Annotated in this window: 51 protein-coding genes and 2 tRNA genes (1 of these 53 running past the window's edge); 28 read left to right on the top strand and 25 right to left on the bottom strand. The window is 41.7% G+C overall.

Features of this window, described 5'->3' with window-relative positions; genetic code table 11:
• The 6 genes from V7L01_RS32550 to V7L01_RS32525 form a co-directional block, all read right to left on the bottom strand.
• Window positions 1–3,149, bottom strand: partial view of a tetratricopeptide repeat protein gene (locus V7L01_RS32550; RefSeq protein ID WP_335042369.1) — the beginning only. Its footprint begins 3,376 nt before the window's first position; the window shows 3,149 of its 6,525 coding nt (coding positions 1–3,149); the start codon lies at window positions 3,147–3,149; its stop codon lies off the left edge, out of view.
• A gap of 41 nt (window positions 3,150–3,190) precedes the next feature.
• Window positions 3,191–4,492 (bottom strand): P-loop NTPase fold protein, encoded by a 1,302-nt coding sequence (locus V7L01_RS32545; protein ID WP_335042367.1) that lies wholly within the window; start codon window positions 4,490–4,492, stop codon window positions 3,191–3,193.
• A gap of 412 nt (window positions 4,493–4,904) precedes the next feature.
• On the bottom strand, window positions 4,905–5,384 hold the full coding sequence (locus V7L01_RS32540; RefSeq protein WP_335042365.1) for a plasmid segregation centromere-binding protein ParR: 480 nt from the start codon (window positions 5,382–5,384) through the stop codon (window positions 4,905–4,907).
• Window positions 5,385–5,389: 5 nt separating this feature from the next.
• Entirely contained in the window at window positions 5,390–6,556 is a 1,167-nt protein-coding gene (locus tag V7L01_RS32535; RefSeq protein WP_335042363.1) for a ParM/StbA family protein, read from the bottom strand.
• A 239-nt stretch (window positions 6,557–6,795) separates the two neighbouring features.
• Window positions 6,796–7,419, bottom strand: a complete 624-nt coding sequence (locus tag V7L01_RS32530) for a DedA family protein (RefSeq protein ID WP_335042361.1) — start codon at window positions 7,417–7,419, stop codon at window positions 6,796–6,798.
• Between the two features lie 549 nt (window positions 7,420–7,968).
• Window positions 7,969–9,051 carry a Gfo/Idh/MocA family oxidoreductase gene (locus V7L01_RS32525; protein ID WP_335042359.1) on the bottom strand — a complete coding sequence of 361 codons (1,083 nt, stop codon included), beginning with the start codon at window positions 9,049–9,051 and terminating at the stop codon, window positions 7,969–7,971.
• Between the two features lie 555 nt (window positions 9,052–9,606).
• Here V7L01_RS32525 and queC point away from each other — a divergent pair.
• Window positions 9,607–10,281 carry a 7-cyano-7-deazaguanine synthase QueC gene (queC, locus tag V7L01_RS32520; RefSeq protein WP_335042357.1) on the top strand — a complete coding sequence of 225 codons (675 nt, stop codon included), beginning with the start codon at window positions 9,607–9,609 and terminating at the stop codon, window positions 10,279–10,281.
• 84 nt (window positions 10,282–10,365) lie between these two features.
• Here the strand turns inward: queC and V7L01_RS32515 are convergent, their stop codons facing one another.
• Together V7L01_RS32515 and V7L01_RS32510 are read right to left on the bottom strand one after the other, a co-directional pair.
• Window positions 10,366–11,760: a hemolysin family protein gene (locus V7L01_RS32515; protein ID WP_335042355.1), complete on the bottom strand. Its 1,395-nt coding sequence runs from the start codon at window positions 11,758–11,760 to the stop codon at window positions 10,366–10,368.
• Between the two features lie 100 nt (window positions 11,761–11,860).
• Entirely contained in the window at window positions 11,861–12,562 is a 702-nt protein-coding gene (locus tag V7L01_RS32510; RefSeq protein ID WP_335042353.1) for a hypothetical protein, read from the bottom strand.
• A 296-nt stretch (window positions 12,563–12,858) separates the two neighbouring features.
• Here V7L01_RS32510 and V7L01_RS32505 point away from each other — a divergent pair.
• Window positions 12,859–12,931 (top strand) — tRNA-Ile (locus V7L01_RS32505).
• A 116-nt stretch (window positions 12,932–13,047) separates the two neighbouring features.
• Here the strand turns inward: V7L01_RS32505 and V7L01_RS32500 are convergent.
• On the bottom strand, window positions 13,048–13,485 hold the full coding sequence (locus tag V7L01_RS32500; RefSeq protein WP_335042351.1) for a hypothetical protein: 438 nt from the start codon (window positions 13,483–13,485) through the stop codon (window positions 13,048–13,050).
• Window positions 13,486–13,585: 100 nt separating this feature from the next.
• Here V7L01_RS32500 and pyrE point away from each other — a divergent pair, with 100 nt between their 5' ends.
• Entirely contained in the window at window positions 13,586–14,209 is a 624-nt protein-coding gene (gene pyrE / locus V7L01_RS32495; protein ID WP_335042349.1) for an orotate phosphoribosyltransferase, read from the top strand.
• Between the two features lie 231 nt (window positions 14,210–14,440).
• Here pyrE and V7L01_RS32490 read toward each other — a convergent pair.
• A tRNA-Thr gene (locus tag V7L01_RS32490) sits at window positions 14,441–14,512 on the bottom strand.
• A gap of 218 nt (window positions 14,513–14,730) precedes the next feature.
• A complete protein-coding gene (locus tag V7L01_RS32485) occupies window positions 14,731–14,895 on the bottom strand; it encodes a hypothetical protein (RefSeq protein ID WP_335042347.1) in 165 nt (54 codons plus the stop codon).
• A gap of 7 nt (window positions 14,896–14,902) precedes the next feature.
• On the opposite strand from V7L01_RS32485, the gene argF reads away from it, so the two are divergent.
• The 10 genes from argF to V7L01_RS32435 all read left to right on the top strand — a co-directional run bounded on the left by argF (window position 14,903) and on the right by V7L01_RS32435 (window position 23,723).
• A complete protein-coding gene (argF, locus tag V7L01_RS32480) occupies window positions 14,903–15,823 on the top strand; it encodes an ornithine carbamoyltransferase (RefSeq protein WP_335042345.1) in 921 nt (306 codons plus the stop codon).
• Window positions 15,824–16,032: 209 nt separating this feature from the next.
• A complete protein-coding gene (lexA, locus tag V7L01_RS32475) occupies window positions 16,033–16,638 on the top strand; it encodes a transcriptional repressor LexA (RefSeq protein WP_251958571.1) in 606 nt (201 codons plus the stop codon).
• Between the two features lie 84 nt (window positions 16,639–16,722).
• A complete protein-coding gene (locus V7L01_RS32470; protein WP_335042472.1) occupies window positions 16,723–18,204 on the top strand; it encodes a DNA phosphorothioation system restriction enzyme in 1,482 nt (493 codons plus the stop codon).
• A gap of 327 nt (window positions 18,205–18,531) precedes the next feature.
• On the top strand, window positions 18,532–18,705 hold the full coding sequence (locus tag V7L01_RS32465) for a hypothetical protein (RefSeq protein WP_167306198.1): 174 nt from the start codon (window positions 18,532–18,534) through the stop codon (window positions 18,703–18,705).
• Window positions 18,702–20,774 (top strand): AAA family ATPase, encoded by a 2,073-nt coding sequence (locus V7L01_RS32460; RefSeq protein WP_335042342.1) that lies wholly within the window; start codon window positions 18,702–18,704, stop codon window positions 20,772–20,774. The genes V7L01_RS32465 and V7L01_RS32460 overlap by 4 nt, the downstream gene beginning before the upstream one ends.
• 11 nt (window positions 20,775–20,785) lie before the next feature.
• Window positions 20,786–21,355 carry a Uma2 family endonuclease gene (locus V7L01_RS32455; RefSeq protein WP_335042340.1) on the top strand — a complete coding sequence of 190 codons (570 nt, stop codon included), beginning with the start codon at window positions 20,786–20,788 and terminating at the stop codon, window positions 21,353–21,355.
• A 59-nt stretch (window positions 21,356–21,414) separates the two neighbouring features.
• Window positions 21,415–21,651 carry a hypothetical protein gene (locus V7L01_RS32450; protein WP_334953327.1) on the top strand — a complete coding sequence of 79 codons (237 nt, stop codon included), beginning with the start codon at window positions 21,415–21,417 and terminating at the stop codon, window positions 21,649–21,651.
• Window positions 21,648–21,914, top strand: coding sequence for a type II toxin-antitoxin system RelE family toxin (locus V7L01_RS32445; RefSeq protein WP_335042337.1), 267 nt, complete (start codon window positions 21,648–21,650; stop codon window positions 21,912–21,914). The genes V7L01_RS32450 and V7L01_RS32445 overlap by 4 nt, the downstream gene beginning before the upstream one ends.
• Window positions 21,915–22,197: 283 nt before the next feature.
• On the top strand, window positions 22,198–22,671 hold the full coding sequence (locus V7L01_RS32440; RefSeq protein ID WP_335042335.1) for a DNA phosphorothioation-associated protein 4: 474 nt from the start codon (window positions 22,198–22,200) through the stop codon (window positions 22,669–22,671).
• Between the two features lie 71 nt (window positions 22,672–22,742).
• On the top strand, window positions 22,743–23,723 hold the full coding sequence (locus V7L01_RS32435) for an HNH endonuclease (RefSeq protein ID WP_335042333.1): 981 nt from the start codon (window positions 22,743–22,745) through the stop codon (window positions 23,721–23,723).
• Between the two features lie 77 nt (window positions 23,724–23,800).
• Here the strand turns inward: V7L01_RS32435 and V7L01_RS32430 are convergent, their stop codons facing one another.
• Both V7L01_RS32430 and V7L01_RS32425 read right to left on the bottom strand, forming a co-directional pair.
• Window positions 23,801–25,006, bottom strand: a complete 1,206-nt coding sequence (locus V7L01_RS32430) for an AIPR family protein (RefSeq protein ID WP_334926214.1) — start codon at window positions 25,004–25,006, stop codon at window positions 23,801–23,803.
• 123 nt (window positions 25,007–25,129) lie between these two features.
• Window positions 25,130–26,728, bottom strand: a complete 1,599-nt coding sequence (locus V7L01_RS32425) for a DGQHR domain-containing protein (protein WP_335042331.1) — start codon at window positions 26,726–26,728, stop codon at window positions 25,130–25,132.
• 172 nt (window positions 26,729–26,900) lie between these two features.
• On the opposite strand from V7L01_RS32425, the gene dndC reads away from it, so the two are divergent.
• The 12 genes from dndC to V7L01_RS32365 all read left to right on the top strand — a co-directional run bounded on the left by dndC (window position 26,901) and on the right by V7L01_RS32365 (window position 37,899).
• Window positions 26,901–28,523 carry a DNA phosphorothioation system sulfurtransferase DndC gene (gene dndC, locus V7L01_RS32420; protein ID WP_335042329.1) on the top strand — a complete coding sequence of 541 codons (1,623 nt, stop codon included), beginning with the start codon at window positions 26,901–26,903 and terminating at the stop codon, window positions 28,521–28,523.
• A 74-nt stretch (window positions 28,524–28,597) separates the two neighbouring features.
• The gene (locus tag V7L01_RS32415; RefSeq protein ID WP_335042327.1) at window positions 28,598–29,230 is read left to right on the top strand and encodes a Uma2 family endonuclease; all 633 of its coding nucleotides are present in this window, start codon (window positions 28,598–28,600) and stop codon (window positions 29,228–29,230) included.
• A 240-nt stretch (window positions 29,231–29,470) separates the two neighbouring features.
• Entirely contained in the window at window positions 29,471–31,459 is a 1,989-nt protein-coding gene (gene dndD, locus V7L01_RS32410) for a DNA sulfur modification protein DndD (RefSeq protein ID WP_335042325.1), read from the top strand.
• A 65-nt stretch (window positions 31,460–31,524) separates the two neighbouring features.
• Window positions 31,525–31,776: a hypothetical protein gene (locus V7L01_RS32405; RefSeq protein WP_094353031.1), complete on the top strand. Its 252-nt coding sequence runs from the start codon at window positions 31,525–31,527 to the stop codon at window positions 31,774–31,776.
• On the top strand, window positions 31,773–32,120 hold the full coding sequence (locus V7L01_RS32400) for a type II toxin-antitoxin system PemK/MazF family toxin (RefSeq protein ID WP_335042320.1): 348 nt from the start codon (window positions 31,773–31,775) through the stop codon (window positions 32,118–32,120). The genes V7L01_RS32405 and V7L01_RS32400 overlap by 4 nt, the downstream gene beginning before the upstream one ends.
• 30 nt (window positions 32,121–32,150) lie before the next feature.
• Window positions 32,151–32,537 (top strand): DNA sulfur modification protein DndE, encoded by a 387-nt coding sequence (dndE, locus tag V7L01_RS32395; RefSeq protein ID WP_094345020.1) that lies wholly within the window; start codon window positions 32,151–32,153, stop codon window positions 32,535–32,537.
• 51 nt (window positions 32,538–32,588) lie between these two features.
• A complete protein-coding gene (locus tag V7L01_RS32390; protein WP_335042318.1) occupies window positions 32,589–34,046 on the top strand; it encodes a DNA phosphorothioation-associated putative methyltransferase in 1,458 nt (485 codons plus the stop codon).
• 247 nt (window positions 34,047–34,293) lie between these two features.
• Window positions 34,294–35,586, top strand: a complete 1,293-nt coding sequence (locus V7L01_RS32385; RefSeq protein ID WP_335042315.1) for an AmpG family muropeptide MFS transporter — start codon at window positions 34,294–34,296, stop codon at window positions 35,584–35,586.
• Window positions 35,571–35,987, top strand: coding sequence for an ABC transporter permease (locus tag V7L01_RS32380; protein WP_335042312.1), 417 nt, complete (start codon window positions 35,571–35,573; stop codon window positions 35,985–35,987). Before V7L01_RS32385 ends, V7L01_RS32380 begins: the two co-directional genes overlap by 16 nt.
• A gap of 166 nt (window positions 35,988–36,153) precedes the next feature.
• Window positions 36,154–36,342: a hypothetical protein gene (locus V7L01_RS32375; RefSeq protein ID WP_335042310.1), complete on the top strand. Its 189-nt coding sequence runs from the start codon at window positions 36,154–36,156 to the stop codon at window positions 36,340–36,342.
• Between the two features lie 22 nt (window positions 36,343–36,364).
• Window positions 36,365–36,967, top strand: a complete 603-nt coding sequence (locus V7L01_RS32370; protein ID WP_335042308.1) for a GNAT family N-acetyltransferase — start codon at window positions 36,365–36,367, stop codon at window positions 36,965–36,967.
• A 173-nt stretch (window positions 36,968–37,140) separates the two neighbouring features.
• Window positions 37,141–37,899 (top strand): HEAT repeat domain-containing protein, encoded by a 759-nt coding sequence (locus V7L01_RS32365; RefSeq protein WP_335042306.1) that lies wholly within the window; start codon window positions 37,141–37,143, stop codon window positions 37,897–37,899.
• Window positions 37,900–37,980: 81 nt separating this feature from the next.
• Here the strand turns inward: V7L01_RS32365 and V7L01_RS32360 are convergent, their stop codons facing one another.
• The 7 genes from V7L01_RS32360 to V7L01_RS32330 all read right to left on the bottom strand — a co-directional run bounded on the left by V7L01_RS32360 (window position 37,981) and on the right by V7L01_RS32330 (window position 48,027).
• Window positions 37,981–38,388, bottom strand: coding sequence for a phosphomannose isomerase type II C-terminal cupin domain (locus tag V7L01_RS32360; RefSeq protein ID WP_335042304.1), 408 nt, complete (start codon window positions 38,386–38,388; stop codon window positions 37,981–37,983).
• A gap of 173 nt (window positions 38,389–38,561) precedes the next feature.
• Complete coding sequence (locus tag V7L01_RS32355; RefSeq protein WP_335042303.1) at window positions 38,562–39,908, bottom strand: PQQ-dependent sugar dehydrogenase; 1,347 nt, start codon at window positions 39,906–39,908, stop codon at window positions 38,562–38,564.
• A gap of 171 nt (window positions 39,909–40,079) precedes the next feature.
• Complete coding sequence (locus V7L01_RS32350) at window positions 40,080–41,285, bottom strand: EAL domain-containing response regulator (RefSeq protein WP_335042301.1); 1,206 nt, start codon at window positions 41,283–41,285, stop codon at window positions 40,080–40,082.
• Window positions 41,286–41,311: 26 nt separating this feature from the next.
• Window positions 41,312–41,923 (bottom strand): PAS domain-containing protein, encoded by a 612-nt coding sequence (locus V7L01_RS32345; RefSeq protein WP_335042299.1) that lies wholly within the window; start codon window positions 41,921–41,923, stop codon window positions 41,312–41,314.
• A gap of 805 nt (window positions 41,924–42,728) precedes the next feature.
• Window positions 42,729–45,545: a family 10 glycosylhydrolase gene (locus V7L01_RS32340; RefSeq protein WP_335042297.1), complete on the bottom strand. Its 2,817-nt coding sequence runs from the start codon at window positions 45,543–45,545 to the stop codon at window positions 42,729–42,731.
• 97 nt (window positions 45,546–45,642) lie between these two features.
• Entirely contained in the window at window positions 45,643–46,983 is a 1,341-nt protein-coding gene (locus V7L01_RS32335; RefSeq protein WP_335042470.1) for a TIGR03279 family radical SAM protein, read from the bottom strand.
• 219 nt (window positions 46,984–47,202) lie between these two features.
• Window positions 47,203–48,027: an undecaprenyl-diphosphate phosphatase gene (locus tag V7L01_RS32330; protein WP_335042295.1), complete on the bottom strand. Its 825-nt coding sequence runs from the start codon at window positions 48,025–48,027 to the stop codon at window positions 47,203–47,205.
• A 640-nt stretch (window positions 48,028–48,667) separates the two neighbouring features.
• Here V7L01_RS32330 and V7L01_RS32325 point away from each other — a divergent pair.
• The 3 genes from V7L01_RS32325 to nadB all read left to right on the top strand — a co-directional run bounded on the left by V7L01_RS32325 (window position 48,668) and on the right by nadB (window position 52,290).
• Window positions 48,668–49,447, top strand: a complete 780-nt coding sequence (locus tag V7L01_RS32325; protein ID WP_335042293.1) for a DUF3120 domain-containing protein — start codon at window positions 48,668–48,670, stop codon at window positions 49,445–49,447.
• 517 nt (window positions 49,448–49,964) lie between these two features.
• A complete protein-coding gene (gene psbU / locus V7L01_RS32320; RefSeq protein WP_335042291.1) occupies window positions 49,965–50,393 on the top strand; it encodes a photosystem II complex extrinsic protein PsbU in 429 nt (142 codons plus the stop codon).
• A gap of 220 nt (window positions 50,394–50,613) precedes the next feature.
• Window positions 50,614–52,290: an L-aspartate oxidase gene (gene nadB, locus V7L01_RS32315; RefSeq protein WP_335042289.1), complete on the top strand. Its 1,677-nt coding sequence runs from the start codon at window positions 50,614–50,616 to the stop codon at window positions 52,288–52,290.
• Window positions 52,291–52,378: 88 nt separating this feature from the next.
• Here nadB and V7L01_RS32310 read toward each other — a convergent pair whose 3' ends face one another.
• The 5 genes from V7L01_RS32310 to V7L01_RS32290 all read right to left on the bottom strand — a co-directional run.
• Entirely contained in the window at window positions 52,379–52,513 is a 135-nt protein-coding gene (locus V7L01_RS32310) for a hypothetical protein (protein WP_335042287.1), read from the bottom strand.
• A gap of 18 nt (window positions 52,514–52,531) precedes the next feature.
• Complete coding sequence (locus V7L01_RS32305; RefSeq protein ID WP_335042284.1) at window positions 52,532–52,768, bottom strand: hypothetical protein; 237 nt, start codon at window positions 52,766–52,768, stop codon at window positions 52,532–52,534.
• Between the two features lie 770 nt (window positions 52,769–53,538).
• Window positions 53,539–55,734 carry a CHASE2 domain-containing protein gene (locus tag V7L01_RS32300; RefSeq protein WP_335042282.1) on the bottom strand — a complete coding sequence of 732 codons (2,196 nt, stop codon included), beginning with the start codon at window positions 55,732–55,734 and terminating at the stop codon, window positions 53,539–53,541.
• Between the two features lie 690 nt (window positions 55,735–56,424).
• A complete protein-coding gene (locus tag V7L01_RS32295; protein ID WP_335042280.1) occupies window positions 56,425–57,408 on the bottom strand; it encodes a vitamin K epoxide reductase family protein in 984 nt (327 codons plus the stop codon).
• A gap of 13 nt (window positions 57,409–57,421) precedes the next feature.
• The coding region (locus V7L01_RS32290) for a hypothetical protein (RefSeq protein WP_335042278.1) at window positions 57,422–57,671 on the bottom strand (250 nt) is incomplete at its 5' end.

Raw genomic sequence — 57,671 nt, 5'->3', positions numbered from 1 at the left:
GTTGCTACAATCTCCTCTTTACCCAATTGCTCATAGAGATCACGGCTTTGTTGGTAGTGGGCGATCGCTTCTTCGTAGTTACCCCAGTTTTGATAAGTTTTACCTATATTCCACAAATCACTTGCTTCATCTTCAGACTTGCGAAACTCTCTGTCTATAGCTAACGCCTGCTGGAAGCATTCTAGTGATTGCTCGTATTTGGTGTGTAAGCGATGACAAATACCTCGATTTCTCCAAAACAGTAGAAAAGCTGATGGATGAATATATAAGGCTAGTTTCTCAAAGCATTCTTGATAATAGTCAATTGCTTTATCAAATTTCTCTTGTTCCTGATAACAAATTGCAATTGACCAAGCTATATAAGCACTATGCCTAACATTCGGCTGAACATTTATTTCTTCTAGAAGCTCAACAGCTTGTGTATATTTATCTGTACGAATATAAGATATTGCTGTGAGAAAAGTTAATGCTCCTTGAACGTCTTCATTGCCACTATGATTATGCCGAATATTTTCTAAAGCAGGTGTCATTTCTTCACCTAATTCTTTAACCAACTCTCTAAGACGACAAAATATAGTAGGCTCTAGCTGATTAACAATATCAATGGCACAATTAACTAATCCTGACCCTGATTCACCACAAGCAATATAAAGAATAGCTGTCTGTGCTTTTACCCGTATCTCTTCAGTAAGCATGGAGTCATTAGCGAATTCTTTCAGCCGTGCCAGAACTTCACCTTTCTGGTTAAAAAGTTCAATTTGGCGTAACAGCCTTAACAGTTGTTTAGTTGTATCATCCTCAAAGTATATATCCAAACCAAGATAGGTAATAACCAATTTTTTAATTAGCTTTCTACGAAGACTGCTATTAACTTCAACTTGAGTTAAAACCTCCCCAGCAAATAATAAATCTTTCAACCGTAATTCTGACTGGTTACAGTTAGTAGTTGATTCCTCTTGGAAATCTGACCAGATGATAATCGCATCCTGCGAAGATGCATTTTTTATTTTTAACTTCCCACCTTGAATTGCAGGTTCATAAGCCTCAAGATTACTGAAAAGCTGCTCAACTAGCTTATTAACCTGTTTAGGAGAATAAATTCCGTAATAGCCTAAAGCCAGTAGAATCGGCTCATTCCAACGCGGCTCATGCAAATGTTTATGGATGATTTCTAAAATATCCCTTACTTCATTGTCAGCGATATAACGTGCAGCAAAATACTCCTCAAACGTCAGGTGCATAAAACCGTAGACTCCAGGCGCACGTTCCACAAATAGACCTGTGGTTTCCCGCACTTTTCGTAAAAACTCCTGCACGGCTTGCCGCACTGAATCTGATTCTAGGTCAGTATCATTTAGTTCTGCTAGCTTTACTGCTAACTCTTGTTCAACTTCTGCCTCAGTGACTAAACCAGAGGGCTTCTCCTCATGCATCCAGTAAGCCAGTGGTGCTAAAAATGCCACTACTTCATTTTGGTTCAGCAGCACTTTCGGAGTATCTGGCAACTTTTTACCTAGCTGCCAATCTTCCGTCAAGGTTTGCACTGCCAATTCATAAAGTTTCACCCGACGGTTAGGTAGGCGTTCACCATTGCGGTGAATCAATGCCAAAATTGTCAACAGTAGAGGGTTCGCTGTCAAGCGCTTTACACCCTCATTGTCTTTAATTGCCTCTAAAATCTTCCTTGCTTGGTCATCTCCTGCTCTTTGCCATTGCGCCTCACTAGCTTCTGGCTGCTGCGCTCGTTCTATCGCCAAACACCAGCGTTCCAGGAATTTTTCTACCTGTTCGCTACCCATATCTTCAATAGTGAACTCAGCAAAACGGCTGCTCAGTTTCACATCGCGGTAGCCAGCTATGCGGCTGGTAATGACAAACTTATTAGCAGAGAAAGCATTGACAAACTGATCAATTCTTTCCACAATCAGCCTGCGGCTTTCTTGTTCAAATACCTCATCCAGCCCATCCAGCAGCATTAAGCACTGCCCTTGACGCATTTTTTCTAATAGTAGGGTCGCCATCTCAGTTCCCGCTTCAGCTTCATCTTGAAAGTAAGCTTCCCACTGGCGGTAGAATTGGCGCAGATACTCCAGCAGTCTTAACTCTGGTTCTTGTTGCAGTCGTTCTGCATAATCGGCAATACGAAAGAAAATTGGCAATAGAGCATTACCCAATTCTTCTTGGGGTTCGCCACCTATTACTATTTCATTGCCATCACGTTTTGCTGTGGCAAAATGTAGCGCTAGATAACGCAGTAGCGTTGTCTTTCCCGCACCTGGAGCGCCGAGAATTACGCAGTATTGATTCTCCCGCACTGCATGGGATAAATCAATTCTTTGTGTTACCGTTTTGGTGCTAGTAGTGGGTATTGAACTTCTTAAAACTGGTTCGTAATAGGAAGGTTCGTCTAAATCGTAGAGGCTAGATATGCTCATGCTAAACCCATGTTCAGCTTTGCGAAATGTAGTCATCTCTAGGTCTAGTTTCGAGGTTTCTGTAATTTGCTGTCGCCTTACTGCTTGTAGTGACACATAAATTTGATCCAGAAAAATATCTACTTGGCGCTGGACTTGCATCACGCCGCTGATTTTGAGATAGGAATTCTCAGCTATCAACCACTCCAGATAAGGATAAAACAGGGGATTTACAGGTGGACGTGCCTCAAATTTCACTAACTTACCCCGCCAATCCCAGAAATCAGGCGCACGGTTACGAAATTCTTCTAAAAATTCCTCTTTATTTAACCAAAAAATTATAACTAATTCCCGACCAAATAGCGAATCTCTCCCTAAATTCAACTGCTTCATCTCTTGCTTCAGGCGGGATTTCGGCAGTTGGTCAATTCCAAATGCCATTATCAATTTGCGTTTAGTTTGAGAATTATGCTGCCCAGTTTCATCTAAAGTGTAGAGAAAGTTATAAAGTGAGTTATCACTGTAAAAGAAGTTTTGAGGTTTATTAAAAGTACGATCGTTATCTGATAAAAGTAACTTTATTTCCTCAACTACCGGATGTTGTGGCCCACTCTCCGGTGCAATAGCAAAAATTGTCGTTGTTCCACTAGATAATTCTAAGAAACTAACTAATTTATTTAGCTCTGTTGCGTCATTTGCACTTAGAGAATAAGTGTTATCTTCGTTAGAAGGCATTTTTTTGATGAATAATTGCTGATTGGGAGAGAAAACAACTATTAAAGTTTTGGAGCGTTAGCAGCTTGCCAACGTTGTAAATCTTCCAATAGAATAGGGTTAACATCAAACCAGGATTTTTTACTGCGATCGTAATAACCTAATACAAATTTGTTTTGTAGAAGCTCATCACAAATCACAAACTGACCTTTATTAGGTAAACTATGGGTATTAGTAGTTAAGCAACCTGTGCGGTGAACTTTATCTAGTTCGGGGAAATGATAATCACTCAAATTGTATTCTCTGCGTATCTCTTGCACAGCCTCTTTAGCACCATCCAAATTTACATATATCAAATTTAGCCTTAAAGAAACTTCACAAGCTGTGCGAGCCAGTCGCACCAAGTCACGCATCACACCACCACTTTTTTCAGAAATTAGTTCTAGCGCATCTGGATTAAATAAACCCTTATAAGCATCACCCAAAGTTGCTAAACGCTTATGAATTACACTATTAAGAATGTCTCTACCAAGTTGATTAGGGATTGTAGTAGGACATAAATTGTCGTCGCACTCAAATACAGGAGGATTAGTTAAATCTAAGCATTTTTGAAAGCTTTCCATTGGTTGACGAAAGCTTGGAGAATACCTTAGTGAAATCGGAATCGCATATATAATATGGCAACTTAGCTGAGTCAGCAGTGGACTAGCGAACATTTCCAAGGCTGTAACTTGATCGTGTCGGTCAAGACCATCTACAATCACCAGTAATTTTTGGTTGTTTCTTTTCTCGGCAGCTTCTATAATGGCGTTAACTCGCTCAATAATTTTACTAAGCTGCGGACGAATATTGAGAGTTGTAGTAACTTTTCGAGTTAGACCTTGTTTAAGAATTAAACCTAATTTTTTGATAATTTCTGGAAGTTCAAGACCAGTATTTTCAGCGTCTTCATCTTGATAAACTACAGTTTTTAGACTTTCGAGTAAATCATTTAATAAATCGTCTTTTAAACCCCAGTCTCGTTGAATAACTTTTTCAAAAATTTTAATTCCAATTAGGACTACAACCTCAGCATAACCAATGTTGTACTGATCAAGAGCAGTTACAGTATCAATCCAAATTACTGTATACTTGCTGTTCAAATGTTGTTCTAATCGCCGCAATTCTGTAGTTTTGCCACCTCCTCTATGACCTGCTAGTAAAAATTTAGCTGGGTCGTCTTCCATATCCAAGAAGGTGATTAAATTCTCTACAGGACTGTTATCTCGCTGTACATAAAAATTTCTTAGTTCTTCAGGTGTGGTAAGCGGTTCCTCTGGCTTAAAAAGCTGATAAGCAGGCTTCCAAAAACTGGTATTACTCATGCTGACAAATCTCAACTGATATCAAACGGTGTTTTGACTTACACTCGTGTAGCTCAGTATAACTGGGTAATTTCCTGCTGTAGATTGCTAGAAGTGAAAAACTTTATACTATAGCCCTAAATAATACTTTATCCCACTTTGATTGCACATCAATTTTTAGTGTGCGATCGCTCTTTTAATAAATAACTTGATGGCGTGCCTAGAAAGACAGCGCGTTGCGATCAGTCCAGCGCTGAAGGCGGGTTTCGCAACTTACGCGGCTGGCGGAGGTTCTTTATGTTCTAGCGACTCCCATGCAAAATGGCTTGTTGCCAGATATCACATCTCTGTATAAACATTAATAATCCTTAATAGTTAATACTATTAAGGATTGTTAACATGAGCAAAAACTGCTCATAAACCTGATTGTTCCTTAAAAATCATCGAGAAACTGACTAAGGCGACTGATTACGGGGTCAACCTCTTGAGGAGGGGTAGCAACAGCATAAGAAGTATTATTTACCACTTCTAATTGAGTTGGAGACGGAATGAACGATCGATCGTTGACTATAAGCGCCAGTTGTGCAACTTGTTGAGAAAGTTGCAGTAGATGATGTTCCATCGCCTCCAAACGATTAGATCCCTTGGCAAAAAAACGTTCCTCAAGTCCAGCCACTTGACGTTGCAGTTCACCGATTTGTTGATCGATCGGTGTGTTTACTGCTGTTTGTGGAGCAGGTTGTACAGATTCCGGTACACATAAAGATTGCCACAAGGCTTCTTTACAGAGATCGCTGAAAGTCTTGTCTGGTTGTTTTTCCAAATAACTTTCTACTTGCGCTAACAAGCTTTCATCAGCAAGCTCTGGGTTGAACGTGACGGATTTAACTACCTTTTTTGACCATTGGAACATCAGCTTTATGCCCTAGCAGCGCGATTGGAGGATAATTGTGCCTCTCCATAAATATACTGCCCCAAAGCATTCGCCTGACGGGAAGGTGCTGCTAAATGAGCATTAATCTTTGCTTCTTTGAGCAGACGTTGAACGTCGTCCCAGAAGAACTCACCACCACCGCCAGTAAGAATCACATCGGTGACGCGTTCTGGCAACCAGGCTAGCACACGGCTACAGATTTCGCGAGAAAACATCTCCGTAAGGTTGGGAAGAAAATCGTCTAGGTTGGTGGGCTTGCTAGCGCCTTTAGGACGGTAAAAGCGTTCGCCTCTGGGTTTGTTAACAGCGGAAATCAGAGCTAGAGATTGACTATCTGCTCCCTCGATTTCGGCGGACACCAATTCATAAAACTTATTCATACCAAAGTCTTCGCTTTTAGAAGCACCTCTGGCAAAACGGAAGTTATCTACCATCAAAAGATCGACGGTTTGATGTCCAATATCAACGATCGCCACCGATATTTTTGTAAAATCGGGACTACCAGGGCTTTTCTTCGGTTGAGCTTCTGACCACAGCAAGCTGCCGTAGCCTTCTGGCATTACCCATACCTTACTGACGTTCAGCGATACAGATTCGCCTCGGAAGTTCAACACATGAGGGCCACCTACTTGGCTAATCAACTGGGCTTTTTCCTTTTCAAATTGCTCTAAGGAAAGGAAAGGCAGACCCAGTACGACTGAGATATCATCTCTGAGTTTGAAGTAGCCAGCACTTGCTAACACTTTTACCAGTGCAGCCTCTACCTTAGATTGACCAACTCCTAGATTCGCCCCAAAATCGGCTGCCAGTTGACCAACAGCATATCCATTTCCTTGATACTCCAGCCACAAATCCATTAAGGGGTCAGTAGCCCTGGCTTCAAAAACACCACCGCGTACTTGTTCTATCGACATCTGTTTGACGTTGGCAGGTACGAACACCACACTGCCGGGTTCGCGACTCACACAAGTTTTTGTGGAAGTTCTACCTAAATCAACACTGAGAATGGTTTTCCCGGAACCACCGACTGGCTTGATACCGGAAGGAGGATTATTATTAACAGCATTTATGGGAGTCGATGCTAACGGCTGCCTATTCATGGGTATAGCAGCACTATTCATCGGGTTAGCGGCGGAAGGTTGGTCTGTCATGAAAGCTCCTAGTTCAAACTTAACTGTAAAAAGTTGTCATGCTCATCTTACAAAAATGCGAGCAACCAGAAATTCTAGGTTGCGTCAAGTGTAGCTAGAAATACGCCAAAATTTAATTTCGGCGATACCTCCGATAAGCTTTACCAACACACATCTAGTATTATTTGGCATAGTGTAGGCGAATTTTGGCCAGATGTAACCCCTGCTTTCACTGCTTTCAAACCAAAAGCGTCCGTGTTTCATCTTCTAGTACGTCTTAACTGGCGCTTGAATATCCAGAAAACAAATGCCAAAACCAGACCCCCAAGTACGATTTTGGATACAGGAGCAAGGTACTTGTCCACAAGTTCATACTGACTACCCAATATGTATCCTGAGTATGTTAGCAAACCCACCCAAGCAGCGCTACCTAATGTTGTGTAAAACAGAAATGGTAGCAAGGGCATATTGCTGATACCTGCGGGAACAGAAATCAAGGTGCGGATTCCCGGTACAAGGCGACCAATTAATACTGCTTTTCTACCTTGTCGGTCAAACCACTCTTTGGCTTTGGTAATATCTTTACTGGATATAGCCAGCCATTTGCCATACTTGTCAGCCCAAGCTTTCAAACGGGTTTCACCTAAAAACTTACCTGGATAATACCAAATAAGTGCACCCAATACAGAACCCAAAAGTCCTGCCAAAAACACACCAATGATATTCAGCTTTGCCCCTCCTGGTTGATATGGGCTTGCTGTAAATCCAGCCAGTGGCATGATCAATTCTGAAGGAATGGGGGGAAAAAGGTTCTCTAGGAACATTAGTAGGGCGATTCCCCAATAACCAAAATAGTTGATAGTATTAGTTATCCATTCAAGCATTGAGTCAATTCCTGAAATTACTGCACTAGTCTTGTTACTAAGATTCAGCCTTAGTTTTTTTAAAAGGTAATTATCGCCCCTTGCTAGACTCAAGGTAACTTGGCTGCACTAAAAGTTGGCATCGTAACTGAGAAACAGAGTAAGACAAATGCAAGCTAGGGGTCTATTTCATTAATTTCGAGGGTTATAAAAGTTCGTAGCGAGTTAGCGCGGTCTTCACCCAAGGGCGAGCCTCATCCTTCGCGTAGCGTCTTTGCCAAGAGAAGGGTTAGTAGCTCTAGCCCTTGAAATTGAGCGATTTATCGCTCGCTACGAACCTCACAAAATTAATGAAATAAACCACTAGGGTTTATTTTCTAATTTTTTAGATCCCCCTTAGTCGGTTTTTTCAAAGGACTAGGGAGGATCTAAAGATTTGATGGCAAATTTAAAAACATACTCTAGGGTTTTCTACTGAGGTTGATGCTGTGGGGTAAATAAGGGAGCAGGGGGAGAGAAGGGAGAAAATTTTACCTTGTCCCCCTTATCCGCCCTTACACTCTTGTTGTTCTAGGCTGTCGGGGTCAATGATTGTACTCTTGGTTCCGATTGCCAGTCTAATGGATTCCAAACTCGATCTTCCAGCGCCATCTGCTCAATCAAACTTGCCAGTCTCAGGGCTTTGAGAGCTTGTTCGCCACCTACTGAGGGTTGATTGCCACCATGTACGCAGTTGACAAAATGCTCTAGTTCTGCGCTTAGAGGTTGAATATTGCTGGTGTAGACTTTTTCAATCACACCATCTTGTCTGTAAAGTACTTGTCGGTGGTCGGTGAGAGAATTGGCAGCCGTTTGTCGGTGAATCAAAATTTCATTCTTGAGAAAATCTGCCTCAGTAAATGAATTTTTACAATGGGCGACAATCCGGCGAATTTTTCGGTGGGTGACTTTACTGGCAGTCAGAGTAGCAACAATACCATTGGCAAATCCCAAGGTGGCGGTTACATAATCTAAATAACCAGAGTCCAGGGCGCGAGTACCACTAGCAGTCAATTTTGTTACTGGGGAAGCAGCTAATTCCAAAAGTAGGTCGATGTCATGGATCATTAAATCCAGCACAACTGAAACATCGTTTGCCCGATCTGAGTAAGGACTCATCCTGTGGGCTTCTAGCGCCAGCAATTCCTCTGTTTTTAGAACTTGGCTCAGTTCTTTAAAAGCTGGGTTAAAACGCTCAATATGGCCTACTTGCAGGATACACCCAGACTCAGCTGCGGCATTTACTAATGACTCTGCCTCAGAAATACTGGCTGCGATCGGTTTTTCAATCAAAACATGAATTCCCGCTAACAGACAGTTGATGCCCACGGCATAGTGCAGACGGGTGGGAACAGCTACACAAACTGCTTCCACAAGGGGTAGCAGATCGCAGTAATCTTCAAAAAAACGCACCTTGTACTTGCTGGCTGTTTCTAACCCTCGCTCGACGTTAATATCTGCCACTCCGACTAGCTCAACATCTTTCATTGAACTCAGCACGCGAGCGTGGTGTTGTCCCATGTTACCCACTCCAATCACGCCTATGCGGATTGGTCGTGGCTGGTTGCGCTGTGTATATGGATTGGGTTCTGCCACTGACATGCTATTTTGCACTATTATTCTCTCCTCAACCACCAAATTTAGAGACGCTACGGCCGTTGGCGTTTATACTCGAAAGCCAGTTACGATCCGTCTAAAACCATCCAGATGGTAACATAGAGCCTATGTTTATGAAGAATTTCAAAGTTTGCGATCGGTTCCCGTAATTCAAATATCTTTTGTATAGATAATTCAGATTTGCCTTGTCTTTTGCACTTTCTATAAATAATATATGTCTTTTTATTAACTTTAAAAATTTAGTAAGACCTAAACTTCTACTCATTTTTCAAAAAAATGCTATTGGGAATTACCGTCACTGATTATCTAAAATGATTTTTGTATGATTATTTGCATCACCTGTCGTAGACACGTTCGCGCAGTCTCTGGTAGAGAATAGAAGACATCGCACCGATTTTTGAGAGAAAATGGTATGGATTGTTTATCTAGAATATGTAGGGTACGGCGTTGTTTGCCCTAACTAACAGGGATTCAAGAGTATTTTTGGTATTGCTTCCTGGCATCTTGTTCAGGTCTGATTTAGCGATTTGAAATCCAAAATTTGCAACCGAGATGAAAGCTGTAATTCTGTTATCTGGGGGATTAGACTCTTCCACAATTCTGTACAAAGCTAAGGCTGATGGCTGTGAATGTCATGCTATTTCCTTTGATTATCAGCAGCGACATCGACAAGAGTTACAATCAGCCCTCACTGTTGCTCAAAAAGCTGCGATCGCAAAACATCAGGTGGTTAATTTTGACTTACGACAATGGGGCGGTTCGGCACTTACCGATGATGCCATTGATTTACCCCAGGAGCGATCGCTGGATGAAATGTCTCAAAATATTCCTGTAACGTATGTCCCGGCTCGTAATACCATCTTCTTAAGCTTTGCTCTTGGTTACGCCGAAGCGATCGCAGCAGAACGTGTCTATATCGGTGTCAATGCCTTAGATTACTCAGGATATCCTGATTGTCGCCCCGACTATATCCAGGCAATGCAGGAAGTATTTCGCCTGGGAACCAAACAGGGGCGTGAGGGACAACCAATTAATATTGTTGCACCCCTGATCGACTTGAAAAAAACTGAAATCATCCAACTGGGCAACCAATTGGGAGTTCCTTGGGAGCTAACTTGGTCTTGCTATGCTGGTGGAGATGTCGCCTGCGGTGTGTGTGATTCTTGTCGCTTGCGGCTAGCAGCTTTTGCCGAATTGGGACTCGTCGATCCACTGGCGTATGCTTAGTGTAGCCATTGGGCATTGGGAATTGGGAATTGGGTAATAATCAATACTTCTTCTTCCCCTGCCTCCCCTGCCTCCCCTGCTCCCTCATCCCCCTCCTTCCCCCTTGTCTTCCAGGCGTCGCAGTTGAATTTGATGCAGGCGTGGGCCAACAATTGACACCATAGTAAATTCGAGATTTTGATAACAAAAGGTTTCGCCTCTGGCAGGAATTTTCTGTAACTGATACAGCAAAAAGCCCCCCAGTGTTTGGTATTCTCTTGTCAGGGGCAAATTGAGATGTAAAACTTCGTTGAGGTCTTCGAGGTTAATCTGTGCCTGCACCAGAAATTTATGCTCATCTAACATCTGAATCAGTAAGTCGTCGCTGTTTTCAGGAACGCTTGCGTCGCCGATGATTTCGGCAATCACATCTTTGATTGTCACGAGTCCCACAGTAGAGCCAAATTCATTCACTACCATGACCATAGCTGGTTTCTCTTGCTGCATCATTGGCAAAAGTTCGCTCAAGGACGTGTGTTCTGGAACAAACCGAGCGGGACGCATCCAAGGTTGAATCTGTGTCTCTAAACTTAGCTTTCCTACAGCCAAAGGTTGTGCCAAATCTTTAAAATAAACAATGCCGAGAACATCGTCTAAAGATTCACCAATCACAGGATAGCGAGAGTAACCAGTAGAAGCCATTTCCTTGAGTAATGTCTGGAAGGTAGCATCTTTTGGCAGCGTGACAATACTGGTGCGGGGGATCATCACATCTTGGGCCATTACATTCCCAAACTCAAAGACATTATTGAGCAGTTCTCGCTCCGCACGCTGTAAACCAGTAGACCCCCATTCTGTAGAGATAATCAGTTGCAATTCTTCGGGAGTCACAGGCGGTCTCCAGCCTTGACCTGTGTATTGGATGCCAAAAATCCGCAATAAAAAACGAGTTGATTGGTTGAGAATCCAAATGAAGGGGCCAAAAAAACGAACGATCGCTTTTACCGAAGGCCCCAAAAATCTAGCTAGCTGTTCTGAATACAGCATAGCTAGGGATTTGGGACATAGTTCTCCGATCACAATTTGCAGATAGGCAATCAAGAAAAAGGCAATGGGAATTGATAGGGAATGCGCCAGGAAGGTAGTCATGCTACTTGGTAAAGGCCAAGACTTTAACCATGCATTCACTAGCACGACAATCGTACTTTCTCCAATCCATCCCAGTGCCAAACTAGAGAGGGTAATGCCTAACTGAGTGGTAGATAACAGTCTGTCAATACTACGCTGTAGCATCTCCACTGCGATCGCTGGAATATCCCCAGCCTTAACTAGCTGGTGAATACGCGATCGCCGCACGCTCACCATCGAAAATTCCGCCGTCACAAAAAAGGCATTTATGGCAATCAGCAGTAGCACTGACAACAACCGTAGCGCCACGTCTGTCCAAATTAAATTAGGAACACTCACCGCCAAAGCTCTTGTAAAACTCACGCCCTCCATTTAGGAAGATTAAGGATTGGATATCAGGGATTGGTATTGGGAAAAATTCAATCCCCAGTCCCCAGTCCCTCGTCCCCAGTCCCCAGTCCTCAGTCCTCTCCTACCTTTCTACGGGAATATTCGATGCTTCTAGCTTTAATTGTTGAGCGGGATAATCAGTGAGAGCGAGTGATATTTTCTTAACATCATCAAGTAAAGCTGTGGGAATGCTCACTGTACCGGAAAAGGTTGGCCCATTTGCAGGCAATTCTGTTGGTAAACCCTCTGTACTAGCACTCAGGGTTCGTCCTTTATCATCGGTAACATCTAAAAAACTATACAAGAAGCGTACAGAATCCTTACCTTTGTTCTGCATTTTCACTTTTAGTAGCAAATCACCACCGGAGTAGCGGACAGATTGTACAGCCATAGTTACACCCTCACTCTGAGCAGTTACTGGAAAACCTGGCTGGAGTTTTTCTTCAACCACTTGTGGGGGTTTTTCCTCTGGCTTCTGCTTGCTGCTATTGGTTTCTTCATCATCTTCCTCTAGCTTTTCCGATTTAGCAGCCTTGGTCTTACCCTCAATTCGCGCCTTGACAATTTTCAGGATCTCTTCCTCTTTTAATAGCACTAGCCCTCCGGCTTGGGAGTTATTCGCCTTATTGCTGGCAAATTTGGTAGTAGGACGGCCATCTGGTGCGGTAACGCCTTTTAGTGCTGAACTCCCCAGATCGAACCCCAAAAAGGCACTCACAGAACCTGCTCCCATCATCAGGATTAACAAAATCAAAGTAAGAAGTACAGTAGAATTTATTTTCATTGCTGACAAGCTATCACATAATAATGCTGGTCTATTTAAGAATAGTGAAGCTTTTGACCTCAATCCTTAAAGGAACTTAATCAATATTAGTTTGCACTATACTCACGATCAAATTATGTAGTATAAAAATCTGGTAAATTATTGTCCAGTATTTATGGGTGGTAAATTTGTGATATAATTATCGAATTGGCTAAATTCAGTGCATGAAGTCCTTTCCTGACTCTAAAATTAGCAAATAAGGTTGACCTAAGAGTTGAAGTAATTTACTCGTAGCAACCCAAAACCTGACAAAACAAGCGCCTTTGGCCGATTGGGGAGGCAACGAACTCATAATTCGTCTTCAGGCTGGTTCGATTCCAGCAGGGCGCACTGAACGATCAAAAACTAGTAATAGAAGGCATGGGGCATTGGCACTTGTACTGAATATTGCTGAAGTGTTGGTTAGTAATTATTATCCCTTGCTCCCCAATCCCCAATCGCCAATCTTACCGAGATGGTAAAGTTTCAAACCTGAATTCAGTTCCGACTTTAAGTTTGTTGCTATTAAAACGAGGAGACATCATCAGCGATGTGTCATAGGGATTTGGTAAATCAGGAGTGCGAATATAAGGATCGTTACCAACTTGCTGAGTCAGGACATCACGATATAAAGTGTTAATCAACTCAGCATCGCGGGCAATTTCATTTTCTGGGAAGGAACCACCGAAACCGGAACCAGATCCTAGAAATGAGTCTAGCTGACGCTTGAGGCTGCTACTATTTTCGTAGAAATTTGGATCGTGACGAAAATAAGCTCGTTCAAACGTATCATTCGTAGTTTCAGTTTTGGGGGTTTGCGTTTGGGCAGATGCGACAGAAGGAAAAGCAATACCAGCAGCAAGCATCACCAATAAACCACCAAAGACTTTTAATTTTATACCCACGTTCCTAACTCCTCAATTTTTGGGCAATCTTAATTTATGCTTAATTTCAGAACTCTGATGAGTTCAACCTTTGGTGTAGCACAACTTTTAATGTTTTGTAATGACGTATCCTACTGAAACTCTTACTCACTCAGATATTTGGGCAACTACTGCTGATTTGACCACCTTGCGCCAGAAGCTACTAGATTTATTTTGCCAACTTGCTTATCAAGAAGGCGATTTTCTCCTGTCTTCTGGGCTACGTAGCTCTTATTACGTGAACAAAACACAGGTAACACTCCATCCTCAAGGCGCGTTGGCAGTTGGACGGTTACTGTTCCCTTTGTTACCTGTAGATACACAAGCTATAGGTGGTTTAACAATGGGGGCTGACCCAATAGTGACAGCAGTGAGTGTAGTTTCTGTTTATGAAAACCGACCGATACCAGCGTTGATTATTCGCAAGGAAGCCAAGGGTTATGGAACGAAAGCTTATATAGAAGGCCCCACTTTACCTGAAGGTGCAAAAGTAGTAGTTTTGGAAGATGTCGTTACAACTGGGCAATCTGCTTTAAAAGCAGTTGAGCGTCTTAAAGATGCAGGTTATACCGTAAATCAAATAATTTCACTGGTAGACCGAGAACAAGGGGGAGGTGAGTTGTACCAGTCAGCTGGGTTGAAGTTTGAAACTTTGTTTTCGATTCAAGAAGTTCAGGAACGCTACCGACAACTTGCGAATTCATGAACGATAAGACTTCTATTAATCCGTAATTCGTAGTTAAGAATTACACTTCTTCTAAAATATAAGGGTGCGTTAGAGCGCAGTGCAACGCACCATTTATCTGAACTAACTTATGTCTATAATTAACCCTCTTTTGGGGTAATTTGGGATATTTATTATTAATCTGGTAAATCGCGGTCAAACAAATTTGCTGTAGAAATAACAAAACCCCCAAATTTGGGGGTTTTGATTTAAGGCCAGCAGCTGGATTTGAACCTGCGACCTTCCGATTACAAGTCGGATGCACTACCACTGTGCTATGCTGGCGGATTTGGCGTAGGCGTAGCCCACTTTGGGTATTGCCCTTAAATAGCAACCACGATTTATGATTGTACCATAATCAATTTATTTGTCTACCTGTAAATGCTAAAAAATATCTCCCTTTTCCTAAATTAGGCTAAAAGACCAGATATTTGAGCGATATCACTGCTTTTTTCCACCTAAATGGTTTAAGGTGCGTAGCAATTGTGATGAAACAGAAAAAATCAGTGATTTTGAGCGATCGCTGATAAAGCTGATAAATTAATATTCATAGCAAAAGCTAACTCAAATCCTGGGCTGGACGCAAAAATATCTGGTACAGTTCTAAAACTGTATTTTCTCGATCCGGCTGGTAAAGCAACAGAAATATATAATTGTTCTTTACACATCGGAAGCATGGCAGCGTTGATCGGACGAGATTTATTAAGTCTGGCGGACATCAGTCCAACGGAACTTCAAGAACTCCTGCAATTGGCAACTCAGCTTAAATCACAACAGTTGAAGTTGCAGTGTAATAAAGTTTTGGGGTTGTTGTTCTCCAAAGCTTCAACTCGCACGCGGGTAAGTTTTACTGTGGCAATGTACCAACTGGGGGGACAGGTAATCGATCTTAACCCGAATGTCACTCAAGTTAGCCGCGGGGAACCTTTGCAGGATACGGCGCGGGTGTTAGATCGATATTTGGATATTTTGGCAATTCGCACTTTTGCCCAGCAGGATTTGGAAACTTTTGCTCGCTATGCCAAGATTCCGGTGATTAATGCACTTACTGATGCAGAACATCCCTGTCAGATATTAGCGGATTTATTAACGATTCAAGAAAGCTTTGGCAATCTTGCTGGCTTAACTTTAACCTATGTGGGTGATGGGAATAATGTGGCTAATTCTCTGATGTTGGGCTGTGCTTTGGTGGGGATGAATGTCAGAATTGCTACTCCTAACGGGTATGAGCCAGATTCTAAGATTGTAGAACAAGCAAGAGCGATCGCTAATCACAAGACGGAAGTCCTCCTGACTCACGATCCAGAATTAGCGGCTAAGGGATCTGCTGTACTTTATACTGATGTTTGGGCGAGTATGGGGCAAGAAGCAGAAGCAGACAACCGAATGCCAATTTTCCAGCCTTATCAAATTTCAGAGCAGCTATTAAGCCTTGCTGACCCAGAAGCAATTGTTTTACACTGCTTACCAGCCCATCGTGGTGAAGAAATTACCGAAGCTGTTATTGAAGGTTCTCAATCACGAGTTTGGGAACAGGCAGAAAATCGCTTGCACGCCCAAAAAGCTTTGCTTGCCAGTCTTTTAGGGGCAGAGTAAGGGAATAGGGCACAGGCTTAGAGTATAGTTTTCTTGCTTGTAACCTGTAACCTGTAATCTGTAGCCTGTTATATTCTTATTTGTCAAAAGGCAAAAGAAAAGAAAATAATTTTACTTTTGCCTTTCATCTTTTTACTTTTCTCTTGTTATGGGGAGTTTTTTGTAGTACTAATGTTCTAGAGACATTTATAATTACTTCCCGCAAATTTATGGAACGTCTAACAGAAGCTCAACAAGAACTTTACGAATGGTTGGCAGAATACATCCGATCGCACCAGCATTCGCCTTCAATTAGGCAAATGATGCAAGCGATGAACTTGAAGTCACCAGCACCAATTCAAAGTCGCTTAGAGCATTTACGCACTAAAGGATATATTGAATGGACTGAAGGGCAAGCGCGAACGATTCGGATTTTGCGTCCTGTTAAGCAAGGGGTACCAATTTTGGGCACGATCGCTGCTGGTGGTTTAATAGAACCGTTTACTGACGCTGTAGATCATTTAGACTTTTCTAATTTCGATTTACCTCCCCAAACTTACGCTTTGCGGGTAGCTGGCGATAGTATGATTGAAGATTTAATTACTGATGGCGATGTGGTATTTCTGCGTCCAGTAGCAGAACCAAATCATTTAAAAAATGGTACTATCGTTGCCGCCAGAGTCGATGGATTTGGTACAACATTAAAACGTTTTTATCGCCAAGGCGATCGCGTTACCCTCAAACCAGCAAATCCTAAGTACAATCCCATTGAAGTCAGCGCTATACAAGTGCAGGTGCAAGGTTCTCTCATTGGTGTTTGGCGCGGTTACAACTAAGTAATCGAGAGTGGGGAGTGGGGAATGGGGATTGGGAAAGATAAGTACCAATGACCAATGACCAGTGACTAATGACTAATGAATATGTACCTGACGCAAAATTCAGTGCAGCAACTGCCCACTTTCCGGTTGAAATTACCAATTGCAAGGGAAAGTAGGGGCAGTTATTACACTTCGCAACCATTACCAGGATGCCCAAGGATGCCTGTGTCTCTGCAATTGCGGCAATATCAGCGACAAGCGATCGCTAGCTGGTTTACTAACAATGGCAGAGGGACGCTGAAAATGGCTACTGGTAGTGGTAAAACTATTAGCGCACTTGCGATCGCTTGTGAATTGTACCAACAGATTAATTTACAAGTCTTGTTGGTGGTGTGTCCCTACCGCCATCTCGTTACTCAATGGGCGCGAGAATGCGAAAAATTTAATTTGCAACCCATTTTAGCTTTCGAGAATTTACGCACTTGGCAAAGTCAACTTTCTACGCAAATTTATAATCTGCGTTCTGGTTCTCAACGATTTGTCACGGTGATTACTACGAACTCTACTTTAATTGGTGATGGTTTTCAGTCTCAACTCAAATATTTTCCCGCCAAAACTTTAATTATTGGGGATGAGGCGCATAATTTAGGCGCACCCAAGTTAGAAGAAAGTTTACCGCGCAGTGTGGGGTTGAGACTGGCTTTATCTGCCACGCCGGAAAGATATTTTGATGATTTTGGTACGCAATCTTTATTTGATTATTTTGGCCCAGTTCTCCAGCCAGAATTTACTTTGAGGGATGCGATCGCTCAAGGTGCTTTGGTACATTATCTGTATTATCCGGTGTTGGTAGAGTTAACTGAAGCAGAAAGTATTGCCTATTTAAAGTTAACTAAAAGAATTGGGCGAGCGTTACTTTATCGAGATAGAGAAAATGGACAAGCAGGAAGTTTTGAAGACAATGAAGATTTAAAGCCGTTATTGATGCAAAGAGCAAGATTGATTGGTGCGGCGGAAAATAAATTAAATGCTTTACGGGATTTAATGGCAACTCGCCGCGAAACTAGTCACACTCTTTTTTATTGTAGTGATGGTTCCCAAGATGCGGGACAACGTTCATCGCTACGCCAACTCAAAGCTGTTGCTAAAATTCTCGGAGTAGATTTAGGGTATAAGGTAAGTACCTATACAGCCCAAACAACTTTACAAGAAAGGGAAATATTACGTCATCAATTTGAAAGTGGGGAATTGCAGGGTTTAGTAGCAATTCGTTGTTTAGATGAAGGTGTCGATATTCCAGCAATTCAAACTGCGGTGATTTTATCGAGTTCTGGTAATCCTCGCCAGTTTATTCAGCGACGGGGCCGAGTTTTACGTCCTCATCCTGGTAAAGAACGCGCCACTATATTTGACATGATTGTTTTGCCACCAGATTTAGATAGAGAAACTATAGAAGTTGAGCGCAATCTGTTAAAAAAGGAATTACGGCGCTTTGTGGAGTTTGCTGATTTGGCTGATAATGCAGGGGAAGCAAGAATGAAGTTACTTGATTTACAAAAGCGCTATGGTTTATTAGATATTTGATAATGAACTATATAGTTGTATTTTTTTGTAAAAATTTTCAAGTTTTGAAAAAACAAGCATTAAGTATGGAATAATAAAATTATGAATTAGATAATAATGGGATGTAAGCGTCTTTAAAAATTTCACTTGCATCCCATTATCATCTAGATTGTTAATATTAATAATAACAGAAGAGAATTCAATAATAAAGTCTTTTTTCAAAGAAAAGTATAAATTTAAAAAAATAGTTTTTACAAAATTAAAGATAACGCTAACAGTGGCTTTACGGAGGTAAATACAGCACTAGACAAAGTTAAAATATGGAAAATCTATATTTCCAAACCGAAGATGTCACAAGATGCGAATATCGATGATGTGCAGGAGCCAATAAACAGCGCTCCGCCGGAGGTACGGCGAATTATTGAGCGGGTATGGAAGCTGGAAAAAGGCAGGTTAGATAAGAAGATTAACAGCCATATAAATGATAATATTTTGGACATTATTAAGGAAGAGGTGCGATGAAGCTGACTTCAATCAAGCTATGCAACTTTCGCTCCTTTTATGGTACGACACCAGAGATGCTCCTAGCTGGTGGAGATGTTCAGAATACTACGATTATTCATGGCAATAATGGTTCTGGTAAAACCAGTTTATTGAATGCCTTTACGTGGGTATTGTATGATAAGTTTAGTGCGGCGTTTGCATCAATAGAACAGTTAGTTAATAAGCGTGCGATCGCAGAAGCTCAAAAAGGTCAAGCTGTAGAATGTTGGGTAGAGATTGGCTGGGAACATGAAGGTAAACGCTATCGAGTTAAACGCGCCTGTCGGGGTTACAAAAACGAAGGTGATTTTGACGCTGGCAAAACTCAATTAACCATGTGGGTTGGTGCGGATGATGGCAAATGGAATATACCAACTCAGCAACCAGACGATATAATTAATCAAATTTTACCCGCTACTTTACATCAATATTTTTTCTTTGACGGCGAACGAATTGAAGAAATAGTCCGTTCTGATAAAAAAGCTGAAATTGCCGAAGCTACAAAAATTTTCTTGGGTGTAGAAGTAATCAACCGTTCCATCAGACATTTAGGAGATGCTAAAAAAGCTCTAGAAAATGAATTAAAAGCGATTGGTGATTCTGAAACAAAACAACTATTACGACAGCAAGAAAAGATAGAACGCGAACGCGAACGCATTATCAAACGGCAAACGGAAATTAAAGAAGAGTTAGAATATCAACAAACTTTTAAAAAAGAGACAAGTAACCGTTTACGAGAACTTAGTGCAGCTAAAGAATTGCAAGAAAGATGGCAAGATTTAGAATCGCAGAAGACGGCGAATCAAGAAGAATATAAAAAAACAAAGGAAGCGCTGAAAAAAGTTATCTCTGCGCGGGGTTATACCGTTTTACTCTCAGAAACTACATCCCAGTTTCGAGGAATTATCAATGATTTGAAGCAGCGCGGCGAGTTAACATCAGGAATTTCGCGGGAATTTGTGAATGATTTACTCAATTCTCAGCGCTGTATTTGTGGCGCAGAATTACACGAGGGTAATCATTCTCATACTCATGTGAGTAACTGGCTAAATAAAGCCGGTTCCTCGGCGGTAGAAGAAACTGCAATTCGGATGATAGCTCAAGTAGATGAAATTGATAAGCAAGCCATAGGATTTTGGGAAGAAGTTGATAGAGAACAAAGTAGAATTAATCAGTTAAGGCAAAGTATATCTCAAATTGAAGGCGATTTAGACAATATTCAAGAACGGTTGCGAAAAGATGCTAATGAAGAAATTAGCAGTTTACAAAAACGCTTAGATGAAATTGAAAGTAAAATTGATGAATTGAATCGAGAACAGGGTGCAAATCAGCAGCAAATTGCTCAACTCACAACTGAGATTGAAGGTTTAAACAAACAAATTGCCAAGCAAAAGCTGAATGAAGATAAACAAACTTTAGCACAGCGACGAATTAACGCCGCTCAAGACGCAATCGAACGGTTAACGGAAGTTAGAAATCGTCAAGAACAACAATTTCGCCTGCAACTAGAAAAGCGAGTACAAGAAATATTTATGGAGATTTCTGTGACTCCATACATTCCTAAAATTAGCGATAAATATGAACTGACATTAGTAGAAAATACTACAGGCATAGAAGCACCAGTTGCAGCATCCACGGGCGAAAATCAAATTCTCAGTTTATCCTTTATTGCCAGCATCATTGACAAAGTAAGGGAATGGAGTGAGAAACGAAAAATGATGATGATTCCCGATAGTAGTACTTTCCCAATTGTGATGGATTCACCCTTCGGTAGTTTGGATGAGAATTCGCGGCGACACATTGCGAAGACAATTCCCCAACTAGCGAATCAGTTGATAGTTTTAGTTACTAAGACTCAGTGGCGGGGTGAAGTTGAAGCAGAAATGACACAGAGAATTGGTAGAGAATATGTGCTTACGTATTATTCATCTAAGCCAGATTGCGAACAAGATTATATTGAGTTGGGTGAAGAAAGATATCCTTTGGTAAAACAAAGTCCGAATGAGTTTGAATATACGGAAATTATTGCGGTTGAACGTAATTTTTAAAGGATAAAGTTATGGTTGCGAATCCAGACGGAAAGTATTTGACTCCCCAGGAATACTTAAAATGGGAAGAACACCAAGAGATTAAATACGAATATATCAATGGTGAAGTCTTTGCCATAACTGGGGGTACAATTCCTCATACTAGTATTGCCTTAAACTTAGCTTCGGCATTAAAAAGTCACCTCCGAGGAAGTTCCTGTCGTGCTTTTATGGCAGATGCAAAAGTAGGAGTAACTGAGAACGGGCCATTTCACTACCCGGATGTTGTGGTGAGTTGTGATGAAAGAGATAGACAAGCTATTAAATTTATTCAGTATCCTTGTCTAATTGTCGAAGTTCTCTCCCCTAGTACAGAAGCTTACGACAGAGGCAAAAAATTTATGCAGTATCGGCGTATTCAGACTTTACAAGAATATGTCCTCATTGATGCTGAAAAAATCAGTTTAGATTGCTTTTGTATAAATAACAAAGGGATTTGGGAGTTACATCCTTATGAAGAGGGGGATGAAGTTAATTTACCTAGCGTTGATTTTCACTTTCCTATTTCTTTGGTTTATGAGGATGTTCAGTTTCCAACTTGAGTTTAGGGGAAACTACAGATGGTGGCAGAAAAAGTAAAATTACATTCGGATGATAAAAAATGACAGCACACGAAAGAGAACAGTTAATTAAAGATATCAACGTACTGCTACATCAAGCTTATGACAGTACTTTAGATGAAATTTATGCACTCTTAAAAAGAATCGATGATGTAGACGATGAAGAAGACTTAAAAGCCATTAAAGAAGCTAGGGAAGATATACGCATTAATGGCACTGTGTCTTGGGATGAAATTCAAAACGAAATAAGAAACGAAATAAACAAGGATGTTGCGTGAGTTACGAAGTTAAATTTTCAAGGGGTGCGAAAAAGCAGTTTAGGAAACTAGCTATAGACGTACAACAACGCATACAAACTAAAATCAATGAGTTGGCAATAGAACCGCGTCCAAACGGGGTAAAAAAATTACAAGCTGATGATAATTCATATCGTATTCGAGTAGGAGATTATCGAGTTGTTTATGAAATAGATGATGATGTTTTGATAGTGACTGTAATTAAAATAGGACATCGTAGCGAGATTTATAAAGATGAAAGTTAGCGGAGTGTGGAATATCGGTGCGATGCCTACGGCGGCAAGCTACGCTAATTTTGGTACGATTAGATCGTGCTAGTAATCCTGAAGAACCGTTTATCGCCGTGGTGAGTGGTGCAGGCTGAACCCGCAGTGCCACGATGGACTATGTTAGTGGATAATTTGTTTGTTTAAGCGATCTCCCACATACTAGTATAAAATAATGCGAAAAGATGTGCGTAGGCGTAGCCAGCCGTAGGCATAGCTTTTGACTTTCGGTTAAAATAGCAACAATGTAAATATTAAAACAATGGCGGAAACTGGCAGAATCAGGGTTGCTAAAGATAAGGCTGAGTTGGTAAAGGATTTAACATCTTCAGATGGTGGAACAGGCCCTTTTCAAACCTTTGCTGATGTGATTGTGTTTGCAGCAGCTTTGGGTGCAAAACATAAAAAACGTGTACCTTTGGGAGAGATTTCTAAAAGGGAACCGTCGCCAATACCCCAAGAACAGTTTATAGTTAGGGGATATAATACGGTAATAAATTTAATAGCAATTACTGAAACTCAAGATATTAAAGTTTTATCTCTCGAAGAAGGAAACAATAACGAAAAACGTAATTATGTTTTTGAAGAATATGCCAATGGTGGACTTGAAATATTACAATCAGAAATCCGGGGTGCAGTAGATTATTATGAAAGAATTTTATTGATTCTCAGTCATGAAAGGTTTAAAGATAACTCTCAAGAAGAGGATTTTGATTTAAGCAAATTTCTTTCATAAAACACTATCAATTTAAGGTTAATAATTACTAACAAATTAAAAAAACTTATTACTTATATAACGATAAAAGAATGAGTAAAGCACAACAGGCAGCACATCAGCGAAGTTTAGTTTATTACTGTGAATGTTTTTCTAAAATTAAAGTATATAAAACTCAGAAAAAGGGTGATGCCCTTAATAAACCCATATTACTTTTATCTATAATTGACCTAATTACACAAGATTTAATCACAGATAATCGTATCACCATATCAGATGAATTGATTGATACCTTCAAGAAGTATTGGGAAGTACTCGCTTCCAGTGCTTTTAAGGGAAGTGATTTTGCCCTTCCTTTTTTTCATCTAAAAAATGATCAGGGGAAATTTTGGCATCTTCAGTATAGTTCTGAATATGATGGTGGTCGTCCGCAAACAATTCCCAAACTCAAAGAAGATGTTGACTATGCACATTTGGATGATGAACTATTTAATTTTATTCAAGATGAAATTTCTAGGCAAATATTAATTGATGCACTTGTTTCAGCTTGGCTGCCATCTGAAGGTAATACGATAGAAAGTTTTTTAAACATTAACCAAAATTTTGAAGATGCACCCTTACAAATAGACAAAACTGTTGAGTCTAGTAATTTAGATCCTAATCCTAGATGGAGATTAAGAAAAGCAATAATTAGAAATGCTTTTTTCAGGAAAGCAATTGTAAACATTTATGATTATAAATGCGCTTTTTGTGGGCTGAAAGTAACTAAATCTGTAACTCAAAACATTGTTGATGGCGCACATATAAAGCCATTCTCGCAATTCTATGACAGTAGAATTCATAATGGAATAGCACTGTGTAAAAATCATCATTGGGCATTTGATAGGGGTTGGTTTGCTGTAGATGAGCAATACAAAATTATAGTTAGCAATGATTTGGAAGAAGCATCTCCTCATGCTAAACCTATGAAAGATTTTGAAGGTGAAACAATACTTCTACCAAATACAGAGCAACACTTTCCAGAACTGGAAGCGCTGCAATGGCATCGCCAAAACATATTTCAATCAAGATGAAATAAATATCAAACTACACCCATACAAGAGTTTAACTGCCAATATGGGTATAGTTATTAACGCTCAGGCAAGTTTAACTATTCAGTTAACTTCAACATGGGAACTAAAAGAAGGTTAGACCATGTTGAAGCAGAACGTCCAAAGGCGGCTGGATTTCCCCTCCCCTCATTTCTGTAGGCAGTTAGCAAGTTATTCAGGAGGGTATTTCCCATCTCATCCCATAACTTTTCTACAGGACGCTCCCACTTTCCATCTTTGATAAATACACGGAAGGCTGCAAGAATGGGAAATACGAAAGTAATGGGAAGGGTGTGATTAAATTGCTTACCTGTGATGAACTGATAAGTCTTTTTTTCAACGCCGTTTAACTTACTCAGCCCTTTTTGCCGATCATATTCATCACGAAGGCACTCCTCAATATAGAGGACATCTTTAAGTAAAGGTACAATCTCACTAAAGTCTTCCTTTTTCCAATTCTTAATGAGAGTTCCGTATGCAGAGCAAGTTGCGCTAGGATTTTTAGGTGAACCGTCAGAACCTCGCCAGGGGTACAACTTATTATTAATGCAAGCAAGGCGACGAACCAAATCAGTCACATCGAATTGCTTATTTTCACCTTCTCTGAAGGCAACATAAGGTTTACATCCAGGAGGAAGGTATTCTTCGATGATGTCCCAATCTCCAGCTAGGTTTTTAAGACTAAACTCCTCAACACTCTCACTAGTATTACGATACCTGCTGATATTCGATATTTCTTCTTGGCTGATGTTGACCAGCACAAAAATTTGCACACTAGCATTTTCTAACTCTGAGTAGTCAGCCTTACCAGTTTGTGGGTTAAGTTTTGGTTTAGATCCTTTTGATTTTAATTTATCGTAATGACTGCGGGCTTTTGTGATAGCAGTGTAAGTGTGCCCACCATTTACAATACCATTACCTATGAAATTGTCTTCCTGTCCCTCCTCAGGACTGACAAGTAAAAGCTCAACGTCAAACCCTCCACCGGCACCATGACCTTTAACCTGTATTGAGTCTGCAACAATTAAAATTCCATTGTTGTAGAAAATAAACTCTTCTGGCTTTTGTGCCAGAGTAGTCAACATACTCTTTACAGTCCGCCGATTCTCGTTAGCTAGTCTCGCATTGGGATCTAAAGGCAAACCTTGAGGGACTTCGCATAGAGGAACTGTCAGATTCCAAATTACCCGACTGGACTCTTTATCCTCTTTGTATGCTTTACAAGCAGCAGTAGCAAAGAAAGGAGCTGTTATTTTTGTAGCCATTTATTTTTCCTGCGCTCTACGGAACGCCTTGCTTATGTTTTATGCCCAACTGGACACTCACAAAATTATACACTCGTACTTTGCCTAAATGCAACTACATAAACGTCATTTTATATACAATCCTTACAGGACAGGTGGAAGTCCCACTTGCTTGGGTTCAACAAACTTGCCATCAAAACCTATAGTTTTATCTTCCAAAGTTCTAGCATCAGCCAAAGCCTTACGAAGTTCAGCACGTTCCATCTGTTCCTGAATTCCACCCAGAATGTAAACCAATAACTTCGCGGCTAAATCTCGTCCAGCAACCTGCACTCGCTTTTTATTTGGGTCATACAAAACCCCATACCAAAGAGATTGGGGATATTCCATACCACTAAAACCACCTTGCTGGTCAAACTTCCGCAGTTTCTTAAAAATATCTGCCAGGGAAAAACCTTTTTTAAAAACCAAAATTCCCAAAGCTTGCGCTAATGCAACTTGAGCAACTGGACGGAAAAGCATATTTCCTTCACCTCCATCCTTCTCAAAGCTGAAGCGCCGTAAAGCTGGTGTATCCTCGTGTTCTAAAATTTTATAACTAGAAAGACTAGCTAAAGAATCAAATAGCTTTTTAAATTCCTCAATTCCCTGCTCAATTTCTTCATCCTCTGGACGCATGGGAATTAGACCTTTCTCTAAGGGTTTCCAGTGAGGGAACTTTTGAGCCAAATATCGCTCAGACATATCTTGTAGAGCTTGCAAAGTCGTCAAAACTGTAGAATTGGAAGCCACTGTTGCACTATTCCAATTAACACGGGGATTGCGCTCTTGTTTTTGTTCTAATAGTGGATGTGTAACTGCAATTTTTCTAGCAACGATCGCAAAACCATCATCTTCATTCAACTGTGTTAGCTGACCTTTAGTCAAGGGTGCAGCCATCAGATTAACATGAACAAAAATCGATCTCACCCTCCGCCTCGCCTGGGTGCGAGTTTCCCCAGCCGCTACCGCACAGATGAACTCAATACCAATTTTTTCCTTGGGTAAATTTTGCAAGTAAGCAAGGTCTACTTGGTATTTTTCTATCAAATCATTGACTGTAATAAAACTGTCATCAGCACCTTTATCTTTTTTATAGCGCTGGAGTTTGCGAGTTTTAATTAACTCCATCAATCCCTGTACACCCATTAATCGGTGTTGACCATCTAGTGCATAAATAGTTACATCATCCTCAGAAATATTTAGCAGACCTACTTTAGCGTCTTTATCTAGGGGGATGAAATCAGTAGTAGACTTTGTGGCGCGTCCTTCACTATCCCACTCAGCAGCTTTAGGATTATCCACCCACGGTTGATTAATTACTACCAACACTGGCGGAAACTTATGGTTGTGTCTAGCCGCCAAATACTGCACTAGTGGCGCTTGACGTGACCAATCAAGGGGACGCTGCTGAATTTCATCAATACTATCCGCGTCAATCTCGACATTATCAGTTTCAGGATTATACTTTTTTTGAAACAGAGGTAAGCCAGAGGCGAAGTGAACCCGACCTGCAAACCATTCCAGTGTAACAGAGCTAACATAAGCCTCAGTACCACCCATCTCGGTTTTTTGAACGAGAATCTGATCTTTTCTCCCTAAAAACTTCTCTAGGAGTAAAGCTAGTACCTGTTTTTCCTTGTTTTCCCGTTCCAGGTATTCTCTAGCGATGTCAGCAGTGGGGTCAGATGCACTATCTTTCATGTTAAATTTTAAAAACAGAATAGGATTATGTCGTTTAATTATCCAAAAATTTGGATATTAGTAGTAAAGTTTTTAAAAACTTTTCTTCAACCCAGGTCGCTGGGTTTTGTCTGTATAGCCGCGAATTCTATTCGCCGGGATATTACACCAGTGTTTCCAGAGAGAAGGAGAAATGACTACAGCACAACAAGCAGAAAATAAAAACCAGCAAACACGTACTGTAGCAGAGTTAGTGGACTATATCCAAGCTCTCACCACTGAAATTCAAGAATTGTATTGTTTAGATGAGATACCTTGGGTGGTGGGCTATTCGGGTGGAAAAGACAGTACTGCTACCTTACAGCTTATCTGGAATGCGATCGCGGCACTACCAGTTGAAAAGCGAAAAAAGACTATTCATGTTATTACAACTGATACCCTGGTAGAAAATCCTGTGGTCTCTGTTTGGGTACGTAACTCTTTAGAACAGATGAAAGTTGCTGCTAAAGAGCAAGAAATGCCAATTGAACCCCATTTGCTTTATCCTGCAATTAAGGATACCTTTTGGGTAAACTTAATTGGGAAAGGCTACCCAGCGCCACGAAACAGATTTAGATGGTGTACTGAACGCCTTAAAATTCAACCATCTGACAGCTTTATCCGTGCAGTTATTAGGTCTAATGGTGAAGTAATTCTTGTCTTAGGTACACGCAAGGCTGAAAGTACGAAACGTGCTGCTACGATGGCTAAACATAGAGAATCGCGGGTACGTGATCACATAAATACTAATCCCAATCGACCTAACTCATTGATTTATCTTCCTATTGAAGATTGGCGTACTGATGAAGTTTGGATTTACTTAAATCAGTGGCAAAATTCTTGGGGATATAGCAACAAAGACTTATTCATTATGTATCGAGGTGCAACAGCCGATAATGAATGTCCACTAGTTGTTGATACTTCTACTCCTAGCTGTGGTGATTCACGATTTGGCTGCTGGGTTTGCACAATAGTTAGTAAGGATAAATCAATGGAGGCAATGATCCAAAATGATGAAGAGAAAGAATGGATGCAGCCTCTATTGGATATCCGTAACGAACTAGATATTAAAGATGACTGGGACAAGAGAGATTTTAGAAGAATTTGGGGAGATGTCCAACTATTTGAGCGCAATAAAGATGGGGAAACAACTGTTGTACCAATTCCTGGTCCCTATACGAAATATTGGCGGGAACATTGGCTTAGACGACTATTAGAAGCGCAAACAAAAACCCGTCGGACAGCGCCAGAAAATATGCGCGATATCACCCTCATTACTCTAGAAGAAATGAGCGAAATTCGCCGCATTTGGCTAGAAGAAAAACACGAATTTGATGATAGCTTACCCCGGATTTATCAAGAAGTGACTGGCGAAGAATTTCAAGACCCCCGTCCTGGTGCTGACTATAGTCTACTAGGTCGTGATGAATGGATAGTATTAGAAGAAATCTGTGAAGGTGACGCGATGCACTTGGAACTCATGGCGAAATTGTTAGACACAGAACGCCAGTATCGCAAAAAAACTCGTCGCGTAGGAATATACGAAACTCTAGAAAAATGTTTTAATACGAGTTCCCGTTCTCCAGAAGATGCTATTAAAAATGCTCGTTTGAAACGCGAATTAAGCGAAGCCGTTAGTCAAGGTGATGTTGCAAAAGTTAAACAGATGACTTTGGGCGATGTTGCAGCAATCAATGAAATAGATGAAGGTAAAACTGAAAGTGATGAAGAGGTAACTTGGGCAAGTATGAAATTTAAAAAGGAAGACTCAGAATAATGAAGACGGGAGTCAACGAAACTACTTAAAGAACGCTTGACAAAGTTGGGTTATCTTAAAACAAGCGAGGTTCTATGATTCAAGCCATACACAAATTAGTAACTTTTGAAGATTTTGCAGCTTGGCGACCGGAGGGTGGGAGATACGAATTACATGATGGCGTGATTGTTGAAATGGCACAACCAGTCGGAGATCATGAGGATGTTGTTGGTTTTTTGGCGCTAAATATATCTATCGAAATTGGACGAAAAAAACTTCCTTACTTCATTCCAAAAACTGTATTAGTCAAGCCATTTGAAGGTGAATCAGCTTATTCACCAGACATCTTAATAATCAATCGACCAAATTTAGTGAATGAGCCTTTATGGAAAAAAGAATCAACTGTATCTCAAGCTACATCTATTCCCTTAGTTATTGAAGTTGTTAGTACTAATTGGCGAGATGATTACTACAAAAAGTTAGCTGATTATGAAGCTATAGGTATTCCCGAATATTGGATTATAGATTATGCGGCTATAGGTGCTAGGAAGTTTATTGGTAATCCTAAGCTGCCTACTATATCCATTTATCAATTAATTGATGGTGAGTACCAAGTTACTCAATTTAAAGGCGATACCCATATTGTCTCGCCTACTTTCCCAGAATTGAATTTAACCGCAGAACAGATTTTTCAAGCTGGAGGTGTGCAAATAGACCTAACCCCCTAACCCCCTTCCCGAAGCGGGAAGGGGGAACAATTCAAAGCCTCTCTCCTTTTAGGAGAGAGGTTTGGAGAGAGGTCAAAACTGTACTGCACCCAGGCGAGAACCGCTATATCTATATTTCATAGACAATATTTTTTCTCAATGCGTCAGACAAAACCATCTAATTAATTTTATCTGATTCCTTTCATCACAAACTTTCTGCTTCTGCGATCGCTGTCGAATTCATGTTAATCTTAAAAATCAATGATATTTCTTGAACTCGTTCTACAAAACTTTGGCCCCTACAGTGGGAAACAGGTAATCAATCTTAACCCAAAAAATGATGAGGAAAACTCGCGTCCAATTATCCTATTAGGTGGGATGAATGGCGGTGGAAAAACCACCCTTATGGATGCCATTCGTCTCGCTCTTTATGGCGCTCGTGCCCAATGTTCTACCCGTGGTAATTTAAGTTATAGTGATTTTCTCAATCAATGCGTTAACAATAAAATTGATCCAGTTGCAGACACGCGGATTGAGTTGCTTTTTGAACATATTGAAAACGATAAACCAATAAAATACCGGGTTGTCCGTAGCTGGACAAAAAATCCTAAAGATGGTAAAGATACACTAGGTATTTTAGGTGACAGTGATACATGGCCTGATGCTTTAGTTAATATTTGGGATGAGTATATTGAAAATCTCCTGCCATTAGGTATTTCTAACTTATTTCTCTTTGATGGTGAACAAGTTAAAGAACTTGCAGAACAGGAAACACCACCACCAGTTGTAGTAGATGCAATTCGTGGACTTTTAGGGCTAGAGTTAGCAGATCGTTTAGCAGTCGATTTAGATATCTTAGTTAATCGTAAACTTAAAGAAGTTGGTAATAGTAAGGATTTAGCAAACTTAGAGGAAATTGAAACTAGGTTAACCCAACAACAAGAAGATTATCAAACCACAGAAGAGAAAGTAGAAATTCTCAAAAATCAGGTAGAAGAGTTAGAACAAAAGCAGCAAGAAGCCTTTGATAAATTCATTTCTGAAGGTGGAAAGATTGCAGCCGAACGCACTCAACTAGAATTACAAAAGGATACAAAAATTGCGGAAATTGAACAAGTACGTCAGTCAATGTGTGAATTAGCAGCTGATGTTTTACCTCTAGCATTAATTCCCAATTTGCTTACTCAGGCGCAGACACAGGGCGAAAAAGAATTTCGCCATCAACAGGTACAAATTTCTAAAGATTTGTTAATTGAGCGAGATCAGCGTTTACTCGCTTGGCTAAATCAAGTAGAAATTTCTCCGATACAAGTTGAAGAAATCCAATCATTTTTAATCCAAGATGTAGATAGTTTATATGCAAAGACTCTCCAGACAGAAGCACCTTGGCTATTAGCTGATGATGAAACTTTAAGTCAGCTAGATAATCTTATATATCACTTACAAAATTCTAAACTTTCTGCAAAAGAAAAATTAGCTATTCTCAAAAATAAAGAAGAAGAAATTAATACTCTAGAAAGGCAAGTGCAAACGGCAGCAGCACCAGAAGATTATACAAAGCTGCGTCAGGCATTAGAAGCGGCACAAAATCAAGTTGTTGAAGCTAAAGCAAATTACGAAACAATTCGGCGCCGTTTAGCTGAATTAGAAACTATTATTGCCAAGTCAAAGAGAGAATTAAGTGATTATACACTAGAAAATATTAAGCATAAAAATAGCGAACATATTATTACCTCTGCGGCTAAAGTTCAAAACACACTCAAGATTTTTCGTGAAAAATTAACTCTGCGGAAACTCAATAAATTAGAGGAGGAAGTTAAAAATTGCTTCCTTTATCTTCTCCACAAATCAGACTTAGTGCATCGCATCACCATTGATACCAAGACTTTCAGCCTTTTGCTTTATGATTTAAATGGTAAACCTGTTCCTAAACATCGTTTATCGGCAGGCGAAAAACAACTACTTGCGATCGCATTCCTCTGGGGTCTAGCAAAAGTCTCTGGACACCGCCTACCAGTTGCAATCGATACGCCACTAGGGAGACTAGACTCCTCTCACCGCAGTAACTTAGTTGAACGTTACTTTCCATCCGCCAGCCATCAAGTGATTTTGTTATCTACGGATACTGAGATTGGAAAGAAAGAAGTTGAAACACTGCGAGAAAACGAAGCGATCGCCCGCGAATACCTGCTCAAATACGACTCCTCCACCCGCCAAACAACAGTAGTAGAAAATCAATATTTTTGGTAGTAAATATCGTCTAAAAAAGATATTTACAATATATATCACGAGCTTTGGAAAGTAGATAAGCAATTATGAACTCGCCCCACGTATTAAAAATAGAGAATGACCTACGTGTTCTGTCATTAGAAGAATTAGAATGGTTATTAGAACGGATCGCAAAACAAGTGCAAGAAAGAAAGCAAATAGTAAATAAATTCACTGATGTTAAATATATGAATGAACAACTAGTTGCAATGGCTAGTGATTTAGATATACAAACAGAAATTACCACTATTAATAATGAATTTAGTATTACAGAAATGGATGGTTTAGAAAAGCTGTGAGCATTGAGAGAGGACAAATTTATTTTGTCAATCTTAATCCAGTGCTGGGTCGAGAACAGGCAGGAACAAGACCAATTTTAGTTTTATCTATAGACGCTATCAATCAATTACCTTTGGTTGTGATTGTAATTGTAGGTACGAAAGGAACAAATATTAAGCGTGATTATCCAACTAATATCCGAGTCTCGCTAGGCGACAGTGGATTGCTTATAGAAACAATGTTCTTATGTTTTCAAATTCGTTCTTTAGATCCAAATCGCTTTCCTGCTGATCCATCTGGCAAACTTTCTGACTCCAAGATGCTTGAAGTTGAAACTGCGGTTCGCTACTGTTTGGGTTTATGACCGAAAACTACTTTAATTTTTAGGAAGATTATGGAATCACCAATCGAAAGAATAAAACTCTCCCAAACAGCTAAAGACCAACTTACCAAACTTAAGCGCAGCACCAAAATCGACCAATGGAATATCCTATGCCGTTGGGCGTTTTGTCGTTCCCTCGCAGAATCAACCACACCCTCCCCCGTCCCAATCCCCCAAGATAGCAACGTCGAAATGAGTTGGCGCGTCTTTGGCGGCGAAATGTCCGATATACTCCTCCTCGCCCTCAAGCAACGCTGTCACAATGACGGTTATCCCACCGACAAAGAAACCCTCGCTACTCAATTCCGCTTACATTTGCATCGTGGAATTGGCTACTTAGCAGGCGATCCAAATATCAAGAAAATTGAAGATTTAATTGAACTAGCGGTTAAAAATTGAAAGGATATTAGTTGATTGTTAACTGTTGACTGTTAACTGACAACTAATATTATGCCTGAAGCGCTAGAAATTGAGCGTCATAGAGCTGCGATCGCTCGCACTGATATATCTCGCCCCGTGCGATTGGCAATAGAATGGGCAATCCTACATCAAGACACCACTTTTTTTGACTACGGTTGCGGCTATGGTGGTGATGTCTGGCGAGTAAAAAACTTAGGTTACACGAGTACAGGCTGGGACCCTTACTACTATCCCGATGTCCCACGCATCGCCGCCGATGTAGTCAACTTGGGCTATGTTCTCAACGTCATTGAAGACGCAGAGGAACGCCGTCAAAGCCTGATCCAAGCCTGGGAACTCACCGGGAAAGTTTTAATTGTCGCGGCTCAAATACTGATTAACGCTCCCAGCAAAACCCAACTTGCTTACAATGATGGCATTGTGACGCGCCGCAATACTTTTCAGAAATATTACGAACAAGAAGAACTCAAAACTTATATTGATAAAGTCCTAAATGTCGATGCAGTACCGATCGCACTAGGCGTGTACTTTGTTTTTCGAGATGAAGCTGAAAAAGAAAGCTACAAAGCTATCCGCTTCTTTTCTGCGACTTCTACACCGCGAGTCCGTATCCCCATCAAGCGGTTTGAAGACTATCAAGAACAGCTGCAACCACTCATGGCTTTTTTTACCAAACGCGGTAGATTACCTGTAAAAGGCGAATTGGAAAATGAACAGGAATTACTCAGCGAATTTGGTAACTTTCGCCGCGCCTTCGGCGTAGTTTTGCAAGCTACTGATGAGGCTGAATGGGATGCGATCGCTTATCGTCGTTCTCTAGATATCCAAGTTTATCTCGCCCTGACCCACTTTGATAAACGCCCTGCATGGCAAAAGCTAGCACCAGAAATGCGCCACGATATCAAAGCCTTTTTTAGTAGTTATGAAGAAGCTTGTCAAGTAGCCGACCAAAAACTTTTCAGCTTGGGTAAACCTGGGGTGATTCAAACTGCTTGCGAAAAAAGCAAAATTGGTAAACATACCCGCGGTGCTCTTTACGTCCACGTTTCCGCACTTGCAGCACTCGATCCCGTACTACGAATTTGTGAAGGTTGCGCTAGCCGTACCATTGGGCGTGTGGATGAAGCTACATTAATCAAATATCACACTGATAAGCCGCAAATATCCTATCTGTCTTACCCGGAATTCGATACCGATCCCCACCCGGCGTTAAAAGCCAGCATTGGTATTGACTTAAAAACCCTCTTCGTGACTCATCGAGACTACGAAACTAGGGCAAATCCCCCGATTTTGCACCGTAAGGAAACATTTGTCACTAGCGACTACCCAGGCTACGAAGAATTTGCTAAACTCACCCAACAAGAACAGCAATTAGGATTACTCAATAGCAAAAGCGACATTGGTACGCGTGAAGGTTGGGAAAAATGCCTTGCTACATACAGAGTAGAAATCAGGGGGCATCAGGTTTATCCAATTCAGGAAAGTTAAGAAAACGCTGACGCTATAAGGTTATCCTGAATTTGTATTTAACCCAAGTAAATCTTGGTAGTTTGTCATGTTTGCGGGAAATCACATAGCAGCGATGACGAGTTTCAATCCCCGATCGGGATTATATAGGGAACTGCTGCCACTCTGATAATTCAAACCTTTATAGGTACTAGTTAGATGATATACTTTTGCATTTCCTCGTTGTATTTTATTGATATTTCCTCAAAAGAGGCAAAAATTTGAAATTATGAGGAAAATGAAATCCCTACTGGGAGTTTTCGGTAGTCGCAAGATGGCGGCTTTATTATTTTTAGGTTTTTCATCGGGTTTACCATTATTGTTAATCGGTAATACCTTAAAGGCTTGGATGACCGAGGAGAAGGTAGATTTAGCCGCTATTGGTTGGTTTAGCCTTGCTAGTTTGCCTTATTCCTTGAAGTTTTTGTGGGCACCGTTGGTGGACAGGTTCACTTTGCCAGTTTTGGGGCGACGACGGGGTTGGTTAATTTTGACGCAGATTGCTTTGATCGTAGCGATCGCATTCATGGCTTTCCAACAACCCAAACAAGCATTACAGCTACTAGCCATCAACGCCATAGTCATTGCTTTTATCAGTGCAACTCAAGATATTGCCGTTGATGCCTACCGTACCGACGTTTTAGAAAAACTAGAAATGGGGGCTGGTGCAGCTGTTTTTATCTTAGGTTATCGAATAGCCCTATTAGCCGCAGGTGCTTTAAGCTTGATACTTGCTGAAAAACTGCCTTGGTCATCGGTTTACTTGTTTATGGCAGGGACGATGGTAATTGGTATTCTTGCCACCTTGTTCGCACCAGAACCCAAGGAAATTAGCCCTCCAGGATCTCTGGCTGATGCAGTCATCTTGCCCTTTCGGGAATTTTTTCAGCGTCAAGGAATTATCAAAGCTATTCTAATGCTTGCATTTATTACCCTATATAAGCTAGGTGATGCTTTGTTGAGCAATATGACTACACCTTTTTTGCTGCAAACGGGTTTCACCAAAACCGACATTGGGGCAATTCAAGTCGGGATGGGACTAATTGCTACGATTGTCGGCGCTTTAGCAGGTGGTTCTATTTTGAGTGCTATTGGCATCAATCGATCGCTTTGGGTTTTTGGTATTCTACAAGCAGTAAGTAATTTAGCTTACTTTTTTCTAGCATACATGGGTAAAAACTACCAAGCTATGGTACTTGCCATCAACATAGAACAATTTTGTGGTGGATTGGGGACAGCAGCCTTTGTTGCCTTTTTGATGAGTCTTTGTAACCAGCGGTTTTCCGCAACCCAATATGCTTTGTTATCTAGCTTAATGGCTGTCAGCCGCGATATTCTGGCGGCCCCTGGAGGCGCGATCGCACAAAGCACGGGTTGGCCTATATTTTTCTTAATTACCATCGCCGCCGCTGTACCAGGATTACTCCTATTGCCAGTATTTGCCCCCTGGAACCCTCAGCCAGTGGCAGTATCCAGACCAGGACTTGAGGACGAAGAAGAGGATATATGGGGAATCAAGTAGTTATTGCTGTCGGCACATTTATTCTCTTACTGACTGGTTTATTACTTGGCTATGTTCTCTCGCAGTTAGTTCTAGGATATCTAGCATTTAACCTCCTAACTTTTTTCGGAACACTCAGCCTAATTTTAATTTTTGGTACACTTTATTACGTTTTATTTTGGCAATTACGAAGAGAGCAGTCCCGACCATCAACTATAAATCAAGGAATACCAAACCAGGTAGACGATGGTGGATCTGATAGTTATCTCAAAAATAGGCTAATTGCTAAATTATCCGGTGATACTGCCGCTGTCGAACGCTTAATTGAACAAGCAAAGGAGACTTATCCTGGGATGCCAGAGAATTGGTATTGCGAAAGAGTACTCGATGACTTAGAAGAGCGCGATCGCCAGCAGGAGTAGGGGAGCAGGGGAGGCAGGGGAGGCAGGGGGAGAGAACTATTGCCCAATGCCCTATTCCCAATTCCCTATTCCCGATACACATAAAATCGCTAAGATAAATCAAGAATACTTCACAAATCTTCAGCTAGGTTCTCATAAAAGTTCCTAGATTTTTGCAATCTAAAATATGGCTATTTTCCGTCAATATATCGCCCCACTGCTTGCAGTATTAGTCTTTTTCTTTGCCCTAGTGGCAGTCAGCGCCCGGATCTTTTTGCCCTCCGATATGGCAGCACCCGCACCAATTGAAGAGGTGGGGGTAAGTTATCAACCTACTCCAACTGATTTACCACCAGCAGCACATAACGCGAGCTAGCTAAGTACAATAAACATCAGAAGTGTCTGAGCAACTACTACCTGGGTATATTATTCGCCGTGGCTCCGCTTTGGATCGATCGCTGCTGCTTAAATTCATGCAGCGAACTTACCAGGATCTCTTTCCCAATGATAATTTTTCCCATCTAGATCGAACAGTTAAGCAATACTTGTCCAGCGATACGCCCTTGTGGTGGGTAGAAGAAGGGGAGCAGGGGAGCAGGGGAGCAGGGGAGCAGGGGAGCAGGGGAGCAGGGGAGCAGGGGAGCAAGGGAGCAGGGGAGCAGGGGAAGAATAAAGAATCTCTCTCCTCTGCCCCTCTGCCTCTCTGCCCCTCTGCCCCCCATCCCCCCATAGCCTGCCTTTGGGTGGGCAATGCTATAGATCAAGTGCAGGGAAATCGTCATGCTCACATCTTTATCCTCTACGTTGTACCAGAGCATCGGCGACGGGGTATTGGTAGAGCTTTGATGCGATATGTGGAAAATTGGGCTATTCAAAGAGGCGATCGCCAGATTGGACTGCAAGTATTTCAATCAAACAAACCCGCATTAAATCTTTACAATCAGTTAGGTTATCAAACCCAATCCCTGTGGATGGTAAAATTCCTGAGTGCAGAACAATAAACTATAGGATAGCAGTAACATACTTTAGCGTCTGAGTTATGGCGGTTCTCGTTGGGATAAAACTCAACGAGGGGAAAGGAAAGTGTATAATTACGCAACTAATACTTATAAAGCTTTAACTTATTGGCGCGGGGGATTATGTGTTAATCCCGAAAAGGGATTGAAATGAAATTATGTATGACGAAGACGATCTCAGCCTACTCGATATTGAGGAGGAGCTAGAAAGCCCCCTAGATAAAATAGAGCCGCTAACTGCCGAATCAGTTGTGGCAAAGCCAGATCCAGAACTGATGCTAGCCTTGCTGGAAAATCCCCAGCCCCAGCAACGAATGTTAGCGGCGCGTGCTTTTTGTGATATTGAAGATGCGCGTGCTACCCCCCATCTGATTCGCCTGTTAACTGATATCTGTCCCTTAGTGCGGGTGAGTGCAGCCTATGGCCTCGGACGCAATCCTAGTGCAGAAGCAGTGAGTCCGCTAATTGCTCAACTAAACAGTGATTGGAATGGCTATGTCCGTAAAGGTGTTGTTTGGGCTTTAGGAAACTGTCGCGATCGGCGTTCTTTACCGCCCCTAGCAGATGCCTTAAGAACTGACATTTCCGCAGTGCGTTTGTGGGCTGCTAGTGCCCTAGCGCAGATGGCAGAAGTGGGTTATGAGGCAGTTATAGGGGCAATACCACCATTAATTGAAGCCTTGGTCCACGATCCTGTAGCAGCGGTGCGGAGTAACTGTGCTTGGGCAATTGGTCAACTGTGCCGCGAACTGCCTTCTAATGTAGTTTATGCTACAGCGATCGACGCTCTAATTCAAGCCTTTGCCGAAGACCAAGATTTGGGAGTACGGGAAGACGCCAAAGCCTCACTTTTAGGAGTGGGCGATCCCCGTGGCTTGCAGTTGATTGAAACCCTAGAACAAGAAGGGTGGTTTTGATTAGACATGGAGTATGGGAAAGAGTGCAGAGGAGAGGAATTTTCCCCCTGCTCCCTGCCCCCTGCTCCCTGCTCCCTGCTCTTACTGACCTTCAGCTACAGGTTTAACCAAATTTAAGTCATAAGGACGCTCCGTATCATCCTCGCCTAAATACTCGCCATTTTGAATTTCCAGAATAACTAGTGGAATATGTCCAGGATTTTCTACTTTATGTAGAGTTGCTGCGGGGACATAAGTTGATTCGTTCCGATTCAATAATATTTCCGTATCGCCACAAGTCACCTTGGCTACACCAGAGACTACAACCCAATGTTCATTGCGATGATAATGGATTTGTGGTTTAATCCCGTGTCTGGGCTTGATTTCAACACGACTAATTCTATAAGTTTCTCCCTCCTCGATCACCTCCACCTCACCCCAATATCGTGTACCTGAATGTGGAGACAATTCGTTGATATTTGACTGAGTATTATTTTCATTGGGAGTCATAACTAATTTTTCAACCAGATGATTATCAGTATTTTTCAGTAATCTAGCGTAAAGGCAATAAACCTGGGAAGGTTAATGGTAACAGCATCTCTATCGATCGCAACTGCTCTAACTTTACGCCTGGCAATGGATTCTATCCCTGAATTTCTTAATTATGAATTATGAATTATGAATTATTGACTCCCCGTATACTGAATCCGATAAATTCGATTATTGACTTCTTCTGTTAGTAGTAGACTGCCATCTGGCAACACAAGTAAACCAACAGGCCGTCCCCAAGTGCTTGGTACAGAAGGATTTAGCAAAAATCCTGTGAGAAAGTCTTCGTAGTAGCCAAGCGATCGCCCTTTAGCATCGAAGGGAACAAATACAATTTTATAACCAGTGCCGCGATCGCGATTCCAAGAACCACGAAATGCAGCAAAAGCACCGTTACGGTATTTTGCTGGAAACGTTTTCCCATCATAAAACTGCAAACCCAGTGCTGCTGAGTGCGCCTGGAACAGTACATCCGGCGTTTGGGTACGGGCTACTAAGTCAGGACGTTTACTTTTGCCATCCCTCTTTTGGCGGGGATCGAGGTTGTTTGGTGTCAGATAAGCATAAGGCCAGCCGTAAAATGCCCCCTGTTTAACGCGTGTCAAATAGTCTGGAACCAAGTCATCACCGATTCCATCTCGTTCGTTAACAGTGGCGTAAAGTTCTTTAGTTACAGGATGAAAGTCTAAACCAACAGGGTTACGCAAGCCGGATGCAAAAGTCTGCTGCTGGGAACCATCTAAATTCATTACCTGTATCGAAGCCCGTGGTAAGGGTTCTTCATCTACATTAGTTCCTGAACCAACTGAAACATATAATTTATTGCGATCGGGCGAGACAACTACATTGCGCGTCCAATGGTTGTTATAGCCTTGAGCAGGCAAGTCTGCGATTTTTTCCCCTTTACCTGTAATCTTGTTTTGACCTTGAGGATAGGGAAAACGCACTACAGCATCTGTGTTCCCCAGAAAAAAGGAATTACCTGCAAAAGCCATCCCGAAGGGTCTATTGAGTCCATTGTCCCTACTAGCAAAGGTTTCTCGAACGTCGGCTATGCCATCAGCATTGCTGTCACGTAACAAACGAATCCGATTTTGCTCGGTTTCAGTTACTAGGACATCACCACTGGGGGTTAAAGCTAGCCAGCGTGGGGCATCTAGACCTTCGGCAAAGACGTTAACTGTAAAGCCTGGTGGTACGCGCAGCACCGGATTTTGCGGAATGGGCACAACCTCAGGCCGCTTGGATGCACTTTCTGTTGCGAAGGGTGCTGGTAAATTCTTCAGATCGATCCGGATGGGTTTCGGTGAAAGTGCTTCAGTCCGGACAATATCTTTTGGCTGTGTAGAATTCTCTGTCAGTTGAGCAGAAGGTACAGATGTTTGTGGTGTGGCATTATCTGAGGAAGCGCGAATCTGGTTACAGGCTGCTGCCAAGGTCAGTAAAAAAACTGGCAGCAAGAAACGCGCAAGGACTTTCATGATGGCGAACACTATACACAATTTACCCACTCTAGACTTGAGACTTAATAATTGTCGCCAGTCTAAAGTTTGATTTTTTTAACTTAGTCAATCATTAAGTTACTGAGTGAGTACTGGGGACTAAATTCTCTTCCCAATGCCCCATGCCCGATCTGGCCAAAATATTTAGACCTATAAGCCTTTATTAGCTATCAAAAATTTTTCAAACTCTGCTGCTGGTAAGGGACGACTAAATAGAAAACCTTGCATAGAATTACAGTGGTGTTGGCGTAAAAAACCCAGTTCTGCTTCCGTCTCTACACCTTCAGCAACTACATCTAGATTGAGATTATGAGCCATTTCAATTAATGCTTTAGTAATGGCTGACTTCTGCGGATCGGTAGCAACATTATGGATAAAATAACGGTCAATTTTTAATGTGTTAATTGGTAAGTTTTTCAGATAAATTAAAGAAGAGTAGCCCGTACCAAAATCATCGATAGCAATTTTTATCCCCAAAGATTGCAATTTGCTCATAGTAGCGATCGCACTATTTACATCTTGCATAATCATACTTTCAGTGAGTTCTAGCTCTAAGTAATGTGGTTCCAAATCATTGACAGTTATAAAATTGACTATATTATGAACAAAATCTGGTTGATTAAATTCGATGACTGACAGATTTACAGCAAGAGTCAAGGAATAAACTCCAGAATCTCGCCAGCTTTTAATTTGTTGACAGACCCTTTTTAATACCCATTTACCAATAGGAACAATTAAACCTGTAGACTCTGCTAATGGAATAAATTCTGTTGGGTAAATCATCCCCAAATCTGGGCTTTGCCAGCGCAATAAACTTTCAGCAGCTACTATTTTCCCAGAATCAATATCGACTATTGGTTGATAATAAATTTCAAATTCTTGAAAATTATGTTGTTTGATAGCCCGGTGCAAGCTAATTTCTAACAGCTGCATTTTGGGAGACAAGTTATTAATTAAAGTGTGAGGAGATAAATACCTTTTTAAAGTAGCGTGCTTTTCCAACCTGTTCATGATGGCACTTAATAACTCAGCCCGAGTAAATGGCTTAGTTATATAGTCATCAGCACCCATATCCATACCTTGACGGAAGTCAGATTTTGCAGATTTTGCAGTGAGAAAAATGAAGGGAATTATTGCCGTTGATGGATCTTGACGTAACGTTGTTAGCACGCCATAACCGTCAATTTCTGGCATCATCATATCACAGAGAATTAAATCGGGAACTTCGGAGATAGCCAAATGTACCCCGATTCTGCCATTAGCCGCAGCAAGAGTTTCAAAATCCTCAGCTTCTAGCAAATCTAAAATATTTTCCCTGACTGCTTCTTCATCTTCTATTATTAAAATTTTGGGCATAATTTACCTCAATTTATATTAATTATTTAATGAAAAAAACGACAAAAAAGTTTGTTCAAAATCACAACATAATAGCTGCCTATTTCTTGTAAAACAATAATTCGTTCAGCCAATCCTATTTCTAGCTTTTGCTTTGCCTGCGGGAGAGCAGCCTGTGCCTGCTTAAGGTGAATAATGTCGAGTCCTTCAAAAATCAGCAGCACGACTTTGCCAGTTTCGTCTGTAAGCGGTTTCAAAGAAAAGCCTATGCTTCTTAGTGTTTGTGTTTGTTCTGCACTGAATACATCAACTTCGTAACGGACAAATTCACCTCTAGCAGCAAGTGCTATTGCTGCTTTTAATTGGCGTTGTATTTCTTCAGAAATCGCCCACCATATTTCCCAGAATGGGGGCGCAACTACATCTTGTGGCTGTAGTCCCCCAAAGTCGAGTGCTATTTGGTTAACTTCTAGCACCATACCCTCTGTTGTCAGCAACCCGGTAAACTGGAAGGTGCCATTGAAGATGGCGCGAAATCGTCTTTCGCTCTCATGCAATGATAATTCTGCTTGTACGCGGGAGGTACTATCCACAGAAACTCCAATGAGGCGATCTCGTCTGTCGCGTCTGCCAGTACTATAGCGCGTGCTAGTAACCATTTGTACTAGGGTAATTGTCTCTCAACGAGAATCTGATGTCCTATTTCAAAGGAACTAATACTAGCGTTTACTCTAGTTTTCTCTGTTTTTTGTGCTAGTACTTGACAAATGCTTTCAAGGTTGACAAGACCAACAACTTGATATTATTTATCTCCAACTGGCAGTATATCCAACTACTGCACCAGTAATATCACTGAGGCTATATTTGGAAATTATTACATCTTCACTGTCATGAGCGAGGTATGCATAACTTCAAAAATATTAGCTGTTTTCTAGCTAGTTCCTGAAGCTACAAGCATTACCATATCATGTTTGGTGAAGCATTCCTCTACCTGCGAAGATGAAGTAACTAAGACACTCTTGCCCCGTACTGCCATCAGTGCGTAGGGTAGCCAGTGATGTTTACGGCACAACCATTAGCAGCGAACAGTCAATAATAGACTCTAAGCTTTGTAGCCTTAGAAGCTGAGGTAAAGCTTGCATAGATTTTTTCGATAGCTGTTATAAAAAAATAGTCATTTAATGTTTCTTACTTAAGTATTTTCCAATATTTTGACGCCAAAGAAATAGTAATATTTGGGATAATAACTGAGTAAAAATTGTGTTAAGAAATACAAAGCAGCTTATATCCAGCTAAGTGGAAATCGGGTATGGGGCAATACGGTTCAGATAAGCTTTTTTCTCTCCCCCTGCATCCCCTGCTCCCCCTGCCTGCCTAAACGGATAAATTTCTTAACCCAAGCGTATTGGGGTATGGGGCATTGGAAAGAGGCAGAGGGGAAAACTCTGCTCCCTTCCTTTTTCACTAAGGACGCAACTGCACCCGGCGTTCGCCATAACGCAATAGCCTTTCTATAGTTACAAGCCGATTTTCCCAAACTTTTACTTGATAGAAATTTGACTTAAGCTCTTGGCTCATCAATACCCGAAACTGAGACTGGAACCGAGTTAGAGTGGCTTTCGCCACTACTAACTTGCTAGGAGAAGGGGAAGCCGCGAGCTGATTTAAAGCACTGCGTAAAACTTCTGCCTGGTTGTTAAAATCTGATATTTTCTGAGCAGGCCTTTGTAGTTGGTCATTTTGGAAAACAAATTTCCATTCCCGTTGCAGCGCGGTATAACGGATGGCGGCAGTTTGGAAAGGCTGGCGGTGAGGAATCGGTTCACTTTTTGTGGATTGAACCCTACCTTGGGTGCTAATAAAGAGTTTTTGTAGCTCATTGTTAAAATTCTCTGCGGCAAAGAGTGCGTAACCGCTAACTGGCAAGTCTCTTACTAACTGGAGTTGATCGAATGCTCCAATTGTTGGCAAAGAAAGTAAACGAATTCCCGGCACTAACAATGTAGCTCCTAATTGTTTAGAGGCGATCCAGGGTTGGGCTAGTCGTTGAAAGCGAGAAGTATCGAGAGCATAAGTCATCGGAACGATTAAATCTACATCTCCGCGCCTTGCCCAAATTTCCCAGTTTTGTTGAATTTTCTGAATCCGCTCTAGTTCTGGCAAAGGAAATACTGCAACCGACAAAATCAAATTTGGTCGTTTTTGCCGCAACTGCTGTGAAACTTGGGCAACAAAGCTATCAACTTGTGCGGTGCGAAATGTCGTCCACTTTTGCCACAGTTCTGGTTGGCTGGGGGAAATATTTATCGGATCTACACCAGTAAGTTGCTGAAACTGCGCTCTTGCAGCTTTGCCATAGCCATAGGTTCGACCTGCTGATGGGTCTTGAAAAGGGTAACGAATGTAGTCTAGCTGTAGACCATCAACGTTATAGCGAGTGACGATTTCGTCGTATAGCTTGAGCAAGTACTGCCGCACTTTGGGGTTAGCTGGGTCGAAGAATGGCTTAGTCTGCCCAACGGGAATCATGTTGCCAAGGTTATCGTAGTTTGCCCAATCGGGATGAGCCGCCAATACTGGCCCTGGATAATTAGGATTAACGTTGAGAATTTGATTATGACGTTGGTTGCCAGCAGCAAAAGTCCAAACCCAAGCGTGTAATTCCATGTCTCGCTCATGGGCTAATTTTACCGCCTCTGCCAGTGGGTCCCACCCACGAATTAATGGGTTTTGCTCTTTTGCGACTTGGCTCGGATAAATGGTATAGCCAGCGTTAACAGTTTCAAAAAAAACGGTATTAATCCCAGTTTGAGCTAGACGATCGAAAATCTGGGCTAGTCCCGCCTTGCTACCAGCGCGAACTATCGTCCCCCGATCTAACCAAACAGCCCGAATTTCTGGTTGAGCCAGCCTCCGATCGACAGGAAACTGCTGCCACAAAATCGTTTTAGCAGTCAACCACTGCTGACGAGCTAGAGCGTAGTTTTTTTGTGCAATCAACTGGGGTAAGCTTTTGGCAATTACCCTAACCTGTGCCAAGGCTTGGTCTTTACTTATGCCTAGCCCCCCTAACTTAGTTGAGGCCAATTGCGTCGGTTGCTCCTTCACAGATTGGGGGGTGTAAGTGTCCAGATGGCTAGAGGACTGCTTTTCCTCAGATATGCCAACACCTTCATTAGCCGCATCGGCTAACACCGCTAAATTAGCACTTTCCACCCGACCAATCAGATTTTCTAGCTCTTGCTGGAGAGCGATCGCTTCGTTGTTGCTAATCGGCTGATTAGAGTTGGGCGTAACATCTAAACGCACCGCTTGTTCCAGTTGGTCAATAGCCTCTTGGGAACTTGGAGGTTTGACTATAGGAAGCGGTTTGGTTATGGGAGCAGTAGCAGTTTTAGGAGGAGGCGATGAGGGAGATGAACTGCCCCTCTGCTCCCCTGCTCCCCTGCTCCCCTGCTCTCCTACTCCCCTAATCTCCTGCTGCCTTGGCGCAGCCGCCACCGTTGTAGAGCAGCTTTGAGAACCTCCTTCTACTTTTTTCATGCGACTCGATGGTGGGGGCGCTGTCAAATAGTGATTGAGAGCAGCTTTTAGCCAGGCGTTATCTAACTCGACTGCTGATGCTGTATCTGTTCCCCAGCGCCAGCCCAAAAAGGTGGAACGCTCAGTTGTTACTACTGCGGCAGGATTATCTTTTGAATTCCAAACAGCAGCAGATTCAGTGCCCATATCATTAGGAATCACAACGCCGCCGCGCACTTTGCCAAAGAGATCGGTTTGATTTGTCCATTTTGGGATCTTGCTTGTTGTGGGTTTGATCTGTTCTGTGTCGCTGAGGCTGAATCCCCAATATCCACCCAAAAGCGATCGCAATAACTGGCGCACTCCCGGCGCTGATAGACTACCTACAGGCCCACTGGCAATCAAGCGCCCTCCCTTACTCATCCATTCTTCTAAGGCGATCGCTTGGGTTGGCGTTAATGTCTCAACATTGGGCAAAAATAATACCCGCCGATCGCCCCAATCTGCCCCACTCTTGACATCATTTAAGGGAATTACACAATATTTCACCCCTATTGTCTGTAAGCGGTCAGTTATCCCTCTCCATTGATTTGCATTTTCTTGACCGTACACTACACTCAATACAGGTTCTTCAGTTGCCGCCGTTACGGGCAAAATACTAAAACTATTTAAAATTAAAAAATTAAAACTTAAAATGAAGAATCCGGCTTTTTTTATTTGTAAATTTGTCTTTTTATGAGACTTTTCCTGATTCTTCACTACTGACTCCTCAGTGGATTATTTATTAGACATTGCTTCTTATTTATCATTCAGCATAACCAGAAATTACGTCCGAGAAACAACTGATCTTTGATAACTAAACTAGAACAGAATTGAAAATGCATGTTCTGATTAAATCTTCAACTCCTGCTACTGGGAAAATTTTTGTATTTAGTTTGCTAGCTAATTCTTCAATACTCATGTCATCTAAAAATACTAATTCACCATTTTTTAACATGACATTCGGTAGCAAAATCCCATCGCCTAAATCTTGCCCTTCTAGGTTTAAAAGCAAATCATGACCAGTTAGTAATCCGGTTACACTGATAGTTTGTCCCCAATAATCACTACACAAAGCACGCATATTGACTTCTAAACCTTCAACAAAATTTAAGCGTTTCAAAATCGGTTGAAATGCTTTTTCTACGGCGTTGCCCACTACCCAAGTCAATTTTCTTTGAGGATATACTTTTGGCGGTAGTAATTCTGCTGCAACGGTGGCAAATTGCTTGATAAATAATTGAATCGAACCAACTCCGTTATCAATTTGGGGATATTCTTCATATTCAGATTCGCTGGGTAATTCCTCACCTGCAATCAAAAACCACTCATCGGCTAACCAAACAACGCTAGAGGCGAATTTTTGACGAAATTGCTGCGAGAGCGATCGCACTTGGGAAATCACTTCTTTTGCTTTTTCCCTAGTTACGGGTATGAGTTCGTCTTCTGGAGGCCGAAACCGTGTCAACCCAACTGGCACAACAGCCACTGATGCCACCGCAGGCACTTCACCAGTATGAAAAGACGCTAAATCTTTGAGAGTTTGTTCCAGATGTTTGCCATCATTTATACCAGGACAAACAACTACTTGAGCATGAATTTGTAGTCGTCTTTCTTGAAACCACTTGAGTTGTTGCAAGATTTGTCCCGCACGCGGATTTTTTAGCAGTCTAATTCTCACTTCAGGCTCTGTAGCATGAACAGAAACATACAACGGAGACAAGCGCATTTGCTCAATCCGTTGCCATTCTCTTTCTGGCAAATTGGTGAGGGTAAGGTAAGAGCCGTACAAAAAGCTCAGACGGTAATCATCGTCTTTCAAGTACAAGCTGGTGCGCTTCCCTGGTGGCTGTTGGTCGATAAAGCAAAATGGACAGCGGTTATTGCACTGAATTAAGCCATCAAATAGGGCTGTTTCAAATTCTAGCCCCAAGTCTTGGTCGTAATCTTTTTCGATTTCCAAGCTATGAGTTTTACCTGTAGCATCTAAAACTTCTAGTTCTAAAACTTCATCAGCACACAAAAACTGATAATCAATTAAATCGCGGGGACGCGTACCATTGATAGCAACGATCGCATCCCCGGACTCAAAGCCAATCTCTGCGGCTATTGAGTCTGGAAGAACCTTGGTAATTCGAGCAGGATGAATGGTATTCATGAGGTATGGGGCATGGGGCATTGGGCATTATAGCGCTTCTGTGTTGAGTCCAACATAGACCTAACCCCCAGCCCCTTCCCTACTAGCGTTGGGGAGTAAGATTCAAAGCCTTTATCCTTTTAGGAGAGAGGTCAGAGTGTATTACATACAAACGAGAAGCCCTATATTCATTTGCTTTGGACTAATGACTAATGACTAATGACTAATGACTAATGACTATTATCCTTTCCAACCTGCTGCGATCGCAGCTAAAATAGCGCTGCCGAATGCTAATCTATACCAAACAAAAACCAAAGTGTTTCTGGTTGCTAAGTATTTGATCAAGAATGCAATTGATAGGTAAGAAAAAATAAAGGTTGAAATAATCCCTACAATTAACAGTCCAACAATGTTATCTGGTAACTGATGGGCTTGAAATAATTTAAAGATTTTCAAACTTTTATACAGCGTAGCAATTGTAAGAGTTGGAAACCCTAACAAAAACGAAAATTTCGCCGCTGTACCGCGTTCTAATCCTAAAAATAAGGCAGTCGTCAACGTCGAGCCAGAACGAGAAACGCCTGGAATCAAGGCAAGTGTTTGTCCCAATCCAACCAAAATACCATCTCGAATCTGCAATGAATCAAAACCCCGCTTGCGAGTACCAATTTTTTCTGCCAAAGCTAATAAAATTGCCATGATGATTGACATGATGGCAATAATTAATGCGCTCTCTGGTAGTACGTCTTTCAAAAGAAAGCCGAAAATCAAGGCAGGCATTGTTCCTACTACAATCCCGACAAGGATTTTCCACTCTTCACGTTGCCAATCTTTCTCTTTTAGGGCTTGGATTCCACCTTTAACAATATTAGTAATCAGCGACCAAAAATACCCCACAATTGCTATAACGCTGCCAAACTGAATTGCATCAACAAAATCTTTAGAACCTAGTTCTTTCCAACCAAATATCTTTGTCACAATTAGAAGATGTGCAGTACTGCTGATTGGCAAAAACTCTGTAATACCTTGAACAATACCCAAAATAAAAGCTTGAATAAACTCCATATGCAATTAATACCTTTTTCCTGTTTTAGACATCATTATGAACATTGTTTCGCTGATGATGTTGTTTTATATACTCTGCATTGCACCCAATCTTGTAGAAAATTCAATTTTACCGATCGATAACATCATCGAAGACGCTGGCCATGTTCTTACACCCACCTCAATAAGTCAACGCAATTTTGGCAATTCATCAAACTTTAATATTTAGCAGACTGATGCTATAGCAATCCGGAATCATTTATGAGAGAATACGCAGCCATAAAATTTGCTTTTTTTAACTAGGTCAATACGTAAAAGTTTGAGGATAACCCCTGTGAAAGGCTCTATTTTAGTCATAATTTAATTGTCATATTTTTGACTTGCCGTTAATAAATCAAGATAGTGTTTTCTCATGAATCACTTAGGGTTGCGATAGTTCACTTTTTAACCGTTAAATTTTACCTCTCACCTCTCTGTAGTCCACCATTTACAAGAAACTACAGAGGAGTTCCGTACATAGTGGATTAATCTGGTGCAGAATATTTTGTTTAGTTTGCGCCAGCGCTCCCCAAAATTTCAGTATAATTACAATGCCCAGGGGGGGGATTTTAAAGTGTGATATATTAAATAAAATAAAGTTAAGTAACAAATATTAAAAACTTTGATTAACAATACATTGTCCTCCTACGCTGCTTCTACTCCTTCGATTGATACCGAGTTGGATTTAGCTGATACTGGGCAGAAGGGTATTAGGCAATTGGAATCTACGCTTTCCTTTTCTCCCTCTCTACCCTTATCTGTTTCTGCCCGACAAACTTGGTTAGTTTTTGCGGCAGCGGTGTTTTTGGTATCAGTACCAGTATTTATAGAAGCGCCAATAGTGCGATCGCTACCAAGTCTGAGTTTAGCCCTGACAGCATTTTGGGTATGGCTAAGTTTTACCTTAATGTCACGTCCTGCAACTTATGTATGGGGAGATTTGCTCTTAGGGTTTAGCTGGAGTTGGTTAGCAGGAGCGATTTACTGGGGCTGGTTACGTTGGGAACCTGCATGGCATCTGCCAGTGGAGTCTATAGGATTACCGTTCGCTTGCTGGTGTTTGGCGAAGAATTGGGGCAAGGTGGGTAACTGGTTTTATTTAGGTTCTTTACTAGGTACAGTCTTAACCGACGTATATTTTTATTTAGCAGACTTGATGCCCTATTGGCGGCAAATTATGAGAGTAGATGCAGATGGCGCACCACAAATCTTACAAAATGCCCTAATGCAAGTACAGACACCTTGGGGACAAAGTTGGGCCATAGTTCTTGCCTTAGTGCTATTAACTGTCGGGATTTTACCTTTAGGTCGAAAGCAAAGACACTGGTATGCCTTTAGTGGCGCAGTTTTAAGCACAATTTTGGTAGACAGCCTATTTTTGTTAGCTGCGATCGCAGCCTAAATATTAAAAAATTGTCTAGTATCAAAAACGGAACTTTTTCCAGCCCAATCTACGGCACATCAAAAATGATGCTGTAGATGATTAATTAGTTAAGAAATATTACATAACAATCCATCAGCATCAAGTCTTCTTCCTAGAGTTTTCGGTATTAGACATGGCATCGTTTCATGCCTGCTTAGGAGGTAGAATCAGCCACCCCAAAAAGATTTCGTCTAACTGGGAATGCTAGCGGGATCGTGGATGGAACGCTATTGCAGCTATGCAGGCACTCTTACGACTATGAAAATTTTTGGCAAATATACAGTCAAACCCAGTAACGGTAAATATTGTGGATATTAATACGCTGTATATTAGTTTCTGATGACTGCTGTGTTGATTAAGCTATCAGCTTTTGTCCTTTGTCCTTGGTGCTCTCACGTAGACGCATTCGCGACTTCTCGCAGGGTATGACTAATGACTAATGACCACTGTTAGCTTAAAACTTTTATTTCTGTTTGATGGAGAGAGGTAGAAAATCGTGAAAGGATTGGTGCGTTTATTAACAGTGTTTAGTTTGTTACTAAGTTGCTGGGGATGGTTGGGAACAACTCAAATAGCCCAAGCTGCTAGTTTCAACAGTTTTGCTTTTCCGCAAATTCCAGTTCTGGCAATTGAGCGGCAGAATCGGGCAGACGCTAAACTAGGAACGGAATTTGGTAAAAAAATTGATTTGAATAATACCAACGTCCGAGCTTTTCAACAGTTTCCAGGGCTTTATCCCACCTTGGCTAAGAAAATCATCACGAATGCTCCCTACCAAAAGGTAGAGGATGTATTGGATCTTCCAGGATTGAGCGATCGCCAAAAACAAACCCTGCAAGCCAACCTGGAAAAATTCACCGTGACAGAACTAGAGCCTGCCTTCAACGAGGGAGACGATCGCTTTAACAACGGCATCTACAGATAACTAACTGCACGTGCTGTTAATGTAGCAAATAGCAGCCCACTCCTGATTCTAGGGAGTGGGAGTATTCTATTAGACATAAGGGGGGATAAGGAGAATTAAGACAGACAAGGAAGACAAGAGGGGCAAAGTAAAACTTTTTTCTTGTCTCCCCCTGCTTCCCCTGCTCCCCCTGCTCCCCCTGCCCCCTGCTCCCCCTGCCCCCTCCCCCTCCCCCATTACCTTGCCTCAGATAGATATTCCTAGCCAATTTGATGTTTTAGTAGTCGGTGCTGGTGCTGCTGGACTATACACAGCGCTGTGTCTACCAGAGTCTTTGCGAGTCGGCTTAATTACTAAAGAAACTGTTGCTTTGTCCGCCAGTGATTGGGCGCAAGGTGGCATTGCCGCAGCCGTTTCCCCGGAAGATTCTCCCACGCTGCATATTGAAGATACGATCCGGGCAGGTGCAGGTTTGTGCGATCGCACTGCTGTAGAATTTCTCGCCCAACTTGCCCCTAACTGCATTCAATCCTTAGTGAACTTGGGGGTTGCTTTTGACCGTCATGGTCAAACTTTGGCTTTAACTTTAGAAGCTGCCCATTCTCGCAACCGCGTTCTCCACGCCGCTGACACCACAGGGAGGGAAGTTACCACCACCCTCACCGCCCAAGTATTACGTCGCCAGAATATTCAAGTCATTCAGCAAGCTTTGGCTTTGAGTTTGTGGATTGAACCCGAAAGTGGTCGCTGTCAGGGAATAAGCCTGTTTTATCAAGGTGAAATCACGTGGGTAAGAGCTGGTGCTGTGGTATTGGCAACTGGCGGTGGCGGTCAAGTATTTGCCCAAACCACTAACCCGGCTGTGAGTACGGGTGATGGAGTAGCGATCGCAGCTCGTGCCGGAGCCATCCTCCGCGATTTAGAATTTGTCCAATTTCACCCCACAGCCCTGACTAAACCTGGTGCCGATCGCTTCCTCATCAGCGAAGCTGTACGCGGCGAGGGGGCACACCTTGTCGATAACGAAGGGCGGCGTTTTGCCTTTGATTACCACCCTGCGGGCGAACTCGCACCCAGAGATGTGGTTAGTAGAGCAATTTTCAGCCATTTACAACGTACTGCCCTTGATTTAGCGACTGCCCATGTGTGGTTGGATATGCGCCCTATCCCCGCCGACAAGATTCGTCACCGCTTTCCCAACATCATCAAAGTTTGTCAGCATTGGGGCATTGATGTCTTCAACGAACCGATTCCTGTAGCGCCAGCTGCCCATTACTGGATGGGTGGGATTGTCGCGGATCTGATGAATCGCACAAATATTCCTAGTTTGTACGCGGTGGGTGAAACCGCTAGTACCGGCGTGCATGGGGCAAATCGCCTTGCCAGTAATTCTTTGCTGGAATGTATTGTGTTTGGGGCCCAGATGGGCCAAATTGAGTTGGAAAATATTGGGCTGCCGTCAGAAACACCAGTGCTGCCATTACGGAAATTTAGTGCTGATGCTAGTGAGTGGCATATCCAGCAAACACAGCTAGAAGCACTCAGAGAGAAGTTACCACGTCTAGTGTGGGAAAGTGCTGGTATTTGTCGGGAACAATCAAGATTGGAAACTGCGATCGCTACTATTGAATCTTGGCAGCAAGATTTCGCTGCCTTGCCTTTAAGTCAATTCTTGCTAGCTTTACATCCCACAGAACCAGCTAGTTTTGACATACCAAATGTTGAACGGCAATTGGGTCTTTGGGCAGAAACCCGCAATTTATTAGATGTGGCCGATTTAATTCTCAAAAGTGCTGCTTTTAGAACTGAAAGTCGAGGCGGACACTACCGTTTAGATTATCCTCAACCAGATCCAAATTGGCAAGTTCACACACTTGTACAAACAGATCGTTGGTGGAAATCTCCACTATTGTCTTGATTGAAGTTTTCAGAACAGGCTTCTAGTAAAAGCTTTTAATCTCTTCTCCTGTGGTCGTCGCGCAAGGGACGGGTGACGCTACGCACAGTCAGACTAATGGTAGTCCCCCCACGCTCGATAACTCGCTAAGGCTATCGGCATAAACCTGAGCCATTAACTCTTGAGTCTCCCAAAGTAAAGGATATGGTGTCCAAGATTGGGGCTGCTCGCTGCGCTGCTTCATCAAAATCTAAAATTACTATCAGCGGGTACCGCTACCATGCTGACTGTCGGGACCACCATAATTTGGTGGGATATATATATCTTGTAAATTTTGAGAATTGACTTTGCGGGCGATTAAAGTGTTACTGCTAGTAGCGTCAAAAGCATTAGCACTTGCAGAACTCAACATACCTGTGGAAGTGGCAATTTTCGGTAATAGGATGTAAGCAGCTATACATAATATTACAAACTTTGTAATTCGGAAGTTAGTTTTCATTGCTTTCAGTAAAATTACTACTTTTTCATTTAAAGTGTATTTTTTATCTATCAACGTATATTTACTGACTTTATTTATGGTAAATAGATTTCAACTTTATTAAATCCTTGCTGGTAGTCTACAAGTAATTGTGGTATCTCCTTGTAGATTAACGTTAATCTGCTAGTATTAAATAGTTTCTATACTTAAGTAATATTCTTAAATTAATGTTTAGACATCAGTCTAAAGTTAGATATGTTAACGAATTGCTGCGAGCATTGTCCTTAAACCACTTTTTCTTAATAGTATCTTATAGTATCTTAAAGCTTGTAAGTAGAAACACTATGTTCATTGAACAATGAGGTTGAAAAAAATATCAAATAATACTTATTAGTTTGTATACTGAAGATTTAATGACAGTAAAAATACATAAAGACGAAACAACGAAATTGCTAGATTACAAGGATTTTAAAACCTATAAAACCATGAAATAGCGTAATAAGCCTAGCGAATAGAAGTATATTTTTTGAAAGTAAAAATACTTACTAACTTAAGTTGGTTTTCTAATTACATCTCATGACTAATTATTTTTCTACCTGTGTTTTTAGATTTAGTCCTCAGCTAAAAAGCCTTACTAGGTCACCATCTTGCCTAAAAAGCCACCTCTAATGCATATACGCAATACTTTTTCAAGACAGTACTTTGGACATATCTCCAGCCCACATTCTTAATTTGAAGGTAAAAATATTCACTAAAGTGAAAAGAAATCTTGAGGCTTAACTCTTGACTAATTAAGCAAACTCGTAGCGATTTTTACCCAGTTGCTTGGCACGATACATTGCTGTATCTGCTTGTTTCATCAAAGTTTCACTGTCTTGACTGTTGTATGGGTAGACACTAATCCCAATGCTGGCAGAGACTCGGATTGCATAGCCGTCCAAAACAATTGGCTTGGCAATACTGCTTAAAATTTTTTCTGCGACTTTAGCAGCTATTTGAACATTAGGAATTGCCGGTAAAATCACAGTGAATTCATCGCCACCCAAACGAGAAACTGTATCGCTAGCGCGTAAACAGTTGCTGAGTCGTCCAGCAATAGTCATTAGCAAGCGATCGCCCCTCTCGTGCCCCAAAGTATCATTGACCTCCTTAAAACCATCTAAATCGATAAACAGCAGACCCAGCAACAAGTTGTTGTGTTGCGCCCAATGTAACGACTCGCAAAGTTGTTCGGCAAAAAATTTGCGATTTGATAGACCAGTCAGAGGGTCGTGATACGCTAAATAACGCAAGTGGTCTTCTTTGAGTTTTAATTCTTTGTTAGAGCGGAATAGTTCAGCAGCAGTACTTTTGAGCTGTTCTTCCATCAGCTTGCGCTGCGTAATATCTCGAATGACCCCAACTAAAAAGAAATTGCCAGCTGAGTCTTTGTGAAGCGATCGCTTAGTGGCAATTTGATGAGTCTGACCATCTGCACTTGTAAATTCTTCTTCATGTTCCTGGGGTTTTTGAGTCCTGAACACAAGATCGTCCTGTTGTCGAAACACATCGGCTTCATGTTTAGGGAAAAAGTCATAGTCTGACTTTTCAATTAAGAACTTATTCGGATAACCGATAAATCGACAATAAGCTTCATTTAAAACAATCCACTGATATTGTTCATTTTTCACAAAAATTGGATCGGGAATCGTATTGATTACATGATGCAAAAATTCTTTGGAACGTTTCCACTCTCCCTGCATGTAGGCAATATGACTGGTCATCCAAATAGCTGAACTGCCATAGCTAAACAGTGAGGGAATAATCGGTATCCACCAACCATACAAGAAAGCAAGGTACGCACTCAAGGTTAATACAAAACAAGAAACTACGATACTGACCAGGCTCCTAGTTGCGTGTTGTATCCGCCATATTGTCGCAGCTCCCAGATAAGACCAGATAAAAATCCACAAGTTTTCCAATAAGTCAGGCCAGACCTTGAGTAATGGTCGTCCTTCCAGAGCCGCGGAAATTAACTCACTAATAAAATAAGCTTGCAATTGAATCCCAGCTACAGACTTTGCCGTACCCATTAAAGTGCTGGAGTAGGGAATGAATTCAAAACCCTGAAGACTGGGTGCGGTAGAGCCAATGAGTACAATCCGATCTTTGATTAAGTTTTGTTCGACTTTATCTGCCAGTACATCTCTCATCGTTACCTGGCGAAAACTACAAAATTCTCCAGATGAACTTTGGCATTTGGGGGGAAAATTGGACAAAATTTGGTAGCCTCTAGCATTAGCTCCCACATAACCACCATCATTAGCCTGAAAACGAGTAAATACTGCCTTACCCAATTGCAAATACTCAGGGTTGTTTTTTGCTTTGGTGGGAATAATATTTTCTGACTTTAAATACAATAAAGCCAACTTCAGAGCAAAACTTTCGTGTAGCTTGCTCTTAACGTGCCAGTACAACAAGCTGCGACGTACCTTTCCATCAGGATCGTATAGCAGGTTGTTAAAACCCACTCGATCCTGATTTAGTCCCAGTGGAGGTGAAACATTAACGTTTTTGTCATTTGCTAGTAGTTCAATACCAATCAAGTTGGGCATTGACTTATAAACATTACGGAGTTCTTGATGACCAGGCTCTACTGGCAAATTTCTGTAGATATCTAAGCCAATAGCAGCGGGTTTGTGGACGTTTAATTTTTGCAACAACTGGGCAATATTCGCATCTGGAATCGGCCAGGAACCTACTTCCTTTAAATCAGCTTCATCAATCCCTACGATGGTAATACGCTCTTCTGGCGGTTCATTTGAACGTAAGCGAAAAAATTGATCCAAACCTGCCAACTCCAAAGATTGCAATAATCCGATGGAGTGCAAAACCAGGACGCAGATTGCAACGCTGGCGGCAGTAATCAATTCTCTGTGTCCTCGACTAAGCGATTGTTTCAGTTTAAAGATTAACTTCACAAAACGCTTGCCTAACTGCTGATTCATTCCCATTACCTAGTAAGGAGAAATATTCTCTATTTCCTATAGCTATAAACTATCGGACTAAAATAGCTCAAGCGGGAGCTAAATAGAGTTTCTAAGAGTTTTTTCAACTCAGTAAGGTTCTTCAAGACATAGTGGTATTTGTGATGTATCACCATAGATTGAGGTCAATTATCTGACCAAACAGCAACTGGAAGTTTTGTAGCTATCTGCACAAATTAAGGATAAATATTGTTGAAAGTGAGTTTAGCGAATTTAACGTCTAAAGCCTTGTCTGGTATAGCTTACTCTATTAAATAAACTCACTCACACATTTTTGCTCAATTAGGTATTTTACTGAGAATTACGGTAACTTCCAATAGGCATACCTTTAGGTTCGGCGCTGCCATGATTACATCCCAAGGTAACCCCAAAGTGCTGTAAAAAGAAATTAAAGTATACATTATATTAGAGTAAATATACTTGATTGCTTTCCTTCCGTTTGAGATATTTGCCGATCAAAGCCGTAGGAAAATTGAAAAAAAGCGTATTGTCCAATATCTATTATCTATTGCTAAAAACAAAAAAACCTAACTGGAAACAGACTTTGCTGCATTCATCCGGTTGAGTATGGGGTGTAAACTACACCGACCTATTGGCACGGTGTAGCCTTCCCAATTCATGAAAACCACTGCTGAGGCTTCCTCAAGTCGATTACTTGAAATACTTGAAGTTACGAGGGCCCGTGTAACCAGAAACTTTCGCTAGTTCCTCTAAGTTTTGGACTCCGCTATAGCTTTTACCATTAACGATCCAAGTGGGGAAGCCTTCAATTTTGGCGGCTTTACACAGTTCTGTTTGAGCTTTGAGTCCATCGGGAGCGCACTCTACCTTAACACCATTATTGATAATTTCCTCGGCTTCTTTACCAAAAAGCAGCTTTTGTTCGTGGCAGTGAGGACACCAGTAAGCACTGTATTCCTTCGCACCTACCTTCGCCAGATGGCGTGCTAAGGCTATTTCTGCCTCACCAGAAGTAGTGGTAACTTCCCAACCGAACGCTGGGTTAGGGTCTCCCTTGGAATTGAAGTTAATTTTAACGGGTTGTCCAGGAGTTCCAGATGTAACATCTGACTTATTCACGCCAGCATATACGCCTAAAGTACCAATTAGTGTCACCATCCCTACAATTAGGGCGGTAAACAAGATTTGTCCAATATCTTCCCAAGTCCGACCGATAATTGTCAGTACCAAAAGACTGAGGGAGAACAAAGCTGAACCAATACAGTAAGGACAAATAGCTTTTATTTGAGATGTCAGCACATACATTAAATAGCCGCTAAAAACAGACATAGCGATCGCACCCACCAGCAGCAACCACCACGTCCAATTTTCCAATTGTTTGCGGCTATTGTTTTCCCCTGATTTTAATACCAAGGGAGCCAAAGCAAATATCACCATACTGGTGTATGCCAAAAACCCAAACAAAGCTAATGGCTGACCGAAAACCGTTGCCCAAGGACTGGAAAGCACATCATTACAGCCCTTAGTACCAGCCTCTGCCACACAAGCGGCACTGCCTCCTGTTAACTTTTCTATAGTGAGATAGCCTGTTGTCAGGGCACCACATCCAGCGATCGCGGCAATCAATGGACGTGACCATTTATGAATCCAAGGAGTAGAACGACGGCGAATCATAAACTGCTATTGGTTAATGGGTATTGGGGAGGCAGTGCGGTGAGGCAGCCCCCGTCTTGGCGGTTTCCGTCGTTAGCGGTAGCGGTAGCGAGGAACGAGCGTCTGGGGGACTGCCGAACCCGAAGGGTCTTGGGGTCTCTCCAAGTGGAGCAACTGCTGTCATTGGGCATTGGGGAGGCAGTGCGGTGAGGCAGCCCCCGTCTTGGCGGTTTCCGTCGTTAGCGGTAGCGGTAGCGAGGAACGAGCGTCTGGGGGACTGCCGA

The sequence above is a fragment of the Nostoc sp. genome (assembly GCF_036917095.1).
Taxonomy (GTDB): Bacteria; Cyanobacteriota; Cyanobacteriia; order Cyanobacteriales; family Nostocaceae; genus Nostoc.
Note: the sequence above shows the minus strand (reverse complement) of the source record. Positions and strands in the feature narration are given on the sequence as shown.

Excerpts from the sequence above, each read along its gene's own strand:
- V7L01_RS32310 (WP_335042287.1), bottom strand. The coding sequence starts at position 52,513 with ATGAAGCAGCGCAGCGAGCAGCCCCAATCTTGGACACCATATCCTTTA.
- pyrE (WP_335042349.1), top strand. The coding sequence starts at position 13,586 with ATGACGTATCCTACTGAAACTCTTACTCACTCAGATATTTGGGCAACT.
- V7L01_RS32295 (WP_335042280.1), bottom strand. The coding sequence starts at position 57,408 with ATGATTCGCCGTCGTTCTACTCCTTGGATTCATAAATGGTCACGTCCA.
- argF (WP_335042345.1), top strand. The coding sequence starts at position 14,903 with ATGGCAGCGTTGATCGGACGAGATTTATTAAGTCTGGCGGACATCAGT.
- V7L01_RS32530 (WP_335042361.1), bottom strand. The coding sequence starts at position 7,419 with ATGCTTGAATGGATAACTAATACTATCAACTATTTTGGTTATTGGGGA.
- V7L01_RS32485 (WP_335042347.1), bottom strand. The coding sequence starts at position 14,895 with ATGTGTAAAGAACAATTATATATTTCTGTTGCTTTACCAGCCGGATCG.
- V7L01_RS32535 (WP_335042363.1), bottom strand. The coding sequence starts at position 6,556 with ATGACAGACCAACCTTCCGCCGCTAACCCGATGAATAGTGCTGCTATA.
- V7L01_RS32510 (WP_335042353.1), bottom strand. The coding sequence starts at position 12,562 with ATGAAAATAAATTCTACTGTACTTCTTACTTTGATTTTGTTAATCCTG.
- V7L01_RS32300 (WP_335042282.1), bottom strand. The coding sequence starts at position 55,734 with ATGAATCAGCAGTTAGGCAAGCGTTTTGTGAAGTTAATCTTTAAACTG.
- V7L01_RS32305 (WP_335042284.1), bottom strand. The coding sequence starts at position 52,768 with ATGAAAACTAACTTCCGAATTACAAAGTTTGTAATATTATGTATAGCT.
- V7L01_RS32515 (WP_335042355.1), bottom strand. The coding sequence starts at position 11,760 with ATGGAGGGCGTGAGTTTTACAAGAGCTTTGGCGGTGAGTGTTCCTAAT.
- V7L01_RS32385 (WP_335042315.1), top strand. The coding sequence starts at position 34,294 with ATGAGGAAAATGAAATCCCTACTGGGAGTTTTCGGTAGTCGCAAGATG.
- V7L01_RS32390 (WP_335042318.1), top strand. The coding sequence starts at position 32,589 with ATGCCTGAAGCGCTAGAAATTGAGCGTCATAGAGCTGCGATCGCTCGC.
- V7L01_RS32425 (WP_335042331.1), bottom strand. The coding sequence starts at position 26,728 with ATGAAAGATAGTGCATCTGACCCCACTGCTGACATCGCTAGAGAATAC.
- dndC (WP_335042329.1), top strand. The coding sequence starts at position 26,901 with ATGACTACAGCACAACAAGCAGAAAATAAAAACCAGCAAACACGTACT.
- V7L01_RS32380 (WP_335042312.1), top strand. The coding sequence starts at position 35,571 with ATGGGGAATCAAGTAGTTATTGCTGTCGGCACATTTATTCTCTTACTG.
- V7L01_RS32545 (WP_335042367.1), bottom strand. The coding sequence starts at position 4,492 with ATGAGTAATACCAGTTTTTGGAAGCCTGCTTATCAGCTTTTTAAGCCA.
- V7L01_RS32415 (WP_335042327.1), top strand. The coding sequence starts at position 28,598 with ATGATTCAAGCCATACACAAATTAGTAACTTTTGAAGATTTTGCAGCT.
- V7L01_RS32360 (WP_335042304.1), bottom strand. The coding sequence starts at position 38,388 with ATGACTCCCAATGAAAATAATACTCAGTCAAATATCAACGAATTGTCT.
- V7L01_RS32465 (WP_167306198.1), top strand. The coding sequence starts at position 18,532 with ATGTCACAAGATGCGAATATCGATGATGTGCAGGAGCCAATAAACAGC.
- lexA (WP_251958571.1), top strand. The coding sequence starts at position 16,033 with ATGGAACGTCTAACAGAAGCTCAACAAGAACTTTACGAATGGTTGGCA.
- V7L01_RS32435 (WP_335042333.1), top strand. The coding sequence starts at position 22,743 with ATGAGTAAAGCACAACAGGCAGCACATCAGCGAAGTTTAGTTTATTAC.
- V7L01_RS32455 (WP_335042340.1), top strand. The coding sequence starts at position 20,786 with ATGGTTGCGAATCCAGACGGAAAGTATTTGACTCCCCAGGAATACTTA.
- V7L01_RS32405 (WP_094353031.1), top strand. The coding sequence starts at position 31,525 with ATGAACTCGCCCCACGTATTAAAAATAGAGAATGACCTACGTGTTCTG.
- queC (WP_335042357.1), top strand. The coding sequence starts at position 9,607 with ATGAAAGCTGTAATTCTGTTATCTGGGGGATTAGACTCTTCCACAATT.
- V7L01_RS32365 (WP_335042306.1), top strand. The coding sequence starts at position 37,141 with ATGTATGACGAAGACGATCTCAGCCTACTCGATATTGAGGAGGAGCTA.
- V7L01_RS32470 (WP_335042472.1), top strand. The coding sequence starts at position 16,723 with ATGTACCTGACGCAAAATTCAGTGCAGCAACTGCCCACTTTCCGGTTG.
- V7L01_RS32345 (WP_335042299.1), bottom strand. The coding sequence starts at position 41,923 with ATGGTTACTAGCACGCGCTATAGTACTGGCAGACGCGACAGACGAGAT.
- V7L01_RS32430 (WP_334926214.1), bottom strand. The coding sequence starts at position 25,006 with ATGGCTACAAAAATAACAGCTCCTTTCTTTGCTACTGCTGCTTGTAAA.
- V7L01_RS32330 (WP_335042295.1), bottom strand. The coding sequence starts at position 48,027 with ATGGAGTTTATTCAAGCTTTTATTTTGGGTATTGTTCAAGGTATTACA.
- V7L01_RS32335 (WP_335042470.1), bottom strand. The coding sequence starts at position 46,983 with ATGAATACCATTCATCCTGCTCGAATTACCAAGGTTCTTCCAGACTCA.
- dndE (WP_094345020.1), top strand. The coding sequence starts at position 32,151 with ATGGAATCACCAATCGAAAGAATAAAACTCTCCCAAACAGCTAAAGAC.
- V7L01_RS32460 (WP_335042342.1), top strand. The coding sequence starts at position 18,702 with ATGAAGCTGACTTCAATCAAGCTATGCAACTTTCGCTCCTTTTATGGT.
- dndD (WP_335042325.1), top strand. The coding sequence starts at position 29,471 with ATGATATTTCTTGAACTCGTTCTACAAAACTTTGGCCCCTACAGTGGG.
- V7L01_RS32540 (WP_335042365.1), bottom strand. The coding sequence starts at position 5,384 with ATGTTCCAATGGTCAAAAAAGGTAGTTAAATCCGTCACGTTCAACCCA.
- V7L01_RS32350 (WP_335042301.1), bottom strand. The coding sequence starts at position 41,285 with ATGCCCAAAATTTTAATAATAGAAGATGAAGAAGCAGTCAGGGAAAAT.
- V7L01_RS32375 (WP_335042310.1), top strand. The coding sequence starts at position 36,154 with ATGGCTATTTTCCGTCAATATATCGCCCCACTGCTTGCAGTATTAGTC.
- V7L01_RS32440 (WP_335042335.1), top strand. The coding sequence starts at position 22,198 with ATGGCGGAAACTGGCAGAATCAGGGTTGCTAAAGATAAGGCTGAGTTG.
- V7L01_RS32450 (WP_334953327.1), top strand. The coding sequence starts at position 21,415 with ATGACAGCACACGAAAGAGAACAGTTAATTAAAGATATCAACGTACTG.
- V7L01_RS32355 (WP_335042303.1), bottom strand. The coding sequence starts at position 39,908 with ATGAAAGTCCTTGCGCGTTTCTTGCTGCCAGTTTTTTTACTGACCTTG.